Annotated in this window: 52 protein-coding genes (2 of these 52 only partly in view); 23 read left to right on the top strand and 29 right to left on the bottom strand. The window is 57.9% G+C overall.

The window, feature by feature from the left end; genetic code table 11:
- Positions 1–325 carry the beginning of a transcriptional regulator PpsR gene (gene ppsR, locus NOR51B_RS13555; protein ID WP_009019179.1) on the bottom strand. 1,100 nt of this gene lie to the left of the window's left edge, so the window shows 325 of its 1,425 coding nt (coding positions 1–325); the start codon lies at positions 323–325; its stop codon lies off the left edge, out of view.
- Positions 326–582: 257 nt separating this feature from the next.
- Here ppsR and bchF point away from each other — a divergent pair, with 257 nt between their 5' ends.
- From bchF to NOR51B_RS13495, 12 genes are all read left to right on the top strand, one after another.
- Entirely contained in the window at positions 583–1,104 is a 522-nt protein-coding gene (bchF, locus tag NOR51B_RS13550) for a 2-vinyl bacteriochlorophyllide hydratase (protein ID WP_040482147.1), read from the top strand.
- Positions 1,104–2,381: a ferredoxin:protochlorophyllide reductase (ATP-dependent) subunit N gene (locus tag NOR51B_RS13545; RefSeq protein ID WP_009020265.1), complete on the top strand. Its 1,278-nt coding sequence runs from the start codon at positions 1,104–1,106 to the stop codon at positions 2,379–2,381. Before bchF ends, NOR51B_RS13545 begins: the two co-directional genes overlap by 1 nt.
- Positions 2,378–3,928, top strand: coding sequence for a ferredoxin:protochlorophyllide reductase (ATP-dependent) subunit B (gene bchB / locus NOR51B_RS13540; RefSeq protein ID WP_009021197.1), 1,551 nt, complete (start codon positions 2,378–2,380; stop codon positions 3,926–3,928). The genes NOR51B_RS13545 and bchB overlap by 4 nt, the downstream gene beginning before the upstream one ends.
- Positions 3,900–7,619: a magnesium chelatase subunit H gene (locus tag NOR51B_RS13535; RefSeq protein WP_040482146.1), complete on the top strand. Its 3,720-nt coding sequence runs from the start codon at positions 3,900–3,902 to the stop codon at positions 7,617–7,619. Before bchB ends, NOR51B_RS13535 begins: the two co-directional genes overlap by 29 nt.
- Complete coding sequence (bchL, locus tag NOR51B_RS13530; RefSeq protein WP_009021555.1) at positions 7,616–8,536, top strand: ferredoxin:protochlorophyllide reductase (ATP-dependent) iron-sulfur ATP-binding protein; 921 nt, start codon at positions 7,616–7,618, stop codon at positions 8,534–8,536. Before NOR51B_RS13535 ends, bchL begins: the two co-directional genes overlap by 4 nt.
- Positions 8,536–9,237 carry a magnesium protoporphyrin IX methyltransferase gene (bchM, locus tag NOR51B_RS13525; protein WP_009018976.1) on the top strand — a complete coding sequence of 234 codons (702 nt, stop codon included), beginning with the start codon at positions 8,536–8,538 and terminating at the stop codon, positions 9,235–9,237. The genes bchL and bchM overlap by 1 nt, the downstream gene beginning before the upstream one ends.
- Positions 9,234–10,664 carry a BCD family MFS transporter gene (locus NOR51B_RS13520; RefSeq protein ID WP_040482145.1) on the top strand — a complete coding sequence of 477 codons (1,431 nt, stop codon included), beginning with the start codon at positions 9,234–9,236 and terminating at the stop codon, positions 10,662–10,664. The genes bchM and NOR51B_RS13520 overlap by 4 nt, the downstream gene beginning before the upstream one ends.
- A 26-nt stretch (positions 10,665–10,690) precedes the next feature.
- A complete protein-coding gene (gene puhA, locus NOR51B_RS13515; protein WP_040482144.1) occupies positions 10,691–11,479 on the top strand; it encodes a photosynthetic reaction center subunit H in 789 nt (262 codons plus the stop codon).
- Complete coding sequence (gene puhB, locus NOR51B_RS13510) at positions 11,476–12,135, top strand: photosynthetic complex putative assembly protein PuhB (RefSeq protein ID WP_009020641.1); 660 nt, start codon at positions 11,476–11,478, stop codon at positions 12,133–12,135. Before puhA ends, puhB begins: the two co-directional genes overlap by 4 nt.
- Before the next feature lie 5 nt (positions 12,136–12,140).
- Positions 12,141–12,626, top strand: a complete 486-nt coding sequence (gene puhC / locus NOR51B_RS13505) for a photosynthetic complex assembly protein PuhC (protein ID WP_009018851.1) — start codon at positions 12,141–12,143, stop codon at positions 12,624–12,626.
- Position 12,627: 1 nt separating this feature from the next.
- Positions 12,628–13,389 (top strand): putative photosynthetic complex assembly protein PuhE, encoded by a 762-nt coding sequence (puhE, locus tag NOR51B_RS13500; protein ID WP_009019433.1) that lies wholly within the window; start codon positions 12,628–12,630, stop codon positions 13,387–13,389.
- A gap of 215 nt (positions 13,390–13,604) precedes the next feature.
- Entirely contained in the window at positions 13,605–14,939 is a 1,335-nt protein-coding gene (locus tag NOR51B_RS13495) for a radical SAM protein (RefSeq protein WP_009020955.1), read from the top strand.
- A gap of 63 nt (positions 14,940–15,002) precedes the next feature.
- On the opposite strand, the gene idi is transcribed toward NOR51B_RS13495, so the two are convergent.
- From idi to NOR51B_RS13430, 13 genes are all read right to left on the bottom strand, one after another.
- The gene (gene idi / locus NOR51B_RS13490; RefSeq protein WP_009021600.1) at positions 15,003–15,611 is read right to left on the bottom strand and encodes an isopentenyl-diphosphate Delta-isomerase; all 609 of its coding nucleotides are present in this window, start codon (positions 15,609–15,611) and stop codon (positions 15,003–15,005) included.
- Between the two features lie 152 nt (positions 15,612–15,763).
- On the bottom strand, positions 15,764–15,952 hold the full coding sequence (gene pufA, locus NOR51B_RS13485; RefSeq protein WP_040482143.1) for a light-harvesting antenna LH1, alpha subunit: 189 nt from the start codon (positions 15,950–15,952) through the stop codon (positions 15,764–15,766).
- Positions 15,953–16,019: 67 nt separating this feature from the next.
- Positions 16,020–16,154 (bottom strand): light-harvesting antenna LH1, beta subunit, encoded by a 135-nt coding sequence (gene pufB / locus NOR51B_RS15800; RefSeq protein ID WP_040482650.1) that lies wholly within the window; start codon positions 16,152–16,154, stop codon positions 16,020–16,022.
- 189 nt (positions 16,155–16,343) lie between these two features.
- Positions 16,344–17,393, bottom strand: a complete 1,050-nt coding sequence (gene pufC, locus NOR51B_RS13475) for a photosynthetic reaction center cytochrome PufC (RefSeq protein ID WP_009020749.1) — start codon at positions 17,391–17,393, stop codon at positions 16,344–16,346.
- Complete coding sequence (gene pufM / locus NOR51B_RS13470) at positions 17,393–18,367, bottom strand: photosynthetic reaction center subunit M (RefSeq protein WP_009019700.1); 975 nt, start codon at positions 18,365–18,367, stop codon at positions 17,393–17,395. Before pufM ends, pufC begins: the two co-directional genes overlap by 1 nt.
- 18 nt (positions 18,368–18,385) lie before the next feature.
- Positions 18,386–19,213 (bottom strand): photosynthetic reaction center subunit L, encoded by an 828-nt coding sequence (pufL, locus tag NOR51B_RS13465; protein WP_040482142.1) that lies wholly within the window; start codon positions 19,211–19,213, stop codon positions 18,386–18,388.
- 93 nt (positions 19,214–19,306) lie between these two features.
- Positions 19,307–19,531 carry a hypothetical protein gene (locus tag NOR51B_RS13460; protein ID WP_040482141.1) on the bottom strand — a complete coding sequence of 75 codons (225 nt, stop codon included), beginning with the start codon at positions 19,529–19,531 and terminating at the stop codon, positions 19,307–19,309.
- Between the two features lie 13 nt (positions 19,532–19,544).
- Positions 19,545–20,996, bottom strand: coding sequence for a chlorophyllide a reductase subunit Z (gene bchZ / locus NOR51B_RS13455; protein WP_040482140.1), 1,452 nt, complete (start codon positions 20,994–20,996; stop codon positions 19,545–19,547).
- Positions 20,996–22,528 (bottom strand): chlorophyllide a reductase subunit Y, encoded by a 1,533-nt coding sequence (gene bchY / locus NOR51B_RS13450; protein ID WP_009019295.1) that lies wholly within the window; start codon positions 22,526–22,528, stop codon positions 20,996–20,998. The genes bchZ and bchY overlap by 1 nt, the downstream gene beginning before the upstream one ends.
- Positions 22,515–23,507, bottom strand: a complete 993-nt coding sequence (locus tag NOR51B_RS13445) for a chlorophyllide a reductase iron protein subunit X (protein WP_009021548.1) — start codon at positions 23,505–23,507, stop codon at positions 22,515–22,517. The genes bchY and NOR51B_RS13445 overlap by 14 nt, the downstream gene beginning before the upstream one ends.
- Positions 23,504–24,451 (bottom strand): chlorophyll synthesis pathway protein BchC, encoded by a 948-nt coding sequence (bchC, locus tag NOR51B_RS13440; protein ID WP_009020663.1) that lies wholly within the window; start codon positions 24,449–24,451, stop codon positions 23,504–23,506. The genes NOR51B_RS13445 and bchC overlap by 4 nt, the downstream gene beginning before the upstream one ends.
- 138 nt (positions 24,452–24,589) lie before the next feature.
- Positions 24,590–25,738 (bottom strand): methyltransferase, encoded by a 1,149-nt coding sequence (locus NOR51B_RS13435; protein WP_009019690.1) that lies wholly within the window; start codon positions 25,736–25,738, stop codon positions 24,590–24,592.
- Between the two features lie 7 nt (positions 25,739–25,745).
- Positions 25,746–26,624 (bottom strand): polyprenyl synthetase family protein, encoded by an 879-nt coding sequence (locus tag NOR51B_RS13430; RefSeq protein WP_009020611.1) that lies wholly within the window; start codon positions 26,622–26,624, stop codon positions 25,746–25,748.
- A 49-nt stretch (positions 26,625–26,673) separates the two neighbouring features.
- Between NOR51B_RS13430 and NOR51B_RS13425 the strand changes: the two genes are divergently transcribed.
- Positions 26,674–27,690, top strand: coding sequence for a carotenoid 1,2-hydratase (locus tag NOR51B_RS13425; RefSeq protein ID WP_009020541.1), 1,017 nt, complete (start codon positions 26,674–26,676; stop codon positions 27,688–27,690).
- Positions 27,691–27,699: 9 nt separating this feature from the next.
- Here NOR51B_RS13425 and NOR51B_RS13420 read toward each other — a convergent pair whose 3' ends face one another.
- The 5 genes from NOR51B_RS13420 to bchI all read right to left on the bottom strand — a co-directional run bounded on the left by NOR51B_RS13420 (position 27,700) and on the right by bchI (position 34,123).
- Entirely contained in the window at positions 27,700–28,773 is a 1,074-nt protein-coding gene (locus NOR51B_RS13420; protein ID WP_040482139.1) for a phytoene/squalene synthase family protein, read from the bottom strand.
- Complete coding sequence (locus NOR51B_RS13415; RefSeq protein WP_009019890.1) at positions 28,751–30,289, bottom strand: phytoene desaturase; 1,539 nt, start codon at positions 30,287–30,289, stop codon at positions 28,751–28,753. Before NOR51B_RS13415 ends, NOR51B_RS13420 begins: the two co-directional genes overlap by 23 nt.
- 104 nt (positions 30,290–30,393) lie before the next feature.
- Positions 30,394–31,269 (bottom strand): alpha/beta fold hydrolase BchO, encoded by an 876-nt coding sequence (gene bchO / locus NOR51B_RS13410; protein WP_009018846.1) that lies wholly within the window; start codon positions 31,267–31,269, stop codon positions 30,394–30,396.
- Positions 31,269–33,101, bottom strand: coding sequence for a magnesium chelatase subunit D (locus NOR51B_RS13405; protein ID WP_009020457.1), 1,833 nt, complete (start codon positions 33,099–33,101; stop codon positions 31,269–31,271). The genes bchO and NOR51B_RS13405 overlap by 1 nt, the downstream gene beginning before the upstream one ends.
- On the bottom strand, positions 33,101–34,123 hold the full coding sequence (bchI, locus tag NOR51B_RS13400; RefSeq protein WP_009019691.1) for a magnesium chelatase ATPase subunit I: 1,023 nt from the start codon (positions 34,121–34,123) through the stop codon (positions 33,101–33,103). The genes NOR51B_RS13405 and bchI overlap by 1 nt, the downstream gene beginning before the upstream one ends.
- A 123-nt stretch (positions 34,124–34,246) precedes the next feature.
- On the opposite strand from bchI, the gene NOR51B_RS13395 reads away from it, so the two are divergent.
- Positions 34,247–35,131: an alpha/beta fold hydrolase gene (locus tag NOR51B_RS13395; RefSeq protein WP_050759494.1), complete on the top strand. Its 885-nt coding sequence runs from the start codon at positions 34,247–34,249 to the stop codon at positions 35,129–35,131.
- Between the two features lie 52 nt (positions 35,132–35,183).
- Here the strand turns inward: NOR51B_RS13395 and crtD are convergent, their stop codons facing one another.
- Positions 35,184–36,671: a 1-hydroxycarotenoid 3,4-desaturase CrtD gene (gene crtD, locus NOR51B_RS13390; protein WP_154647680.1), complete on the bottom strand. Its 1,488-nt coding sequence runs from the start codon at positions 36,669–36,671 to the stop codon at positions 35,184–35,186.
- A complete protein-coding gene (locus NOR51B_RS13385) occupies positions 36,668–37,414 on the bottom strand; it encodes a membrane protein (RefSeq protein WP_009020391.1) in 747 nt (248 codons plus the stop codon). Before NOR51B_RS13385 ends, crtD begins: the two co-directional genes overlap by 4 nt.
- Positions 37,415–37,461: 47 nt before the next feature.
- Here NOR51B_RS13385 and NOR51B_RS13380 point away from each other — a divergent pair, with 47 nt between their 5' ends.
- A complete protein-coding gene (locus NOR51B_RS13380) occupies positions 37,462–38,841 on the top strand; it encodes a cytochrome P450 (protein ID WP_009021679.1) in 1,380 nt (459 codons plus the stop codon).
- Here the strand turns inward: NOR51B_RS13380 and NOR51B_RS13375 are convergent.
- On the bottom strand, positions 38,826–39,995 hold the full coding sequence (locus tag NOR51B_RS13375) for an ATP-grasp domain-containing protein (RefSeq protein WP_009020854.1): 1,170 nt from the start codon (positions 39,993–39,995) through the stop codon (positions 38,826–38,828). The two genes, NOR51B_RS13380 and NOR51B_RS13375, sit on opposite strands and share 16 nt — an antisense overlap.
- A 97-nt stretch (positions 39,996–40,092) precedes the next feature.
- Complete coding sequence (locus NOR51B_RS13370; protein ID WP_009021432.1) at positions 40,093–41,346, bottom strand: valine--pyruvate transaminase; 1,254 nt, start codon at positions 41,344–41,346, stop codon at positions 40,093–40,095.
- A 145-nt stretch (positions 41,347–41,491) separates the two neighbouring features.
- Here NOR51B_RS13370 and NOR51B_RS13365 point away from each other — a divergent pair, with 145 nt between their 5' ends.
- From NOR51B_RS13365 to NOR51B_RS13355, 3 genes are all read left to right on the top strand, one after another.
- On the top strand, positions 41,492–43,225 hold the full coding sequence (locus NOR51B_RS13365) for a pyridoxal phosphate-dependent decarboxylase family protein (protein WP_009021557.1): 1,734 nt from the start codon (positions 41,492–41,494) through the stop codon (positions 43,223–43,225).
- Between the two features lie 388 nt (positions 43,226–43,613).
- Positions 43,614–44,387: an SDR family NAD(P)-dependent oxidoreductase gene (locus NOR51B_RS13360; RefSeq protein WP_040482642.1), complete on the top strand. Its 774-nt coding sequence runs from the start codon at positions 43,614–43,616 to the stop codon at positions 44,385–44,387.
- A 160-nt stretch (positions 44,388–44,547) separates the two neighbouring features.
- The gene (locus NOR51B_RS13355) at positions 44,548–44,868 is read left to right on the top strand and encodes a 2Fe-2S iron-sulfur cluster-binding protein (protein ID WP_040482138.1); all 321 of its coding nucleotides are present in this window, start codon (positions 44,548–44,550) and stop codon (positions 44,866–44,868) included.
- Here the strand turns inward: NOR51B_RS13355 and NOR51B_RS13350 are convergent, their stop codons facing one another.
- Genes NOR51B_RS13350 through NOR51B_RS13340 form a run of 3 tightly spaced genes read right to left on the bottom strand, consistent with a single transcriptional unit; the run spans position 44,869 to position 47,659 of the window.
- Positions 44,869–45,351 carry a YcgN family cysteine cluster protein gene (locus NOR51B_RS13350; RefSeq protein WP_009019100.1) on the bottom strand — a complete coding sequence of 161 codons (483 nt, stop codon included), beginning with the start codon at positions 45,349–45,351 and terminating at the stop codon, positions 44,869–44,871.
- On the bottom strand, positions 45,348–46,265 hold the full coding sequence (locus tag NOR51B_RS13345; RefSeq protein ID WP_009020699.1) for an NAD(P)-dependent oxidoreductase: 918 nt from the start codon (positions 46,263–46,265) through the stop codon (positions 45,348–45,350). Before NOR51B_RS13345 ends, NOR51B_RS13350 begins: the two co-directional genes overlap by 4 nt.
- A gap of 44 nt (positions 46,266–46,309) precedes the next feature.
- A complete protein-coding gene (locus tag NOR51B_RS13340) occupies positions 46,310–47,659 on the bottom strand; it encodes an MFS transporter (protein WP_009021090.1) in 1,350 nt (449 codons plus the stop codon).
- A gap of 139 nt (positions 47,660–47,798) precedes the next feature.
- Here NOR51B_RS13340 and NOR51B_RS13335 point away from each other — a divergent pair, with 139 nt between their 5' ends.
- On the top strand, positions 47,799–48,521 hold the full coding sequence (locus tag NOR51B_RS13335; RefSeq protein WP_009021252.1) for an SDR family NAD(P)-dependent oxidoreductase: 723 nt from the start codon (positions 47,799–47,801) through the stop codon (positions 48,519–48,521).
- Positions 48,522–48,656: 135 nt separating this feature from the next.
- Complete coding sequence (locus tag NOR51B_RS13330) at positions 48,657–49,229, top strand: YSC84-related protein (protein WP_009019793.1); 573 nt, start codon at positions 48,657–48,659, stop codon at positions 49,227–49,229.
- 40 nt (positions 49,230–49,269) lie between these two features.
- Here the strand turns inward: NOR51B_RS13330 and NOR51B_RS13325 are convergent, their stop codons facing one another.
- Positions 49,270–50,484: a saccharopine dehydrogenase family protein gene (locus NOR51B_RS13325; RefSeq protein ID WP_009021065.1), complete on the bottom strand. Its 1,215-nt coding sequence runs from the start codon at positions 50,482–50,484 to the stop codon at positions 49,270–49,272.
- Between the two features lie 174 nt (positions 50,485–50,658).
- Here NOR51B_RS13325 and NOR51B_RS13320 point away from each other — a divergent pair, with 174 nt between their 5' ends.
- Complete coding sequence (locus tag NOR51B_RS13320; protein ID WP_040482137.1) at positions 50,659–51,864, top strand: efflux RND transporter periplasmic adaptor subunit; 1,206 nt, start codon at positions 50,659–50,661, stop codon at positions 51,862–51,864.
- A gap of 9 nt (positions 51,865–51,873) precedes the next feature.
- Positions 51,874–55,023, top strand: coding sequence for an efflux RND transporter permease subunit (locus NOR51B_RS13315; RefSeq protein WP_009019873.1), 3,150 nt, complete (start codon positions 51,874–51,876; stop codon positions 55,021–55,023).
- On the opposite strand, the gene NOR51B_RS13310 is transcribed toward NOR51B_RS13315, so the two are convergent.
- Both NOR51B_RS13310 and NOR51B_RS13305 read right to left on the bottom strand, forming a co-directional pair.
- Positions 54,983–56,500, bottom strand: a complete 1,518-nt coding sequence (locus NOR51B_RS13310; RefSeq protein ID WP_040482136.1) for an oligopeptide:H+ symporter — start codon at positions 56,498–56,500, stop codon at positions 54,983–54,985. The two genes, NOR51B_RS13315 and NOR51B_RS13310, sit on opposite strands and share 41 nt — an antisense overlap.
- A gap of 26 nt (positions 56,501–56,526) precedes the next feature.
- On the bottom strand, positions 56,527–57,489 hold the full coding sequence (locus NOR51B_RS13305; protein WP_009021428.1) for a tRNA dihydrouridine synthase: 963 nt from the start codon (positions 57,487–57,489) through the stop codon (positions 56,527–56,529).
- A 133-nt stretch (positions 57,490–57,622) separates the two neighbouring features.
- On the opposite strand from NOR51B_RS13305, the gene accA reads away from it, so the two are divergent.
- A protein-coding gene (accA, locus tag NOR51B_RS13300) for an acetyl-CoA carboxylase carboxyl transferase subunit alpha (protein WP_009019142.1) crosses the window boundary here: on the top strand, positions 57,623–57,671 show its 5' portion. 899 nt of this gene lie beyond the right edge of the window; only the first 49 of its 948 coding nucleotides appear in the window; it begins with the start codon at positions 57,623–57,625; its stop codon lies off the right edge, out of view.

Below are 57,671 nucleotides of genomic sequence, written 5' to 3'. Positions count from 1 at the left end.
TTTCGATGCCGGAATCGCTGATGTGGATTACGTCGAGATCTACGGGTATGCCGGGTTGATTGTGCGCCGTTTGCAGCGCCTGCTTCGCCTGCTGACGGTTCTCGGGGGCGATCGTGCTGATCCACTCCCGGTTATTCCAGTTGCCTGGGCTTAAATCGGAGGCTTCATTATTGGTGACCGCGGAGTCAAAAATGCGCCCCTCGCCATCGATCACAAGGCGGAAATCAAAAGCCCTTCCGAGAAGCAGTGTCAACTCGTCGAAGCTGAGGTCAGTAAGCACGCTCGGGTCTCCCTCATCACGGATGGCATTGGTGGTGATTCCCATAGCGGCAGTAGGTCCCCGATTCCTAACACGACGATTTGGGCAATGTTGCCATAGTCAGTGTCACCCTTTTTATAGACCAAAAGGGATTAAAGAATGAATACGACCATAGTCTGCCAAAAATGTCCACTTCTTTAGACTCAAAAATCTGTCAGAAAAAGTTGACAACTCTGGGGGTGACCGCTAGATTGGGTCTGAAACCTAACACCCGCCTTGGTTTTGGCTTAGGAAGGTGTGGCAGTCCCAGGGAGGCCCGCAGTATGGCCCACAGCAGCAAAAAGAACGCGGAGCGCAAAATGCTCTATACGCCAGAGCAGTTGAGGCGCAGAAATGAAACCCGCTGGACCCTTGTGCAGGGCCTTCTCGCGCCGTTGCAGTTTCTCGTTTTTGCCATCAGCGTCGTCTTTGTTATCAACTATCTCGTCAATGGCACAGGGCTTTTTGAGGCCACGGTGTCAGTAGTGATCAAGACCTTCCTACTGTTTGCGATCATGGTCACCGGCGCCATTTGGGAGAAGGTGGTGTTCGGCCAGTACCTGTTTGCCGAGGCGTTCTTTTGGGAAGACGCTGTGAGCATGATTGTTATCGCCTTACACAGCGCTTATTTACTGGCTCTCATCTTTGGCTTCCTGACGCCCACCGGGCAAATGTGGCTCGCTCTGGCGGCTTACGCGGCTTACGTCATCAACGCCGCGCAATTCCTGATCAAGATGGGCGCTGCCCGTCGGGCGCAGTCAGATAACGCCACTATGGAATCCGGACTGCTTGGAGTCGCCGATTGATGAGTTCTGTACTCGCCAGCGATGGAATCGAAGCCGGTTATGAGGTGATCCCTGAGCGCGGGCAGAGGGCGGTATTCTGTGGTCTGACATCAATCATCTGGATGCACCGGCAAATCCAGGATGCGTTCTTTCTGGTGGTTGGATCGCGCACCTGCGCACACCTGCTTCAGTCCGCGGCTGGCGTGATGATCTTCGCCGAACCCCGGTTTGCAACCGCCATACTCGAGGACCGGGATCTCGCAGGAATGGCGGACTGTAATGAAGAGCTGGATCGCGTTGTTGACGAGGTGATTGCTCGTCGTCCGGAAATCAAAAGTCTTTTTCTCGTCGCTTCGTGTCCCTCAGAAGTCATCAAGCTTGACCTCGGTAACGCGGCGCAGCGAATGCAGCGCCGCCACGAGGGCTCGGTCAGGGTCGTCGCGTTCTCCGGTAGCGGAATAGAGACCACCTTCACCCAGGGCGAAGACAGTTGTCTGCATAGTCTTGTCGCCGAATTGCCCGATAGCCATGACAGCACTCAACGTCTGCTGGTTGCCGGTAGCCTTCCCGATGTGGTCGAGGATCAGTTTCGGCGCTTGCTCGATGCCATGGGTATCACCGATGTTGACTTCTTTCCCGGGCGTCGCTTCGAGGAGTTGCCTGCGGTGGGTGCCAATACCCAGGTACTACTGGCACAGCCGTTTCTAAACGACACCGCGCGGGCTTTGGTCGGTCGCGGTGCCCAGTTGTTATCGGCCCCATTTCCTTACGGCGCTGAAGGTACTCTGGCGTGGTTGCAGGCGGCAGCGACCGCCTGGTCAGTTCCCGCGGCTACCTTTGAGTCGGTAACACGAAGCTCACTGGCTCGGGCGAAAAAGAGCATTGCTGCCCGTGCTGAAAAACTGACGGGCAAGCGCGTCGCGCTGTTACCGGATTCGCAACTGGAAATTCCCATTGCCCGTTTTCTGTCGCGGGAGTGTGGGATGGAATTGCTCGAGTTGGGCACTCCCCATTTCGATACGGAAATTATGGCCGCGGACGCCGCATTGCTGCCCCACGGATCAAAAATCATCGAAGGTCAGAATCTCGATGCACAGCTCGATCGGGTACGCGAGCAGCGACCTGATTTGACGGTTTGCGGCCTGGGTATTGCGAATCCACTAGAGGCGGAAGGCCTGCGCACCAAATGGTCAATCGAGCTGATGTTTACCCCCATTCAGGGTTTTGACCAGGCGGGTGATCTCGTCGAATTATTCACACGGCCGCTGCGTCGTCAGCAGCTTCTGGACTTCACATGAAGCTGTCTTTCTGGACTTATGAAGGCCCCGCTCACTTCGGCGCGATTCGGATCGCGGCCTCCATGCGCGGTGTGCATCTTTTACTGCACTCGCCGCAGGGTGATACCTACGCTGATCTGTTGTTTACCATGATCGAGCGTGAAGGTCGGCGACCTCCGGTCACCTACACGACGTTTCAGGCGCGGGATTTAGGCTCAAGCACCGCTGAGCTGGTATTGGCTACCGCCCGTGATGCCTGCGAGCGGTTCAAGCCGGACGTGTTGCTGGTAACCGATTCCTGCACCGCCGAACTGATACAGGACCAACCGGGCACGCTGGTCGGTGGTGCCAATATGTCGACGCCGGTGATTTCGGTCGAGATGGCCGCGTATTCCCGAAAAGAGAACTGGGGTGCCAGCGAAACCTTCTTTCAGCTGGTGCGCGGGCTGCTCGCCAGTAAGGTTCCCGCACCCGGCGAAGAACCCGCGCCGCGACCCGAAGGCCAGCGGCCCAGTGTGAATTTACTGGGGCCGACCCTGCTCGGATTTCGCTGCCGTGATGACGTGAAAGAGATCACGGCCCTGCTCGATAGCGTTGGCGTTGACGTCAACGTGGTCGCTCCGCTGGGAGCCAGCGCGCACGATCTGCAGCGACTGCCTTTGGCGGATGCCAATGTGTGTTTGTCGCCTGAAGTCGCTGATTCAGCGTGCGAATGGCTGACGCGAAACTTCAGGCAGCCGTTGATTCGTACGGTGCCTATCGGTGTCAAAGCAACCGATGACTTTCTTCAGGAACTCGCGACCGTCCTCAATCTTCCGATTGATATCGAACAGGCGTCTCCAAGTCGCCTTCCCTGGTACTCGCGCTCGGTAGATTCGACCTACCTCACGGACAAGCGGGTCTTTATCTTCGCCGATGCCAGCCATGCGGTTGCCGCGGCGCGGATCGCCTCATCAGAACTGGGCTTTGAGGTCGTCGGCTTGGGTACTTACAGCCGCGAGCAGGCGCGCAGTGTACGAGAGGCCGCGAGAGAGCTGGGACTGGAGCCACTGATTACTGACGATTACCTGGAAGTTGAGCGCCATGTGGCCGAACTGCGACCGGAAATGATACTGGGTACGCAGATGGAGCGGCACATCGCAAAACGGCTCGGTATTGGCTGTGCCGTTATTTCGACGCCAGCGCATGTGCAGGATTATCCCGCTCGCTACTCCCCGCAAATGGGATACGAGGGCGCCAACGTGATCTTCGATACCTGGGTCCATCCGCTGATGATGGGTCTGGAAGAACATTTGCTGCGCATGTTCCGCGAAGACTTTGAGTTCAATGACAGCGCGGCGCCATCGCATCTTGAAGAGGGTGAGGCGACTTTGCGGGATATGCCGACCACCGATGTCGGTGTCGGCAAGTTGACCTGGGACATATCAGCAGAGAAAGAATTGAAGAAAATACCGTTTTTCGTGCGCGGCAAAGCGCGGCGAAATACGGAGGAATATGCCCAGGGAGCGGGCCTTCAGGTGATTGACGTGGAGACGCTCTATGAAGCGAAAGCACACTTCAGCCGTTAATAATACGCCTGTGCATGTGGCCATAATTACCCTGGACAACCATGTCCGCAGCGCCTGTGATAGCGCGCGAAATCAGCTCGGAAAGCGCTTGCCTGGTCTTGAACTTAGCATTCATGCCGCGTCTGACTGGGAAGCCGATCCCGATTCCCTGAAAAGCTGTCATGCCGATATCGCCGCCGCGGATATTGTCGTCGCGACCATGCTGTTCATGGAGCCGCATATCGATGCGGTTATTGATCAGCTGCGTGCTCGGCGGGATCACTGCGACGCGATGATTTGCTGCATGAGCGCCGCCGAGGTCATGAAGCTGACGCGTATGGGTCGCTTCAGCATGGACCGCGAAGCCACCGGCCCCATCGCACTGCTAAAGCGGTTGCGCGGTTCCAGCGACCAATCGAAAAAAAGCACCAGCGCACAGCAGCTGTCAGTACTGCGCCAATTGCCCAAGATTCTCCGTTTCATACCGGGCACCGCCCAGGATGTCCGGGCTTACTTTTTAACGCTGCAGTATTGGTTGTCGGGCTCTTCGGAAAATATTCAGGGGCTGGTCGAGTTTCTGGTCAGTCGTTACGCCGCGGATGAGCGCGCGGAGCTGCGCGAGGTCTGCAAGCCAGCAGCGCCCGTGGAATACCCCGAAAACGGTGTGTACCACCCCGGGCTCAAGAAACACATCAGCGACGATCTTCGCGAGTTGAAGACGGTAACCAGGCCCGGACCCAAGGGTACCGTCGGGCTGCTTATCATGCGCTCCTACGCCTTGTCTGGCGATGCCAAACACTACGACGCGGTCATCGAGGCGCTTGAAGAAAAGGGCCTTTCAGTGATTCCGGCGTTTGCCAGTGGCCTTGATGCGAGACCCGCAGTGGATCGCTTCTTTGTCAAAGATGGCGTGGCCACGGTGGATTGTGTGGTCTCGCTGACCGGGTTTTCACTGGTGGGCGGGCCCGCGTATAACGACTCGGATGCCGCTCAGGAAATGTTGGCCTCGCTGGATGTGCCGTACCTGGCTGTGCAGCCTCTCGAATTTCAAAGCCTCGAAGATTGGCAGGGGTCCAATAATGGCCTGATGCCGATTGAGGCGACCATGATGGTTGCGATCCCCGAGCTCGATGGTGCTACCAGTCCGTTGGTGTTTGGCGGTCGTTCAGCGGCGGGCAGCAACGGCGCCGGCGTCATGAAGCCGCATCCCGAGCGAATAGACATGCTGGCGTCGCGTATTGAAAAACTGGTCGTTCTGCGTCGCGAGGAGAGGGCGGCTCGAAAGGTTGCCGTGGTCTTGTTTAATTTCCCACCCAACGCAGGAAATACGGGTACTGCGGCGAGTCTCAGCGTTTTTCAGTCCCTCTATAACACGCTGAAATCAATGTCGGCAGCCGGTTATACGGTTGAGGTTCCCGACTCCGTCGACGCCCTGCGCGAGCATATTATCTCGGGAAATGCATCGCGCTACGGTGTTCACGCCAATGTGCATACTGAAATCAGTGTAGACGATCATGTACGCCGAGAGCCCTACCTTGAGGAAATTGAATCACAATGGGGCGCTGCACCGGGTAAGAGCCTGACTAATGGCCGATCCATCTTTGTCCTGGGTGCTCAATTTGGCAATGTGCTCGTCACCGTTCAGCCCCCCATGGGTTACGAAGGCGATCCGATGCGTTTGCTGTTCGAGGGTGGCTTTGCACCGACCCACGCGTTCTCAGCCTTCTATCGCTATCTGCGCGAGGATTTCGCCGCCAACGCGGTACTGCATTTCGGAACCCACGGGGCGCTTGAGTTTATGCCCGGGAAGCAGGTGGGTTTGTCCGCGGAATGCTGGCCTGACCGACTGATTGGCGATCTACCCAATTTTTATCTTTACGCTGCCAATAATCCCTCCGAGGGATTGATTGCCAAGCGTCGATCCGCCGCCACTTTGATCAGTTACCTGACGCCATCGGTAGCCAATGCCGATCTCTACAAAGGCCTGCTGGCGCTCAAGGATTCGGTAGATAAGTGGCGGTCCCAGGGCGAGCAACTGAATGGCCAGCAGCGCATTGATCTCGCGCTGCTAATCCAGGCGCAGGCCGCCACGGTGGACCTCGCAGATGAGACGCCGGAGTGGTCGTCAACGGACCATAACCCGCGTATCGATCAATTGCGCAACGATCTGCTGGAACTTGAGCAGACGCTGATACCCCACGGATTGCATACCATCGGCGCTGTGGCGTCGATGACCGAGCAGAGGGATACCCTGCGCTCCATGGCCGCCGCAAACCATGGTTTGGACTTGTCCGAGCCGGCGCTGGAAGCGCTGCTTGCTGGCGACGCCAAAAAAGCAACAGCGCTTTGTCCGACGGACACCGACGGTCTGGAAGAGAAAATCGACGGGCTCGCAAGAGCGGCAGAATTCCTCCAGCAGGATACGGAGACCCCGGCGATTATTCACGCCCTCGATGGCGGCTTTATTCGGCCGGTGGCGGGCGGTGATTTGATGCGCTCACCCGAAGTGCTGCCAACGGGTAGAAATATTCACGGCTTCGATCCCTATCGACTGCCCAGTGTTTTTGCACTCGGGGAGGGTGCCCGTCAGGCACAGCAGGTCATCGATCGGCATGTGAGTGCCAACGAGGCGTTGCCGGAATCCATCGCCCTGGTGCTTTGGGGCACTGACAATCTGAAGACTGAGGGCGAGGCCATCGCCCAGGCGCTGGCTTTGATGGGCGCTACGCCGCGGGTCGACAGCTACGGCAAAATCAGCGGTGCTAAATTGTTGCCCCTCGAAGCACTCGGAAGACCGCGGATTGATGTCGTTATTACCCTGTCCGGTATTTTCCGGGATTTACTGCCGATCCAGACCCGTTTGCTCGCGGAAGCGGCGTGGCTGGCTGCGACCGCAGACGAACCACTGGAATCCAATTTTATTCGCAAGCATGCGTTGGCGTATCAGGCCGAGCACGACTGCGATATGGAAACGGCGGCGCTGCGAGTATTCAGTAACAGCGAGGGGACCTACGGTTCCAATGTCAACCTGATGATCGATGAAGGTTGCTGGGAGGACGAAGCAGAGCTCGGTGAGGCCTATACCAAGCGCAAGGGTTTCGCCTATGCGCGGTCGGGTGCGGTAAGCCAGCAAAGTGGTTTGCTCACCAATATGCTCGCCGGTGTCGATCTCGCCTACCAGAACCTCGATTCAGTAGAGCTCGGTGTGACCACCGTAGACCATTACTTCGACACGCTCGGTGGCATTAGCCGAACCATTCAGTCCGCGAGTGGTCGCGATGTTCCGGTCTATATTTCAGACCAGACGACGGGTAACGGCAAAGTGCGAACCCTTAATGAACAGGTCGCGCTGGAGACCCGCACGCGGGTACTCAATCCCAAGTGGTACGAGAGCATGCTCGAGCATGGCTTTGAGGGCGTGCGCAATATCGAAACCCATATTTCAAATACAATGGGCTGGTCTGCTACCACAGGCCAAGTAGCGCCCTGGGTTTACCAGCGGATGTCAGAGACATTCGTTCTCGATGAGGCAATGCGGGATCGACTCGCAGCGCTGAATCCTACTGCGGCCGCTAAAGTGGCGAGCCGTCTATTAGAAGCGCAAGAACGCCAATACTGGAATCCGGATCAGGAAAGCCTCGACGCCCTGCGTCGTGCTGGAGAGGATCTGGAGGATTATGTTGAGGGCGTGGCTGGGGGAGCCGCTGCATGAATATCAGACAAAACCACATACCGGTAAAACAGGTAGATCCAAGACGCTCACAGTCCGGCGACGGCGAAGGCAGTGTTCAGGTACATCTGGATTCACCGATTGAAATCAATAAAGCCAAAGTGTTTGCCATCTATGGCAAAGGCGGTATCGGCAAGAGCACCACCTCGTCCAATCTGTCGGTCGCCTTTTCAAAACTGGGTAAGCGAGTGATTCAGATCGGCTGCGATCCGAAGCATGACTCGACCTTCACCCTGACCAAAGGGTTGATGCCAACGGTTATCGATATGCTCGAATCGGTCGAGTTCCATAGCGAGGAGTTACGCACCGAGGACTATGTTTTCGAGGGCTATAACGGTGTCCAATGCGTCGAAGCCGGGGGTCCCCCCGCGGGGACCGGGTGCGGCGGTTACGTTGTCGGGCAGACGGTCAAGTTGCTGAAACAACATCACCTGCTGGATGACGCCGACGTCGTTATCTTCGATGTGCTTGGGGATGTCGTGTGTGGCGGGTTTGCGTCGCCATTGCAACACGCTGAGCGCGCGTTGGTAGTGACGGCCAACGATTTCGACTCGATTTTTGCCATGAATCGGATCGCTACGGCCATCGAGGCGAAAGCCAAGAACTACGGGGTACGCCTTGGTGGCGTTATTGCCAACCGCAGTGCCGGCACCGACGAGATCGATCGCTTTAACGCGGAGGTCGGGATGAAGCGCCTCGCGCACTTCCCTGATCTGGATGTGATTCGCCGAAGCAGACTCAAAAAATCGACGCTGTTTGAGTTGGAAGACTCTCCGGGTTTGCAGGAAGTTCGCGACGAATACATGCGTCTCGCCCAGCAACTGTGGGATGGGACAGATCCTCTGGCCGTCACGCCTATGCGCGATCGCGATCTCTTCGATTTCCTGGGGTTTGACTGATGCCGGCTGCTCAATACCAACAGCGTCGCGATGAAATCGAGCACTACTTCGATAGAACCGCCGCCGATACCTGGGCGCGCCTCACATCGGATGCACCGGTGGGCAAGATTCGCCAAACCGTTCGTGCAGGCCGCGACACCATGCGCGCCACCCTGCTGAGCTGGTTGCCCGATGATATGCGGGGATTACGCCTGCTGGATGCCGGTTGCGGCACTGGCGCACTGGCTTTCGAAGCGGCGATGCGCGGTGCCGATGTGGTGGCTATTGATTTGTCACCGACCCTCGTTGCTCTGGCTGCGCAACGGATCGACGCCGACCAATTGCCCGGTAGCATCGATTTTCAGGTGGGTGATATGCGCCGTATGGATCTCGGCGAGTTCGATCACGTGGTCGCGATGGACTCGTTGATCCACTACGCCGTTGACGACGGCCTGGAAACATTGCGTTCGCTGGCGCCGAAGGTGTCCGGTAGCTTTGTTTTTACCTTTGCGCCGAGAACCAATTTACTCGCTGCCATGCATGCGGTCGGGCAGATTTTCCCAAGGGGCAATCGCTCACCCGCGATCGAACCGGTTAGCGAGCGAAGGCTGTTCAGTGCCCTCGATAATGCACCGGCCTTCAGGGACTGGCAGCGGGGACGATCCCAGCGCGTAGCCAGCGGATTTTATACGTCCCAGGCCTGCGAGCTGAAGCGACGATGAGTCCTCGCCGGCCGACAATGGTAAACGTCATTCAGGGGTTAAGTACCCGCTGGTTGCCGTTCGCGGATACCGCTACGGCTGATCTGCCATTGTCGCGTCTGCTCAGGCTTTCGCTGTTCCAGATAAGTGTGGGCATGAGTGTTGTATTGCTCACCGGCACGCTCAATCGAATCATGGTGATTGAGCTGGGCCAGGCGGTCTGGTTGGTCTCACTGATGATTTCTCTACCGCTGCTGGCAGCGCCGGCGCGGGCACTGATTGGTTTCCGCTCGGACTACCACAAGTCGCTTCTTGGATGGCGTCGTGTGCCTTACCTATGGGTGGGTACCCTGATGCAGTTTGGCGGTCTGGCGATTATGCCATTTGCGTTGATCGTAATGACCGAGGTTCAGGCGGGTCCTGCCTGGGTGGGTCCTGCTGCATCCATGCTGGCGTTTCTGTTGGTCGGTGCCGGCATGCACACCACACAAACCGCCGGCTTGGCACTCGCGACGGACCTGGCGAATGAAGACAACCGCTCCCGAGTGGTGGCGCTGCTCTACGTCATGCTGCTGGTGGGCATGATCGCCAGTTCAGCGGTTTTCGCTGCTGTGCTCGAGGACTTCAACTACGTGCGCCTGATCAAGGTGATCCAGGGCGCCGCGGTACTCACCGTCGTATTCAATTTTGTTGCGCTTTGGAAGCAGGAGGCGAGACAGCCCCACCTGACGCGACCGGATCGGAAGCGACCGCAATTTATGGCGATCTGGCGGGAGTTTTCCCGTGCCAACAGGGCAACGCGATTATTGGTTGCGGTCGCTCTGGGCACCATGGGTTTCAGTATGCAGGACATTTTACTGGAGCCCTACGGCGCTGAAATACTCGCTATGTCTGTGAGTCAAACCACCGCGCTCACTGGAATTTTTGGCGCCGGCATGTTGGTGGCCTTTGCGTTTGCCTCAAAGACATTGCGCGGTCACGTCGATCCTGTTCGCTTTGCCGCCTATGGCGCCGTAATCGGTATTTTTGCCTTCGCGGCGGTGGTGTTTGCCGCGCCCCTGGAGTCCACCTTCTTGTTCCGCGCGGGTACCGCATTGATCGGCCTTGGTGGCGGTCTGTTCGCGGTCGGAACCCTGACCGCCGCGATGCTTCAGGGCAACGAGGAAAACAACGGGCTGGCGCTGGGGGCCTGGGGAGCGGTGCAGGCGACGGCGGCGGGTATTGGCGTTTTTGTCGGTGGTGCCCTGCGCGATCTGATTTCAGGTTTCGCGAGCTCGGGACAATTGGGTGAGGTGATGAATTCGCCCATTACCGGTTACAGCGTGGTTTATCACGTTGAGATCTTTATTTTATTCGCCGCATTGGTAGCGATTGGTCCACTCGTAAAACAGCCGTCTATTCGCAGCAGTAGTAGTTCCAATTTTCAACTAGCAGATTTTCCGGGGTGAAAACCCCACACTGAGGAGGCATCATCATGGGTACAGGTGCATTAACCAGCTACTTCGACGTAGCACAAGTTGTTTTATATGCGTTCTGGATTTTCTTTTTCGGTCTGGTGTATTACCTGCACCGTGAAACCAAACGCGAGGGCTATCCCATTGAAGTGGATACCCCTAACGGAGAGGTGAAGACAATGGGCTGGCCTGATGCACCCACTGCAAAAACCTTCAACTTGCCCCACGGACAAGGTTCGCGCACCGTTCCCGGCCCTCGTCCCGATGAGTATGAGGTGGCCGCGACGCCCATGTGGCGATCCAGCGGTGCCCCCCTCCAGCCGACGGGTGACCCGATGGTGGATGGTGTGGGTCCTGCAGCCTGGGCGATTCGACCCGAGACACCCGATCTGACCGAGGACGGGGCGCCGAAAATCGTACCGTTGAGAGCGGCGCCTGGCTTTGGTCTTACCAAGCGTGACCCGGATCCCCGAGGTATGTCGGTTGTGGGTTGTGACGGTGTGGTTGGTGGAAAGGTTACCGAGGCGTGGGTTGATCGAGCCGAGCCCATCATCCGCTACCTTGAAGTTGCGGTTGGCGAAGTTGCCGATGGCGAGGAGGGCACTTCAGTATTGCTCCCCATGACCATGGCACGGGTAAAGCGAAACAACACGGTAGTCGTCAACTCGATACGGGGTGATCAGTTCGCCGGCGTACCGAAACTGGCCAACGCCGATCAGGTAACGCTGCAGGAAGAAGATAAGATCACCGCTTACTACGGCGGCGGTACACTCTACGCGACGCCGACCCGATCGGAGCCATTGCTATGAGTGGCAGTCACGCGAACGAATATGAATGCGAGCCCGTCAAGGGCTTGCCCGAGAAACTGCCCGAGGGTGAATCGATGCTCTGGCAGGGTGAGCCGAACTGGAGACCCATTGCCAATCGCGCCTTTCATTTTAATTCGCTGGGCATTTATTTTGCCGCATTGATTGCGCTGCATCTGGCTTACCGGCTGGCTTCGGGTGATGCCGTCGCGAATATCGTTGTCGGCACCGCCTGGCAGGTAGCCCTCGCGGCCACGGCGCTTGGCGTTGTTGCGATGCTCGGGTGGGCCTATGCGCGATCCACCGTTTACACCGTCACCAATCAGCGAGTCGTGATGCGTTTCGGTGTTGCGCTGCCCATGATGGTCAACATCCCCTGGGATTTGGTGGAGTCGGCGGATATTCGGCGTTGCAAGGATGGCACTGGCGATATCGCCCTGACATTGAAAGAGGACCATAAGTTCTCCTACATGGCGCTTTGGCCTTTTGCTCGTCCGCGACATATTAAAAGGGTTCAGCCAATGCTTCGCGGTGTTGCCGATCCCGACAAAGTGGTAGCTATCCTCGCTCAGACCGCGCAGGACAAGGGCTGGCATGAGCGCACCGAGCGCGCGACTGCTACTCATCAGGGCGCTATCGGTATTCCCGCTGCAGGTTAAACACAATGCTCGCCGTCGATGTCCCCATGCCCAATAGCGGTACCGATAAAATCGTACTGGCTATTGGTGCGCTATTGCTTACCAGCGTCATTGCGGTCGCCCTTTTCCGGACCTCGGATGACACCATGGAACTACCGCCATCCGAGCTGATTGAGCAGCAGTGTCGCCTGGCTTTGGAAGATCGTGAGGCTGGCGTAGTCGCGGCGGTCAATGCGGACACAGGGCAGGCAATTACGGTATTTGATGCGGGGGAGGGTAGTTTCCTTCGCGGGGTTGTTCGAGCGCTGGTGCGCGGTCGAAATCAGGAAGGTCTGAGTAGCCGCGCAGAATTTATGCTTTACGGCTACACCGATGGCGCTGCGATACTGTTCGATCCTTTGACCTCGAAGGGCATTACACTGCAGGCGTTTGGTGAAACCAATGTCGGGCTGTTTCGCCAGATTCTCCAGGACTGCTCGGGCGCCAGTAGGCAAGCAGTGATAGGTCGCTAGCGTGTCCGAACATGGATTGGCATTTTGTATTGCGGTTCTTGGCTGGTGGTTGAGCACCGGCGCTATTCTTTACCTCAATCATCAGCACGAAAGTACCTACCGCTGGAGCGCTCTCGCAGCCACCGTGCTGCTGGTGTTCAGTTTGTCGGCCTTGCCCCATGTCTCCCAGCAGGCCAATACCGGCGGCGCTATTACCGGATTTTGCCTGACGCTGGCGATTTGGGGCTGGTTGGAGATGACCTATCTTATGGGAATTCTCACCGGCACCCACAATCAGTATTGCCCCGCCAACCTGTCGACGGGAGAGCGATTTAAACGCGCGATCGGTGCAAGCATCTACCACGAAATTGCCATTGTGGTGCTGGGGTCACTGATTATTGCCTTGAGTTGGGGTGGTGGAAATCAGGTAGCTACCTGGTCGTTTATAACGCTCTGGTTAATGCGTTGGAGTGCGAAGCTCAATATGTTCCTCGGCGTTCGAAACTACAATCACAGCTGGCTACCCGAGCGTTTGAGCTATCTCGACAGTTACGTCAAAAGAAAAACAATGAATCCGCTGTTTCCCTTCTCGGTGGTGCTAGGATCAGCGGCGACGGCCTGGTTTTTCCATCTTTCCATGGCCGCCACTTCCACTTTCGGTGAGCTGAGTAACGCGTTGGTGGGTGTTCTGCTCGCGTTGGCTGTGTTGGAACATGTGTTTTTGATGCTACCGCTGGGCGATGCTGCCCTCTGGCGCTGGGTGAAATTGTCCAGTAAGGACTAATAACCGGCGTGAATAGGTAGAAAATATTTATTTATCGAGCATATGAGATTTCGGACGATTTTCCTTGACCCGGATTTAGAGCCGTCATAATGTGCGTCGTGGGGGCGGTACAAACGTATTTGGTTTCACCCGTGCAAAGATTGATTGACGCCCATCTGCGCATTTAGGTCCTGGAGTTTCCAGGCAGCCGCAAAACCAGCACTTGGAGCTGGCGTATGTCCGAAGATTCAGGCAAAACGAACAAGCAACTCACCAACGACTTTATCTCTCAGCCGTTTAGCAACAAACCTTATTTCGAAGAGATCGGTAAGCCCATGACACAGGCTCAGTTTGTGGCGCTGGCTAACCAACAACTCTCCGCTGATGTGTCCACACCGCTGCGTTTGTATGTGCACGTTCCGTTTTGCTCATCGAAGTGTTTCAGTTGTAGCCGTTCGAGTACGGTTCCTAGTGGTTCTGGTGAAATAGAAGCCTATCTCGACATGCTCGACCTGGAGCTGGCTGCAGTTGCCAGTCAGGTTGAGAATCCACGAGCCCTGGATCAGATTCATCTGGGCGGCGGCACTCCGAATCTCTTGAGTGAGGCTCAACTGTTACGGTTGGTCAGCTCTATCGAAAAACACTTCCTGGTGACCGATGACACCGAAATGTCGCTGGCCGCCAATCCTAATCGCGTCTCCAGTGGTCAATTGGCTTTACTCAATGGCCTCGGTTTTGATCGTATTCGGTTCGAGGTTCGCGACGTTAATGAGACGGTACAGCGATCACTTGGCCGATTTACCACGGCGGAAATGCTGTCTGATGTTTTTGATAGTGCCCGTCAGGCCGGTTTTCAGCGGATAACGACAGACACGCTTTATGGTCTGCCATCACAGACCATAGAGTCTGTGGCCGAGAGCGCAAGGGCGATTGCTGAGCTTGGCCCCGACCGAGTCATCTGCAAGGCCTTTGAGCGCCGCCCGGATCTCTATCCCAATCAGCGCAATATTGTTGCCAGCGGGATGCCGTCGTTGGCCGATCGTCTGGTGATGTTCCAGACCATCGCCGACACTTTCAATGGCGCAGGCTTTGAGTGGGTAGGTCTGGATTGCTTTATGACCGCATCTGACCCGGTCGCACGCGCAGCCAAGGACAGTCCGATCTACAGAGGCTGGGATGGTTATGCTCTCGGGCAACGCGGTGTGGTTTTGGGTGTCGGTGCCAGCGCATTTAGCGAACTGGGTGATGTAGTCGTCCAGAACACCCCAAATTTAAAGACCTGGCAGGATACGATTTCAACGACTCGACACCCCGCGCGCATGCAGCGTGTGCTTTCGCACCAGGACCAGTTGGCGAGAGATGTCTTGGAAGGCGTGTTTACCAGTCGGGAGCTATCAGACATTGAAATGTCCTGGTTCAACGCAGAAACCGGTGTTCTGCCCAAGCTGAAACATTCGGGTGTAGTCGCCCTGGAAGGTAATCGGGTCTCGTTCACCGATAACGGTAAAATCGTGCTTCGCCAGATGTTCAGTGGCCTCGAGCCCTTGTACGGGTGCGCTCCCGAAGTCTGATATCGTGAGCAGCGGTGTGTGATAGCCCGCTGCGATCACTCCCTATCTTGCCCTGCAACAGCGCTACACGTTGAGCGCTGTTATCTTCTGTTGGAAATCCCGTCGTAGCCGGGTCCACTCGATTAAGAACCAGGGTGTGAAGGCGCCTGGATCCTCGTCAATCCATCGGTCTACTTCGGACAAGTGATACCAGCCGTGCGCTGCTATTTCGGTTGGGTTTGGAGCGAGGGGAGGCGAGTGCTCAGTCAGTTGCCCGATATAAACGGCACACAGTTCGTGCTCGCTGCCCACATTCTTAAACTGCGCCTGATAGATAAACCGGTAGCAGTAGTACAATTCGGTGACAGTGCCCAGTTCTTCCTGTAATCGACGTGCGGTAGCCTGCTCAAGGGTTTCGCCGCGACGGGGGTGACTGCAGCAGGCATTAGTCCAATAGCCGGGCCACAACGGCTTATCCGCGGCACGTTGATGCAGCATAACTCTGCCAAGGCTGTCGAATAAGAAAATGGAGAAGGCGCGGTGCAATAAGCCTCGGCCTTGATGCGTTAAATACTTGCTTTGATGACCAACGACATTGTCGTCGGGGTCTACAAGAATCAGTGGTTCCTCATCGAAGGATACGGTCACCGCGGTTGACGTCGGCGTCTCTTCGGGGGAATGCAAAGAACTCATAGTTATCCTGGGGTGGAAAAATGACCCCCCCTTTGGGGGAAGGGGAACCGGCGTTAAGGGCGAGCCCTTATCCGGTCACAGCAAGCCTTTGCAGTATCGCTGCGGGTCGACTCGGTAGAGAGCCCCTTGCGGGGCGCCTCAGATTTTTCTCACTAACTTCGTGAGGGTGGCAGAGCCTCCATATGTGATGCCGTAGCAGCACTATATGAAGAGCCCTCGATCCAGTTGTACTTTTCCGAGCTGAGAAGAATAAAGTGGATAAACAGCGCCAGAACAAACAGGAACACTGCGTTAGCCACGAGAACCCTTCTCGGGTCGAAGATCAGCCAGATTCTATACATAAACGTTCTCCGTGATCAGTTTAGCGACCGTACTGAATAATCAGATGGTCGCGATGGGTTGGTTAATTTAGAACCAGGGTTGCCACATCCAGACTAGGATGTGAGCTACCACAGCAACTGCGGTGAAACCGAGGAATCCTTGCATATATGCACTGTGGAATTCTCTTGCTTCGCCGTCACTCAGTCCTGATTGCTCACTCATGGACATTCCTCCCATGTTTTTGTCGAGCTCCGTCGAAAGAAACGAGAATTCCCGTGCTTCCGACACCTATTGATCGAGAGGGCAGGTGCCCCTTCGATCGACTTCCGGAAAAGCAGCGTGCTTGCGCCCACAACCCTTCGGGAATTACTGCACCGTGCACCAAAGTGCCGGTATGTTCGTTTGCTGACATCACTCGCTCAGCGCCGCCTTGAGGTACTGCGCGGTTGCGGCTTCATCGAGTGATGACAGATTGGGATAATCCTTCAGCATGGGCGCGCCATACAGAGGCTTGTAGGCCCCCTGGTGGCACGTTTCACAGCTGACTTTAAGGGGGTCGCCCAGCGGACCTTTACGGTTGTCCGGCAGGTAACTGGTGGTCGAGTTGATAAAGTCGTTGTTCAACTCCCTAACCATTCGGATACCGTGCCAGGCCGTCGTTCTTGCTGGCGAGCTCTGCTCCCAGCTCGCGAAGGCTCGTGAGTTGTGGCAGTACGTACAGTTCACCCCCAGTGAATCCGAGAAGTGCATCATTAGGCTGTACGTCCACTCGGTTTGCTTGATCGACGTGCGATTGCCGGTGGGCAGCGCTGTGTCAGAGGCGTTCCGAATCTCGGCATTGTCCTCGAGGAAGGGCGTAAACGGATCATAAGGCAGTGATGAATAACCTACCGATGCAGAAGCGATGTTTTGCTGCGCCGATGCAATACCTTTGGCGTGAGGATGTCCAGGATCGGTAGACCACACGTACTCGGGAATATTCTTGCCGCGGTGACAGGTGTAGCAGGTAACGCCAGTGTCACCGACGTGAGGCTGCCACTTTTCGTTAGCCCGTTGGGTCATGCCAATCATGACGCGAGCCACTCGCTTGGTATACGGTGCGTCATCTGCGAAGTCGGCGGCATTATGGCAGTAGTTGCAACCTTCCTCAGGGGAGACCCACTCGGTCATGGCCGCCATCAGGCGCGTGAATTCGCCGACACTCAGATCACCCAGCACCTGAACATTCTGGTAGATGTCCCTGGCCTTCGGGCCGGTGGTGGGGACCTTGGGTTGTGGATCGGGTACCTGATTGGCGTCGATCTTGGCCTGGAGCGTGTCGGGGTTATACACCGCCTCCATGCCAGTCCCGCGGTAACCCAGTTGAACCGTTTCACCGTCGGGTTGCTCACAACCTGCGATGAATACGCTTCCCAGAGTCACCACAAGAGCACTACTGCGTAGAAGTTTATTCATTTTCATTATTGACCTCCCGCCGCAAGCGGACTAACGACTGGTGTGGCTTCAAGCGGTGGATAGGCAGGGGCGATGCCGTGCTTGACGCCCCAGAGATACCAGTTGTCCACCACGGTGCCGGTAAGCAGGATGCCAATGCCACCGGTGACTACGGTCAGTACAGCGAACCACCAGGCCCATCGGTGAATCGATTCCATGGACGCGTTAAAGCCCATGGTCCAGCGCCAGAAGAGGGCGGCACGTTCGCTCGCGGTACCCCGGTCAGTAATCTGATCGATCTCCCGGTCACCACCAAAGCGGCTGGTGGCGAGAATCGTGCCTGCGTGCATCGCGAAGAGCAGGGTCGAACCGTAAAGGAAGGCGATCGACAGCATATGGAAGGGGTTGTAGAAGAGGTTCCCGTAGCGCAGCGAGAACGCTGCTGTCCAGTCGAGATGCGGGAATATCCCAAACGGAACCGCTTCACTCCAGCTTCCCATCAATACCGGTCGGATGAAACCGAGTACCAGGTAGAGCCAGATAGCACCTGCGAAGGCCCAGGCCAGGTGGTTACCCATACCGAGCGCTCTGGAGCGCTGGAAGGTTCGCCACCACCACAAGAGAATTGAGGCGGTAAGGAAGAAGCCAGCCATTAACCACCAGCCACCATCGTGCAGTGGAGGGATGCTGAGGCCATATTCAGGGGGCGGTGGTTCCAGTGCCAGCCAGGGAAGCTGTCGAATAAACTCGATAGGATCCCAGTTGACCGACGCCCACATATTGAGACCGATAATCTCGAAGGCGAGGAAGCCGAAGAGGAGCGAGAGCACACCGGTGGGGCCGAGGTAAATCGGACCTATCTGTGCATCTCCCAGCTTACCCAACCAGTAGGAATGGGTGTCCTTTCCGACACGGTTTGAGTTGTCTTTGCCGAGCGATACACCGGGATAGTAGGGTGCGTCGACCTGGACTTGGGTGAAGATATTTTGGTATTCAGCCATGCTTAGGTTCTCCTACTATTAATTCCAGATGGGCAGTTCGAGCCACCAGTTCCACCATTCGGGCCATCCGCGAGTCCAGAAGGGGCCGCTGATAACGATGCAGACCGCGCTCCAGAAACCCGCAGAGAGCGCTACGAACAGGCCCAGGCGGTGAATGCCTAGCGCGCCGATGGAGTAGCCGATATCGTCGCGGAAAAAGGTGTTTTCGTGCTCCGCGGTCTTGACGACGTCGTCATCCTTCGGCGGGTTGGTGACAGCGAGGATCAGCGATCCATGCATTGACAATGCCAGGGTCGTGGTGAAGAAGAAGGTCACCGCGAGCATATGTGCTGGGTTGTAATGGAAGTGCAGAAACTGGTAGCCGACGTTCGATACCCAGTCGAGGTGACTGAGGATGCCGTAGGGGAAGCCGTGTCCCCAGGCGCCGAGCAGTAGTGGCCGAATCACAACCAGTGTGATGTAGGCGAGGACTGCAAAGCTGAAAGCGAACGGGATGTGTAGGCCCATGCCCAGTTTTCTTGAAATCTCGGCCTGGCGTAATACCCAGGACACGAAGGCGCCGATGGCACAGAAGGTGATAATTTGCCAGAGCCCCCCTTCAGCCAGGGGTGCCAATCCAAGTCCATAGGAAAGATCGGGTGGTGCGATACTGATCTGCCACAGATTCCAGGTGGGGCCAATGGCGGCACCGTAGACTATGAGCAGCGTGCCCAGTAACGAGAAGAAAATGGTGGTGACGCCGAAGAACCCCACGTAGAAAGGTCCCACCCAGAAGTCGAAAAGGTCACCGCCGAGCAGTGTTCCCCCGCGCACCCTGTATTTTTTTTCAAAACTCAACATCGACATGGCTAGTTCCTCTTTGGATGCACCGTGCATCCTTCAAAAGTCTTGGTTTTTATCTGCCACCGTAGCGGCGGGCTCCGTCACCGGAACCAGTTTTCACACCCGCATGTAGATATAGGGCACAACGCTATAAGCTGACTGTCGCGCGTGCTCATAACAGGTAGCCTGTGATGCTTGGACGCTTTGCCCCGGAAACATCCGGCCCATCACGGCGCCGACGAAGAAGTAAAGAAAAACAACACTGAGCAACATGCGAAATTGCATACGTTCACCGAAGCTTCTTCCTGACTCTTTCGCTTTCATCCCTTGTAGATCGGTCATAGCGATCCCTCCATCACGCGGCATTACCCGCATTCACAATATTTTCCGCAGCGTTAAGGTGCGAAACTGTGACTACCGTGGCCCCATTATTTCTAGCCACTGTTTCAGCCGCATCGCGCAAGCGCTTGGCGGCAGAAATTCGAATCAGAATAGGGGCCTTGGCCACCATTCCCTCAAGCGCCTGTTCGGCTTCGTCATCCCAGGACAGCGCTTCGAAGTTTCGCGCCGGCGTCGCCGAGACCGCATCGAGATCAGAACCGAGTGGCAAAATATTGAAGAGCGCGTCGAACAGCGCATTGCACACTTCCTGCAGTAAATAGCAGGCGCCGGCATAGCCCATAAATGGCGTACCCGTGTGGCGGCGAATAATCGTCCCGGGCAGCGACGCGGGAATGTATATGCTGTGGGCGCCCAGTTCCGCGAGATACATGCGCTCGTTATAGCTGCCGAATACAACCAGCGGTTTGGTATCGGCAAGTGCCTGTCTGACGGCCTCGTTGTCGGTTTTCATACCGGCTTTACGCTCGAAATTGAACGCACAGGGCAGGCCAAGCTCTTCCTCGAGGAAGTGGCGTAAACCGCGGGTATAGGTTTCGGTGGCGACGACCGCAAAACTGGCAGTGCCAAAGAAATCCTGGGTAACCGAACGCCACAGATCCCAGATCGGTTTGATCGTGGTGTGTTTCTCGAGGGTGATAAACGGTTCGGGGTCCAGCCCCAGCTCTGCCGCCAAAGCGCGCAGGAAAGCGGTGGTACTGTGCAGCCCGATCGGCGCCTGAAAGTAGGGCTTGTCCAGTTCTTCACAGAGCTTGCGGCCATACTCGCGATACATACAGACGCTGGCATCGGCATCGCCGAGGGTCGCGATATCCTCGAGGGGGCAACCCAATGGGAATTCCAGATTGACCTCGGCACCAATACCCTCGACCAGGCGCCGTATTTCGGCAAGATCGGACCAGGTGTTGAAACAGCCGTAAGCGGGGCCAATAATATTGACCAGGGGCTTGGCGTCTTCAGCCTTTACCTTGGCCTTGCGTTTTTTCTTCGACCCGTATTCTTTCCACAGCCAGACCATGGCGCGGTCCGCACTCTGCCATTGATCTTCATCAATGGTGCGCGGCAGGAAGCGCTTGATACCGGTTCCTTCAGGAGTGACGCCACCACCGATCATTTCGGCGATCGAGCCGGTGACGACCACACTGGGCTTTTTAGGATCCAGGGATTTGTGGGCGCGGCGCAGCGCTCCTTCGGTACCGTGCTGCCCCAATTCATCTTCGCCGAGGCCTGTGACGACCACTGGAAGCTCGTGGGGGGGAAGGGCATCGGTGTAGTGAAGCACCGAGGTTACCGGCAGATTTTCGCAGCCCACCGGTCCATCAATAATGACTTGCAAGCCCTTGACCGCGGTAAACACATAGACGGAGCCCCAATAGCCCCCGGCTCTGTCGTGATCAAGCACCAACATTAAAAGGCACCTCGCTGGCTGGCGGCGGTCGCGATTTCGGGGGTCCATACACCGGCCATCTGACCCTCGCCAACGCCCTCGAAAAAGGACTCCATGGCAGCAAACCGTTCGGTATTTGACACGGCGGCATTGATAACCTGGGCCAGTGAACCGGCACCGGCGGGGCCCATTAACGGCCGCGCGGAAATCAGGTTGGTAAAGTAAAGGGATGGAATGGCCAGTTCTTTCGCTTTTTGTACCACTGGCGTAGTACCAACCGCGAGATCCGGTTCATACTCAGCCATGGCTTCCAGATCATCTTCCAGCGAGGCGCGATAGCGCACTTGAACACCGTGGGCCTCTAGCCACTCGCAGTCTTCGCTCGACCAGCGGGTTTTCGGACAGGCGGTTCCGACATAGCGAAGGTCCGCGCCGCTCTCGACGAGCAACCGGCCCACCAGAAGCTCGGAACCTTCATAGCCCGACAAGGTCATTCTTGCCTTGATGGGGTTTGCGGCCAGCGCACCGGAGATGGCGGGTCGGAATTCATTGATCGCTTTGTCGATTCGACTCTTGGGAACATCCAGGGTTTCGCCAATCATCTGCAACCAGCGTGCAGTGCCCTCGCAGCCGACAGGCGCTGAGCCGACCAATGGTCGGCCCGCGGCTTCAAATTCCCTCGCCGTGGCGGTGTAGAACGGATGCAGCATGGCGGCAGCGGCGCAATCGAGCGCTGAATAGAGCTCGCGCCACTCCCGTGTGGGTACAACGGGTCCGGCGCCGAGTCCAAGGGGTGCGAGAAGACGATCGATGGTAATCGCGTCGACTGGGAAGATTTCGCCGACCAGGCTGACGGTAGGGCGACCATCCACTTCATTGCTGCGATTGGGCCGAGCCACGGGTCCGGCAAGCGCTTCTTTGCGGGCGTATCTGAGCATCGCGCTCGCAAGCACATCTTTGGCCTCCGCGTGGGTAGGTACACCGAATCCGGGGACGTCGATGCCGATGACACGGACGCCATTGATTTCGGGGGGAAGCAGCTCAAGCGGCACTCCCGATGCAGTAGGCACGCACAGGTTGATAATGACGACGGCGTCATAGCGATCGGGATCGGCGAGCTGGTAGGTGGCCTCGCGGATATCCTCAAACAGCTTGCCGGTTACCAGCGTTTCTGAGTCGAAGGGCACGTAGCCCACCGTGCGCCGTGCGCCGTAAAAATGAGAAGTAAAGGTAAGGCCGTACACGCAGCAGGCCGAGCCGCTGAGAATGGTAGCCGTTCGGCGCATACGAAGGCCGACCCTGAGCGATCCGAAAGCGGGGCACATACTCTGGGGTTGATCATGGGGCCCGGTGGGGTAGTCGCGTTTGAACTGCTGCAACAGCTCGCTTTTGCCGCTTGCCGCCGCTGAGGCTTGAAGCTTTTCTTTGCCACCATGGCAGCCCTGGCCGTCCTTGAGGTCGGCGGCTGCGGTCATATCTACCGCGTCAATACGCTGCACGGCGTCGCTTGCCTCTGTGCCGGGTGTCGCTGTCGATGTATCAGACGGCGTCATAAATAACCTCAAGTGAAGGCTTGTTCAATGTCGCTGCGCTGCACAGGTCTTCGATCGTGGCGGGTTCGAGTACCACATCGCGACCCACTGCATCACCGGAAAACAGGCCGAGTAATTGATCCTGATCCAGGGGGTTGGGCTGGGTGGGTGGCGCCGAGCCCACGTTTTCTGCGAGCTCAGCGAAAAGCGGACCCCATACACCTTCAGGTCGGCCGATAATTTCGTAGCTCGCGCTTTTGCGCCGGATATCATCATCGGCGGGGATTGAGGCCAGCTCTGGAATGCCTACTGCCTTGCAGAAGGCCTGAGCTTCGCCGCTGCCGTCATCCTTGTTGGTTACCATGCCTGCGACGCCGACGTTACCGCCGAGCTTGCGGAAGTATTCGACCGCGGAGCAGACATTGTTGGCGACGTAGAGGGATTGCAAATCGTTGGAGGCAACGACAATAACCTTTTGGCACATGTCCCGGGCGATGGGCAGGCCGAAACCGCCACACACCACGTCACCGAGGAAGTCGAGTAGTACGTAGTCGAAATCCCAGTCGTGAAAGCCTAGCTTCTCCAGTGTTTCAAAGCCGTGGATGATGCCGCGGCCACCGCAGCCTCTACCGACTTCGGGTCCACCGAGTTCCATAGCGTAAACGCCATCGCGTTTGAAGCAGACGTCTCCGATGTGGGTTTCGTCGCCCGCAGCTTTGCGTTTTGAAGAGGTCTCGATGATGGTCGGACAGGCCTTGCCGCCAAACAGCAGCGACGTGGTGTCACTCTTGGGGTCGCAGCCGATGAGCAGCACCTTCTTGCCCTGCTGCGCCATCATGTAGGAGAGGTTGGCGAGGGTGAAGCTTTTGCCGATTCCGCCTTTGCCGTAGATAGCGATAATCTGAGTCTTTGGAGCCCCTTCGCCAGAAGTGGCCAGAATAGGGGATGACTCCTTGGGCGCGTCCGGATCGTAAACGGTCGCGGATTCAATCAAACTCATTGCTCTCTCCAGTCGAGGACCATTTTCAGGCACTCGGGGTTAGTAAATGCAGTGTCGTAGGCGCTCGCCGCGTCGTTTACGGCGTGACGATGGGTTATGAGGCCGTCCAGTGAAAGGCGACCTTCGGCGATCAATCGGGTGGTGAGGGCGACGTCTTGCTCGTTCCACTCCGCGCAGACCTTGATTTCAACTTCGCGGATGAACGCGGGCACGAAATTGAAGGCCAGGGGGTGCGTATAAAACCCGCCGAGTGCGATGGTGCCGCCGGCACCGACGCGGGTGATCAGGGTGTCGAGAAGAGTCGAGTCGCCACTGACATCGACCACGGTCTGGTAATCAAAGCGCTCATCCTGATCCGGGTGTATGACGTTGTATCCGGTGGCTCCCTCGGCGCGTATGGCGTTGGTTTCCCAGACCTGAGGTGCGCGTCCGCGCAGCGCGCGGGTACATCGCGCCAGCAGTCGACCGAGTGCGCCGTGGCCGACGATAAGGTCGGGGGTTCGGTCCTGGCCCAGCAAGGTCAAAATGTGAATCGCGGTCGCCGTTAAGGCGAACAGCGCGCCGTCGGGGGTCTCGTCATCGGGTAGTGGGACCGCTTTATGTTCGGCGACCAGCACGCGAGAGGCGGCTCCGCCAAACAGGCCGCGTGCATCGACAAAACCTTTTGAGCCCGGTACGAAAACCCGTGTGCCCGGTGCAATCGAGGTATCACTGCCGGTTTCGACCACTGTACCGATAGTCTCGTAGCCAGGAACCAGGGGGTAATCAAGGCCGGGGAAGGCAGGCATGCGGCCATCCCACAGCAGACGCTCGGTGCCGGTGCTAATGCCGGTCCATTCCACGTCGATAAGCAGGTCGTTGTCATCGGGTTCGGGCAGCGCCACAGTGCGCAGCGACAGCTTGTGTGGCTGCTCAAAAACGACTGCGGTGGATGACATGTTCATTCGCGCCCTCCCGGAGGGTTGTCCAGATCAATCGTCCCGCTGCTGCGGGTTTCTGTTCGGATTTCGGGTACTGAAAGCCGATCTGGAATATGTGTCAGTTTAAGAATACAGCAGATAATGTCAACAAAAAGATACAGTTTATTTCTCCGCGACAATGACACGGGTGAGAATCGGCATATTGCTGCGCTTTTCCCGGCAACGGCGGAAGCCTGCTTCCTGGAGAAAGTGGATGATTTCCTCGCTGGTACGTGGTCTGCCACTGCCCATTGCCCACAAATAAACCCCAAAATAGGTGTCTCCGATGGGCTCGGCGCCGGGTGTTCCCGCCATGGGTTCGCCGATAATCAATCGACCGCCGTCCTCGGGCAGCGCCTGATGGACCGCGCGGAGCAGGCCTTTGACCGGTTCGTCATCGTGGTCGTGAAGAATGCGGATAAGACTGATGGTGTCGGCGCCGGTGGGCAGGGTATCGCTGAACATATTGCCCCCGATGCGCCGGGAAACAGCGCTTGTCGGGGCTTCGGAGGGCTCGGCTGGCAGTTCGACGACCGCGGGCAGATCAAAAAGCAGGGTTTCGAGGTGCGGCCACCGGCTCTTTGCCGCCGCGAGGAAGCGGCCGGTGCCTCCACCAATGTCCATCAAGACCCGGGTGCGCTTCATCGAGCAGGCGTCGAGGACGTGGTCGGCAATAAGGTCCTGGGATTGAGCCATGAGTGCGCTGTAACGGGCCGCGTCTTCGCTGGGTTGGCTGCTTTCGTCGCGGGCATAGGGCCAGAAACCCGATAATTGGGTTTCCCTGCGCCCGCGAAACAGGGCGATTGGGTCCGCCAGATCCTGGTATAGCCGTAAGTGGTGGGACACCATCGCACCGACACCGGGATTGCCCAGCATCGAGGCACCGCGCTCGCCAAGTCCCCAGCGATGGTCTCGGGTGAGGCGAAGTAATTTCAGTGCGGCCGCCGAGCGCAGCAATCGCAGGGTGCCTTCCTCGGGCAGTCCGATATGGGTGGCGATTTGCTCAAGCGTCATGGGTCCCGGTTTCAGCGCGTCGAAAAGCCGTAACTCGACACAGCAATACAGGACCTGTGAATAAATAAAGCCCGCCGTCATATCGTGCAATTCCCGCGCCTTGCGTCGGGCGATCCACCGCATGACCGGTAGTCGGGATGCGGCGCGCTGGAAGCGGGGGCTCGCCAGCAGCCGATCTCGCCAGGCGTAAATCTGGTCAATCAAGAACAGGCTATCGCGTCGAGTGGGTTCGACTTCATAGAGGGACTGCGGCGACACAAGGTGATCAGGCTGCGGTTCGACCTTTGTTTTTCGGTATAAAACGCTGCGACTGGAGGCGGACCAGTTGTTGTAATTGCGCGCGACCGTCGCATTGCGGTATCGCATCAAGCCCCGCCTCCATGCATTGACGCAGTCGCTGAACAGCGCCATCGACGCCGAGCTCACGCACCGCGCTGGGCCGGTCAAGCGCGATATCGATACCCGTGGGCTTGCCAATAGTCTCGATATCCGAGGTGGCATCCTTGATATCATCGGCGACCTGATACGCTTCGCCGATACTTGCGCCAAGATTGCGCCAGGGAGTCGGGTCGACCCCTGCGGCGGCGGCGCCGGCACAGGTTGCGGCTATGAACAGCGCTCCGGTTTTTGACTGATGGTATAGCGCCAGATCGACTCGCTGTTCGCATTCCCACGCCTGGCCCGCAGCGATTCCACAGGGGGCCGCCACACCATCGGCGACATAACCCATGACCGCAGGGCCACGATCGGGATAGCGGGCCGTTGCCATGCCTTTTGCAAGCACCTGGAAGGCCATCACAATCAGGGCGTCGCCTGTGAGCACCGCAATCCTCTCGCCAAACGCCGAGTGAACCGAGGGTTTGCCCCGGCGCACCGTGGCATCGTCAAAGCAGGGCAGGTCATCGTGTACCAGCGAGGCACAGTGCAGGAGTTCAATCGCACAGGCGGCAGATTTGGCCAGTGACGGATCCTTACCGGTATTCGCCGCTGCGACCGCCATGCAGAGTTGTGGTCTTACCCGGGCGCCGCCCGGAAAGACGGCATAATGCAGCGCATTGGCAAGCTGCGGAGGACAGCGCTCGTCGGCGCCGGCAGCGACGGCTCGCTCCAAATCAGTCTCGCAATCCAGATGGGCGTAATTCATGGCTTCACCGGGTTATGTCAATTAAGTTTTACAGTTATAGTTGTAATCTATGCCTGACGTCAACCCTGAATCTTTACCCGATAGCCCTGCACAGGGCCTATTGGCCGATACCACAAGCCTTGGTTTTGCGGCGCGAGTGCCCCGTGACGGCTATCGTTGGTGGTATATCGACGCCTTCAGCCCGGATGGGCGGTGGGGCTTAACGGTCATTGCCTTTATCGGCTGCGTTTTCTCTCCCTATTACGCCTCGGCCCGTGATCGGGGCGAGGGAGACCCCGAGAACCATTGCAGCGTCAACGCCATTCTGTACGGCCCCGGTCGCAAGCGTTGGGCATTGACCGAACGCAACCGTGAATCTTTGAGGCGTGACGATGGCGTACTTCGCATCGGGCCCAGTCAATTGAATTGGGATGGCTCGCGGCTTGAAATCGAGATCGACGAAGTCACGGTGCCGCTGCCCAGCCGCTTGCGCGGTCGGATTCGTGTCGACCTGCCTAAACCGTCGGGGACCTGTTTTTCGCTCGATACTGCGGGTCATCACCGCTGGTGGCCTATTGCGCCGCGCACTGCTATCGACGTGGACCTGAGCGCTCCGTCGGTGAGCTGGAAAGGGAATGCCTACGTCGACTGCAATGCGGGAGCCGTACCGCTTGAGCGGACCTTCAGGGGCTGGCACTGGTTGCGTACCGAAGGCGGAGGGTCCGACGAAGGTCGGATCTTCTACCAGACACGACCCCTCAGCGGTGAGGCTGTGTCCATCGCACTCGCTGTGGACAGCGACGGGGCAAGTCGACCGTGCCCGCTTCCCGATGAGTCAGCGTTGCGGGCAACGCCGATCTGGAGAATGCCGCGGCCCGTGAGTTCGGAGGCCCTAAGCGGAAACACAGTAGTAAAGACCTTCGAGGATACGCCGTTTTACTCGCGCTCCAAAGTCGGTGTGTCGGTAGGGGGTGCGCCTGTAGAGGCGATGCACGAAAGCCTGGATCTTCATCGCTTTCGCAAGCGTTGGGTACAAACCTTGCTGCCGTTTCGAATGCCGCGCCGCGGCTACCCGATATCACGTTAGCCTGTCCGGTCAGGGTGAAGAGGTTTTTCCCCGGCGTTGATCCTGAGCCTCAAACAGATCGAGCATCCACAGCACACGATGGTAGAAGCTGCTGGCAAAGGCTTTGAGGTGTTTGTTGTCGGCGCCGGTGCTCTCGGCATCGACTGCCGATACGGCTTCAATCAAAAAAGCCGACTCGGGTAATAGGGGGGCGCTCAGGTAGCGGGTGCTCAGTGTGTTGGCCGCGTGCGTTTTCAGGAGCAGCGCTGCCTTGTTGGATTTGCCGACAATGGCACGCTGGCTCACGGAGTCAAATTCCAACTCTCCCAGTCGGTTGCCGATTTCGGCGTAAAGCAGACGGGCGGCATAGATACCCCGGCGGCAATTCCGCGGTAGCTCTGCGATACCGCTATCGGCGCGCTCGTAGAGTGTATTGGCTTCCTCGACCAGCCGGCGCGTAACGCTGGCGATAGCGCTGTTTTTTTCGGGTCTGGCGAGAAATGCTTCACCATCGATTCCCGCTTCCCGTAGCCAGTCGAGGGGCAGGTAAAGCCGTCCCGCTCGGGCATCCTCGCCCACGTCGCGGGCGATATTGGTCAGCTGCATGGCGGCACCGAGATCAGCGGCGCGGGCCAGTGCATTGGGGGATCGAACGCCCATTAACAGTGACATCAGAATGCCGACGGCTCCGGCAACCCGGGCGCTGTAATCAAGAACCTCGGAAAGTGTCTGGTAGCGCCGTCCGCTGGCGTCCCAGGAAAACCCTTCAAGCAGCGCGTCGAGCAGTTCTCGGGGCAGTCTGTGTTGTACAACAATCAGTGCCAGTGCCCGGTCCACCGAGTGGTCCTCGGGTTCGCCGGCGTACACGGCATCGAGCCTGCGCATGAGTGTGGCGAGTGCGGCGAGGGGTTCATCACCTTCATCAACGGCGTCGTCGGCAGCACGGCAGAAGGCATACAGGCAGCAGGCCGAAGTGCGCAGTGGTGCGGGCAGCAAAAATGAGGCCAGATAAAAGGACCGTGAACCGCAGCACAGCATCTCACGACAGGCGGCGAGGTCGGTCTGTGGGGTGGGAAGCGACTTAAGCGCGAACGCTGTTGCCATGGGGCACGACCTCATCAAGTACTTGGGCGGAGGAGATTACTCCGGGAATACCTGCCCCGGGGTGTGTTCCTGCACCCACGAGATAGAGGCCCTCGATATCTTCGCTGCGATTATTGGGCCTGAACCAGGCACTCTGGCTGATTCGGGGCTCGAAGCTGAAGCCTGCACCTTTGTAGGAACACAGGCGGTCCTGAAAATCCAGCGGCGTCATGAGTAGTGACGCGTCGATATGCTCGCCGAGGTCGGGGAGCACGGTTTCCTCCAGCCGTTTTTGAATGGCCAGCCGGAAGGTTTCCGCGTGGTTCTTCCAGTCAATGCCCGCATCGAGATGAGGTACGGGGACCAGCGCATAAAACGTGTCACAGCCCTCCGGCGCCATGTCCGGGTCGGTCGCCGTAGGCCTATGCAAATAGAGGCTGAAATCGTCCGCAAGCTTTTTGTGCTTGAAAATATCCTTCAGCAAATCCCGGTAACGGGGACCCAGCAGCACGGAATGATGGGGCACGTCGGGGTAGGTTTTACGGGTGCCGAAATACCAGACGAAAAGTCCATTGGAGTAGTGGGCCTTTTCCAGTTTTTGATTGGTCCAGCGCTTGCGGTGCTCGGACTTGATCAAATGTCGGTAGGTCCAGGCGGAATCTGCATTGGAAACCACCACATCAGCCTTCAGGGTATCTCCGGACTGCAGGCGGACTCCCACAGCCTTACCGTCATCTATGAGAATCTCATCGACTTCAGCGTTAAACCGGAACTGGCTACCCTGGGATTCGATCAGGTCAGCCAGTCCGGTGACGATGCTGCCGGTACCGCCCATTGCAGAATAGACCCCCCAGCGTTGCTCGAGATAGGAAATGAGCGAGTAGATACAGGTGACGGAGAAGGGATTTCCACCGATCAGCAAGGGGTGGAAACTCATCACCATGCGCAGCTTTTCGTTGCTGACAAACTTTGACACCAGCTTGTAAACGCTCTTATCTCCGCGCAGCCGGATCATTTGCGGCAGGAACTTTACCAATTTGGCCAACGAGTCAAATGACTTGGTGCCGAGTTGCTCGAACCCTACGCGATAGCGTTCCTCGCTGGCCTGAAGATAGGCGAGGTAGCCGGCTTTATCGGCCGGGCAGAGGTCATCGATCTGCGACAGAATTGCGTCGCGGTCGCCGCTATAGTCGAAATGTGTGCCGTCATCGAAACGTATCCTGAAAAACGGATCCATGGGTCGCAGATCGACGTCATCCTCCAGTTTTCTTCCGCACAATGACCACAGGTCTTCGAGCACAAAGGGCGCCGTGATAATGGTGGGGCCAGCATCAAAGGTATAGCCGTTCTCATGGAAGACGTACGCACGACCGCCAGGTGCGTCGAGCTTTTCGAGTACGGTGACGCGATAGCCCCGGGCGCCGAGGCGTATCGCTGCGGCGAGCCCGCCGAAGCCGCTTCCTATAACGATGGCATGGGGTTTCTCGTCGATGCTGCCATCGGCGTAGATGGTACTGATGGGCTGGATGCTGTTCATTTAGGTTGACGCTTTGACTGTCTAAAGATATTTACAGGATAGCAATCTTTTGCCCCTTTGCACAGCGGCAGTGAACAGGACTTTTCAATTGCAGCAAGCGGCGCTCAACCCGCCGGAAGGCCCAGATTCTCGGCTATCTCCAGCACGCAGGCGGCGAAGATTTCCGGGGCCTCTTCGTGGCCGAGATGCCCGGCATTCTGGATCTCGTGAACTTTTGCGCCGTGTACCCGATCGGCGAGTTCATGGGCCTGTCGCGGAGGAACTGCCTTGTCCTCAAGTCCGGTGATCAGGTGCAATGGAACCTCGAGGTGGGGCAATGCGTACCAGAGCGGGCGCAGGTCCCAGGCTGCCATCATGCGCAGCGCGCCCGTGACGTGTCGCGGCCGCCCGGCCAGAAGTCGGTAGGCATCGAGCGCCTCGGGCTGTAATTGGGATCCCGTCTGCTCAATGACACGGGACACGGTTTCGTTGCGGTTCCCCTTCATTGAAAGCATGAAGGAAACCAGCGGCGTGTGCGCGAGCAGGCGCGCGGCACCGCTCAATAATGGCGCAGCGAAGCTGCCGAAAGGTTGAAACGCGCCATTTATGCTGATAATTCCCCGGGGATCAATCAGCCCCTTCATTGTCATTTGCAGCGCGATCGCCGCCCCCGCCGAGTGACCGATGACCAGCTTGGGTTCATAGCCACACTCCTCGATGAGCTCGCCCACGCCTGTGGCTATTGCCTCCAACGTCATTCGACGAGCGGGTAATAAATCGGTCGCACCGTGGCCCGGTAGGTCGGGCGCCACGGTGCGAAAACCCGCTTCATGCAGGATAGGCGACAGATAGTCCCAGGAATGGGCGGAAGCGCCTGTACCGTGAAGCAGCAAAATGTCGCTGCCGGTTCCGCCCTCGGTGACGCGCCAGTAATGGCCCGCCGCGCGGTGAAAGGTGGCGCCGCTTTCGGTACCGGATGCACTGGCAGGACGGGGCGACATCAGGAGGTTACCGCCTGGATGACCCGCTGCAGGTCGCTGGCATTGGCCTGGGGCAGCGGCGCATAAATCGCACCGAGGTGCCCCGCCAGCTCCTCTGCACGGTAAGACGGTCGCGACGAGGTATCGATGACAATGCCGCGCAGCTGACGTTTGCGCAGATGGGACGCGGTCTGCTCGGCGTCCTGCGACGCCTGCTCGCGCCCGGGTTCACCGCTGAGACCTATATTGGCGCGACCATCGGTGAGCAAGACATAGTGTGGTGTGCCTCCATGACTGGCGATCTGCTCCGTCACGGTATCCAGCAGCCGCAGCGCAGAGGCGAGGGGCGTGCCGCCGCCCCCCGGCAGTTCGGCCAGTGAACGTTTTGCGCGCACCAGGGATCGTGTCGGCGGTAGCAGCAGTTCAGCTTCGGTGCCCCTGAATGCGATGAGCGCGACCTGATCCCGCCGCACATAACACTCGGCCAGCAGTAGTTCGACCGCCCCCTTGGCTTCCGCCAGTCGATGCAACGCGGCCGAGCCTGAGGCGTCGACGACAAACACCGTGGTGCTCGCCGAACGTTGTCGATATCGCACGACCCGAAAGTCACTGGTTTCGATGGCGATGTTCGTACCGGTATTGAGACCGTCACGTTGTTGTTGGCGCAGTCGCTGCCAGGGAGCAGCCGTTCGCAGCGTTGCGACGAGATTGAGTTTTTCGCCACTCTTGGGGTTTCCCGGCTTGACGCCAATGGGCCGCCCGCGTTGCTTGGAGCGCTGGGTAGCTCCCGACTTGCCGGCGTGTAGGGATTGTCGGCGGGAGGGCTGATTGCGCAGCAACAATTGCCCCAGCATTTCTGCCGGCAGCACAGCAGTGCTCGCCTCGAGTAACTGTTCGGAAAGCGCTTCCAGGGGTACCGGGTCGTCAGGCTCTGTTTCCGGGCTTTGCGCTTCCTCGTCCTGTGCTTGCTCGCTCGCGGGTGGTTCGTCGGCATCTGCCTGCTCGGGTTCTTCCACGGGCGGTGGTTGTTCCGGTGCCGGCTCGGCGACGTCGTCACTGGCGGGTATCTGCGTTGCATGGTGCAGGAGGAGCAGGGTGATCACGCGCTGGAGATCCAGCTCGTTGACCGCTTCGCGGTCAGAGAGGGCCGCACAGGTGCGCGCGAGACGACTGCCCAGGATGAGAATGCGGGTGGAGTCGATACCCAAAGCCGCCGCGGTGCTGGCGAGGGCTTCGATCTGACGATCATCCATGACGACGTCGGGTAAGCGGTGTCGGGCATTGAGCACATCGTCGACATCAAAGGGCAGGGGCGTGATGTCTCGAATGCTGACCGAGTGTAAATCAACGTGCAGTGCAAGGCGGTCAGCGAGGGCGCGGCTCAGGTGTTCATCGGGCAGTCCTTCGTCAAGCGCAATGACGGCAAAGCGTGCCGATACCTTATCTCGCAGACCCTCACGTTCCACGATGATTTCGCCGGTATCCAGACCGTGACATAAATGAGCGATAGTGTTGCGCTCGGCACGTTCAGCCATCGCGAGAACAACAAAACCCCCATCGGCTTCTGACAGCAGTCCCTGCTCGCCAACGAGCTTGCCACTGTTCATGGTTGCGGCCAGATTGATACCGCCCAGCAGTCGGGATTCAGAGATATGCAGCGGTATCCGGCGCCACCGGTCACAATCACTGACGTCCCGGAGTAGCTCCAGCCAGAGATCGCGCACAGGCCCGGGAGCGGCTCTCAGGCAGACGCCCCCGAGGTTGATGGGGTCAACGGCAATGGCCGCTGCAGCCCAACCCGCGGCCTCCCAGGCCGTTTGCGCCGGTGGTTCCGGGGAAAACTCGTCGCTCATCAGGCTTCCAGGTTGGCCATGGCGCGCAATATCCGCGTCTCTGATCCCGACTCATCGAGGGGATCCCGGCGCAGTCGATGTCGCAGCACGGGCAGCACCACTGAATCGAGATGCTCGATGGTGGCACAGGTCTCGCCAGCGAGCGCGGCGGTAGCGCGAGCGGCCCGGATCAGCGTCAATTCACCACGCAGTCCGTCGGTTCCGAGGGCCACGCAAATACGGGCCGCCCGCTCGAGTAGCTGCTCGGGGGTGTCGACCTCATTGACCAGGGATCTGGCGCGCTCAATCTGCTTGCGCAGCGTGCCTTCTTTGCGTTGCCACTTTTTGATGAAGGCTTCGCGATCCCGCTCGAAGGCATCGCGAGACTGCACGATACTGACTCGGGTTTTGATCTCGGTGGGGGTTCTGACATCGACGGAAAGACCGAAGCGATCGAGCAGTTGGGGTCTCAGTTCGCCTTCCTCCGGGTTGCCACTGCCCACCAGTACAAATTTGGCAGGGTGGCGAATGCTAAGCCCTTCCCGTTCGACAACATTTTCCCCCGATGCGGCGACGTCGAGCAGGGCGTCAACAATATGGTCTTCAAGCAGATTGACCTCATCGATATAAAGAAAGCCGCGATGGGCCTGGGCGAGCAGTCCGGGTTCGAATGCCTTCTCACCTTTGTGAAGGGCCCGCTCGATATCCAGCGCACCGATCACGCGGTCCTCGGTGGCGCCCAGGGGTAAATCAACCACGGGCAGGGGCACCGCGTGCCCCTTGAGCTCGGCGTCGGGATCACCAATGCAGCGCTCGCACAGCCCAGGCTTGCGCGTGGCGGGATCGCAGTTATAGGCACACCCGGTGACCACCCTCATTTTTGGCAGCAGTGCTGCCAAGGCACGAATCGCCGTAGATTTGCCGGTGCCGCGATCGCCGAAGACCAGAACACCACCGATGCTCTGGTCTACAGCGGCGATCATCAGCGCCTGTTTCATCTCTTCCTGGGCAACAATGGCGGTAAACGGGTAGGGCAATGCCATGTTTTCTTCGCTCCTCGATTAAGCGTTGTATGCTGATGCTCGGGGCGACTGCCCCAAAGCGGTGTTCTGGATTGGTATGGCCATCAGTTCGCAGTGATTTCGTTACTTTCCGGAGACCTTATTTTGAATAAAAGCCCGAACGCGCCAACGCTACCACCGGCGATCGATGCCGATATCGGCAGTGTCGCGATCAATTCGACGACGCAATGCCGATATTACAGGGAAGATAACCCGAGCGGTCGACCATTGGTACTGCTGCATAGCATCAATGCTGCTCCGAGCAGCATGGAAATGCGGCCATTGTTTGAGCATTATCGCGGCACACGGCCCGTTGTAGCTTTCGATCTGCCCGGGTTTGGCATTTCGGATCGTCCTCAAACCGGCTACAGCGCTGAGTTTTTCGGCGCTGCGATCTCGGCCATGGTGGATTCGCTGGATGGCGATCCGCCGGATATCATCGCCTTGTCACTGACCTCGGAATTCGTCGCCCGAGCCATCGTCGATCACGGATTACGCTGCCACAGCCTGGTGGCAATTTCACCGACAGGGCTGGGTGAGCGTAATCCCCCGGGCGATAAGTTCGGAGAAAACGCGAAACGTGTCTTCTCCAAAGCGCTCATCGGGTCCAGTATTTACAGTGTGCTTCGCACTCGACCGAGTGTTCGTTTCTTTTTGAACAAGGCCTTTGTCGGTCGTGCGCCCGATGAGTTGGTTGATTATGCGGTGAAGACCACCCGACAACCCAATGCCCGGTTTGCTGCGCTGGCCTTTCTTACCTTCAGCCTATTTTCCAGGCAGGCCATCGAAGCCTTGTACGGGCGCGTCGAGGTGCCTGCGTTGGTGCTGTTCGATGAGGATCCGAACATCGGTTTTGAGCGTTTACCGGAGTTGCTCGATCACCATAAAAACTGGTCTGCAAAACGAGTGTCGCCGAGCCGGGGGATTCCCCAGTGGGAGCTGCCCGAGGCGACATTTGAGGCGCTGGACACGTTTTGGGGCGCGCTCTAGCGCATCCCGCCCGGGGCCAGTGTGCCGGGTACGCAGTGTCAGCGGCGGTGCATCAGAGCTGATCCGCCATTAGCGCAGCGGCGGCCAGTCGTCCTGACAATGTCGCCATCGGAACGCCGGGTCCGGGATGTACCGTTCCCCCCGCGAGATAGAGGCCGCGGATCGGAGCTCGCGCCCCGGGCCGGGAGAAACTTGACCACATACCCTGGGAGGCGCCGCCGTAGAGCGAACCGCCACTCGCCGGGAAGCGCTGGTGGAAATCCTTCGGACTGGTGGCCAGCCGGTTTTGACGGTCGGCTGAGAGGGTCAGCCCGCACTGTTCACACAGCTCGCAGGCGCGTTGGTACCAGGATTCAAGCACCGATTCGGGCCATGCTTCGGTGTCGCCATTGGCGGGTGCATTAATCAGCATCAGCATTCGTTCATTGTCACTAATCGCGGGGCCACCGTTGCGATCCTGAGCGCAGATATACACCGTGGGGCGCGGGGTAATCCTTTGATGATTGAATATATCGCCGAACTCGCGATGGTAATCGTCGGCGAACAGGACATTGTGGAAAGCCATCGGGAAGCCACGGGTGGTTCCATCGATACACCAGGTTATGGCGGAAAGGCCACGTTGATTGACCTTACGCGAGGGAATTTTACTACGCATTGCGGCGGGTAATAGACTTTGATTGAGGGCCGTATAGTCGCCGTTGTAAACGACCGCATCTACAGGGAGTGTCTCACCGCTGTCGAGCACGACACCGTTCACTGCCCCGTTGGCGGTGGTGATTTCATCGACACCGTCACCGAAGTGAAGTCGGGTACCACGCTCCTCGGCCAGCGTTACCATGGCTTGTGCAACCGCAGACATTCCCCCATCCACAAGCCAGACACCGGATTGTTCGACATGAGCGATCAACATCAGCGTGGCAGGTGCCTGAAAAGGAGACGAGCCGACATAGGTTGAGTAACGCGCGAACAGCTGGACCAGCCGAGGATCCTCGAAATGCTTACTCAACCGCGACCACAGTGAAACGTGGGGTAGGGTTTGTAGCAATTTGTGTATGCGGCTTAGACCCACGCGATGAGTCAGCGATAGCGGATTGGGGCGTTGCGCGCCCATGAAGGTATCCCTGAGGGTGTCGTAGATACCCTGGCTTTCGCCACAAAATCGCCGGTAGGCACTGGCGTCGGTGGGGCCCGAAAATTCGGCGATTGCACGTACGCTGTCGTCAATACTGGCGTGGAGATCAAGTCGATCGCCATCGGTCCAGGCATGCCTCGCCAGCACCGAGGCTTCACTGAGATTGAGACGCTGCTCAAGCGCAGTATCGGCGTCGGAGAACAGGCCATCAAACACCCAGCGCATGGTAAAGACCGTAGGCCCCGCTGCGATCGGTTTGCCGTTAACGTCGAGATTGCGCATCTTGCCGCCCGGCTTCGGCGCGCGGTCAATGACGGTGACTGCGCAGCCCTGCCGTGAGAGATCGATAGCGGCTGCGAGACCACCGGCACCGGCGCCGATGACCGCCACTCGCGGTGGACGGGTCACGCTGCTTTCCCCGATCGTGCGAACTGTTGTGCCACGGACCAGCGGTGGTAAAAAATAAGCGTCAGGCCCACCACCAGCGGTACCGCCCACAGCGCCGGCGTGAGCGCGAGTTCAGGCATGAGGCGCACCGCGCCGAAGGCAAAGAAGGCGGTGTAGACCGAGATGCCCGCACCCACCAGCGCCTTGATATGTTCACGCAGGCGGTTTACCGGCGTCTGCGGGATTCGGTAGAGGTACCAGAGGTTGGTTGCCACCGTGGCAAAGCCGACCATCGATATTCCAATCATCAGCGGTTGCTCGATCAACCAGCCTTGCCAGGCGCAGTTGATCGCCACGAGGGTCAATACCAACTGCGACAGCAAATTGTGCCAGGCACGGTTCATTTGCGGTTCGCGTCGGTGTCTGATGACCAGCCATCCATGCCAGCTCAGGTTGATCGTGAGTACCGCCAGGTAGAGCATCATCCAGCCAAAAATACCGCTGATTATTGCGCTATCCGAAAAAATGGGGTGGGTGGACAGGTGGGGGTGGGTACCGACCGGGTCACTCAGGGTGGTGAGCGCGATACCGACGGCGACGGTGCCGGTGATTAACATGGTGATGATGAAGAGTTTGCCGAAGCGCCGATGGGTCATCGCGCCCTTGCGACCGACAACGGGTACCCAAAAACTCAGTAAGCCAATGCTTCCTGAGGTGATATGGATGGCGACAAGGACCTCAAAAAGTTGGTGGCTCGACATCATTACAGACTCACTCCATACTCCGGCGCATCTTGCTCTGGCGATCGCCCATGACTGATGATTTTTACAGACCGCCGCATCCCAAACCGATGCCGGCTTTGCCGTCGTTGCTCAGGGTTATCTGGCGTGGTGATGGCAATCTTCTTGAACTCCTGCCGGCCGCTGCCTATCGATTTGCGGTGGGCAATCTCGGCTACTCGCGCCGTTCCACGGTGCTTTTCAATCGCCCCGACGATATTCGCCACATCCTGAAGGACCCCGACGGAGTTTTTCCGAAAAGTGACTTGATGGTCAATGCCCTGGAGCCGCTGATTGGCCAATCGATTTTCGTCACGGACGGTGACAGGTGGCGTCGCCAGCGAGCGATGATCGACCCGGCTTTTTCGCTGATGCGAATCACCCACGCTTTCTCTGCCATGGGCGAGGCGGTGCGCGACCATGTTTCGACACTCGATGGCGCTGCCCGCGACGGGGAATCGATTTCGCTGGATATGACAATGAGTCACCTGACCGCGGACATCATCTGTCGCACGGTATTTTCGACCTCCCTTGATTCCAACGTCGCGCGGGAAGTCTTCGAGGATTTCACCGAGTTCGAGCGCTCGGTGGCTCAGGTCGATATTTTCCGTCTTATTTTTCAGCCGGCCTGGAGCGAGGCGCCGCAGCCGCCAGGCGTCCTGTCCGCCTGCGCTCGTATTCGATCTCATCTGGGATCGCTGATTGACCCCCACCTGGAGCCAGGCGCCGACTTCAACGATATTGCCAGCGCCGTGATTGCCGCCCGGGATAAAGACGATGGGCTCGCGTTTACCCGGGAGGAATTGATCGATCAGTTGGGCGTCTTTTTTCTGGCAGGCCATGAAACCACGGCCAGTGTGCTGACCTGGGTATTTTATATTCTCGCCCGTCAGCCGGCTCGGGTGCAGCAGCTTCGCGCTGAAATAGCAGCGGTCGTCGGCGACGGCGATATCAGCTTCGAACACACCAAACAGCTCCCGCTGGTCCGTGCTGTGTTTCGTGAGACGTTGCGCCTGTATCCACCCATTACCTTTCTTCCCAGAGTTGCCCTCAAGGCCACAGAAATCGGTGGTCGACGCATCAAGCGGGGGGCTCTGGTCATGATCGCGCCCTGGACGCTGCATCGTCATGACGCCCACTGGCAGAATCCCCACTGCTTTATACCCGAACGTTTTCTTCCGGAGAACGAGGATGGGTTGACGCCTGGCGCCTACATTCCCTTCGGTGCGGGTCCGCATACCTGTGTCGGTGCGGGCTTTGCGCAAACCGAGGGGATTCTGATTATTGCCGAGCTGATCCGTAGTTTTGATTTTGCCGTGGATCCCGCGCTGCAGGTCCGACCGGCAGCGAGGCTGACCACCCGCCCGGCGCAGCAAATCAACTGTCGGATCGCGCGTCATGAAGGATCCTGATTATCGCTTTTTGGGTGTTGGGGGCTCCACAGCGCCGCGATGTCTCGCTGACTCGCCTCGCCAAGGCTCATATCCGTGGTTATGGCGGGCCAGAGGATCTCCCACGAGAGTGGCGTCATCAGTAAAAAAGGCAGCGGGTCCCTGAAGTCCCAGACCACATCCCGGGACCGGAAAAGTGCCGAAAGGTGTGCACGGAAGCGTGCCGGATTAAAAATGTGGCGGTACGCCTCGGTCAATACGCTGTAGCCCCATTGACAGTGTGATCCTCTGGAAGCCTCAATAGCCGTGTCAGCGTGGCACAACGCGCCAATTCCGTTGGCGAGACTGTCGGGATCAAAAAAGTGAATGCCACTGGTCAGGCGCGGATTACATTCGATTCCCCAGGCGGTGTGTTGCGAGTCGACAATAAAATCGAAGGCAATAAAGCCGGTGTAATCGAGATGCTCGCAGTAGGCGTTCACCCATTCGAGCACGGCGGTCATCGCGGACTTCCGTTCAAAGGCGATGGCTACGGTGCCGGCATAGACCAAGCCCTCGTAGACGGTGGTGCCGATAACCTTGCCGCGATGTATCAGTGAGAGCGTGCTTATGGTTGTGCCCTCTATGGCTTGCTGTAGCAGTGTGTCGGGGCCGACCTCAACCGGAGTCTCTCCCGCGGCGTGCCACTTGAAGCCAATCCCGGAGCAGCCGTTAAGGGGCTTGGTGATGAACGCGTTGCTCCGTGTAAACGCCTGGGCCTCTCGATCGTTGGACAGCCAGGTTGCAGGGGTGGGTAGTCCGAGTGCTACGGCACGCGCGCCAAAGCGCTGCTTGTCATGCAGTGCGTCCACAACAGCCTTGTCGCCACTAAGCAATTGCGTAGAAGCTGGTAGGTGATCGCTGATTTCGACGGTACTGACGACTTCTTCGGATACGGGGATAACAAGGTCGACGGCTTCAACGTCTACGATGCGCAACAGGTCGTCGATGTATTTCGCGCGGTCGGTATTGGGTGCGGTGACCCGGTAGCTCTTACTGACGCAGTTGGAGACCTGGCACAGATGCCAGCGAAAGGGGTCCGCCACAACAACTCTGAAGCCACCGCGATGCAAGGCTCTTGCGAGTGATAGCGCTTTGGGAAAGCGTCCCAGGGTCAGTAGAACGGTGGTCGACATACGGGTTATCGGTCATCAGATGGCAACGACTCTCAGGCTTTGTCGGCATGATGTCAAAAACAATTGTCCTCGGAGCCTACCTGAGTGGTGATGCCAATCAGGGATAAAGCGCGGCAACGGTTTGGGCAATGATGCCAAGGCCCCGCTCCAGGCTCGATTCCGGTGCCGCAAAATTGATCCGGATGCACTGGTGGCGGTGGCGCCAGTCGTCCTGTAGTCCCGGGAAGAAGTGGTGTCCGGAGAGGACGAAAACCCCCTGTTGGGCAAGCGACCGATACAGGGTGTCGCTGGTGACGGGAAGGTCCTCAAACCAAATCCAGAGGAAAATGGCGCCCTCCGATTGATGGATGCGGATGGGGAGGTGTCCCAGATGGTGTTTTACTCGATCAATCGCCCACGCTGACCGCGTCTCGTAGAACGGGCGTATATGGTCTCGGCAAAGCGTCAGCAATTCGTCGTTCGGCAGCAGCGGTGCAATAAGCTCAGGACCCACGCGACTGGGCGCCAGGGCGTTAATGGCGTTGCCGTTACGTATCAGTTCGATCAACGGTGTGTCGGCGATGACGATGCCGGTTCGCAGACCCGCGAGCCCGAGTTTGGACAAGCTCAGGCAGAGCACGGTGTTGGTATTCCAGCGGGGTTTCGCCGCTTTGAACAGGATACCAGGAAAGGGTAGCCCGTAGGCACCGTCTATGATCAGGGGAACGCGGTGTTGTTCACAACGCTTTGAGAGGCTATCCAGCTCGGCATCGGTAATGACATTGCCGGTCGGATTCGTCGGACGTGAAACACAAACGGCACCGTAGCGTTTATCGATGTGCAGCGAGGAGAGATCGATTCGGTATTTGAACATCTGGTCCGGCAGGCGCTCAATGGTGGGGCGATGCCCCTCAAAGAGGGGCTGACTGGCGATTCCGACATCTGCATAGCCCACATATTCGGGAGTAATCGGGAGTAATACGGGCCTGAAGTTACCGTCTGGAAAATCACCGGCGAGCAGGTTGAAAATAAGACCAAAGCTGCTTTGGCTGCCGTTGGTGATGGCTATGTTGTCGGGGGTGAGTCCCCAGTCAAATTGCCGGTTGAGCATATCAGCGAGCAGGGTGATGAAGCGGGAATTACCCTTGGGCGCATCATAGTCGCCGACCATTCGGGCGAAGGTCGTCTGGTCATTGGCGATGTGCTGCATCTGTTCGCGGAACCGTTGCTCAACGGCGTCGATATGTGCCGGGTTGCCGCCACCGAGCATGCTCACCGGGCCCTCGAATTGACGGGCCACCTCCAGATCTTCCATTAATTGAACAGTCCCGCTCTCGTGGCTGAGGCGATTGGCGTGAAGCGAGAATTCCATACTGGCAACTGTACTCGAGCGTTACGTTTTTCGGGGTTTTATATCGGTACAATGTAGCATGTGTGAGGGATGATCTGATGTGGCCGGGTTCGACCATCACTTCAAATTGCACCGGTAGTTATTTCGACCATAGGAGTTGCAACACGTGACAGCGATCAAGGGTAAGCAGCCGCTTTTCGTCGGTCCCAAAGCCGAATTCTCTGAAGAGTTCAATGCGCTGTGGTCACAGATGTTCGATGCACTTGTGCACCGGCGCCGGCAATTGTTCACCGAGGATCCGCTCTGGAGCCCCGGGGAGGGAGTGTCGGCGGAGGAGCAGCAGGCTGCCCTTAACGAGCTGCTTGCTACCCTTGAACAGGAGATCCCCACGTTCAGCCCACGGTATCTGGGCCACATGATCTCCGATACCTCAATCCCGGCCTTGATGGGTCATATGGCGGTGCTCCTGGAGAATCCGAATCTGGCTTCGCGAGAGGCTGCCGCAGCGGGTTCCCACATAGAGATTGCCGCGATAAATATCCTGGCGGAGTTGGTTGGATTTCCGGTTGAGCCCGCCTGTGGGCATTTCACTTCCGGGGGAACGGTCGCCAATTTTGAAGGCTTCTGGCGCGCCCGCTATCGTCTTGATCACTGGCTGGCGATGGGCGCCTACCTGCTCGAGAAAGACGCCTCTGAAGCGACGCTGTTTGATCATGCGCATATGGGTTGGGACGCATTTCACAAGGCGCAATCCGATTTCAATATCAGCGAAGAGATGCTGCGCAGTCGCAGCTGGGTGTTGCAGGGCACCTGGAGCACGGCGCGTTTTTATCGCGATGAGTTGGGGATTGAATTCCCCGAGCCTGTGGTGATGGTCCCGGGAAATAAGCATTATTCCTGGCCGAAATGCGCCAATGTCTTCGGATTGAGTGAAAGCGCCATCTGGGCCACGGAACTCGACCGCGAGGGGCGTGTAAAGCCGGCAGCACTGCGGGCAAATATCGAACGTGCCCGAGCCGAGGGGCGCCCGATTTTGATGGTGGTGTCTGTTGCCGGTTCCACCGAGCTCGGCATGATAGACCCGCTGGATGAGATCGCCGGGATATTGGCCGAGTACAGAGAGCGGGAGGGCCTACACATTTGGCACCATGTGGACGCCGCTTACGGCGGTTATCTCTGCAGCACCTTCCGTGATGGCAGTTCCGCTCTGGGTAAGCCCGCGCAAACCGCGCTGCAAAGTTTGCCTGACATTGACTCAATCACCCTGGATCCGCATAAGCTGGGGTTTGTTCCCTACGCCTGCGGAGCTTTCCTGGTGCCCAACGCCAGAAACTACGCGGTATCGAGTATCGAGGCGCCGTATCTGGTAAAAACGGAGAATCCCGATTACCCGACCTGGTCGACAACGCTTGAGGGCTCCCGTGCGGCCACCGGCGCCGGCGCTGTGCTATTGAGTGCGAAGGTGCTGCCGCTGACCGCTGCGGGTCATGGCGCAATCCTCAATCGCAATATCGAGCTGACGGGGCGGTTCTTTACCGCTCTGGCCGAGAGCATCGATGACATCCGCATGGTGCCGGCAAGCGACAGTAATATTGCTTGTTTTACGGTGGCACGGGAGGGCGAAAGTCTTGCTTCGGTGAATCATCGCGCGGTCGCTCTAACCCAGGCGTTTCGAGCCTGTCGCGATTTTTCGGTAACGCAAACGGCCTTGGGTACCGATAATTACCGCGCGCTCGTCACCGAGATGGTGGCGGGTTGGTCGGGGGCGATCGATGCCAGCCAACTGACCGTCGTGCGCATGGTCATTATGAACCCCTACCTCGATAATGATCGAATGGTTGAGGAACTCATCGATCGCCTCGTGGCCGTGACACAGGATCTGCTGGAGTCGATCGACTGATCGAGCCCTTTAACGGAAATCACGGTTGCTAACCGTCCCGGCCATCCCTCGATTACCCAGCGCTGTCAGCGCGTGATTATCGCCGTGCACGCGCAATCGGTCGTGTTCCCGATTCGTCGTCGTTTGATACCCAGGGCTCGATAAATCGCCATTCTGGGCGGGGTAAACCGCGCGACGTCCCGTTGCTGCCGCTGTCTCCCTGCAGCTGCTGGCGGCGCGCAGCTCCTTCGCTGTCGGTGCAGTTACTGCGGGCCTGCCCCCGGCAGAAAAAGGCTCGGAGGGATTACGAAAGTGAGGCAGCGGGACGGGTAATACGGTTGCGCTGGTTTCCTGGGATCCCGGATACTTGCGCCACTTTTTGCTTATGTATCAATACGTGGTGAAGTTTATGGACGTTAAGGGAAAGACGGCAGTCGTGACCGGGGGCGCCTCCGGTATTGGTCAGGCGATCGCACGCAGAATCGCGGCTGATGGTGGTCGGCTGATTATTTTTGACCTGAACGAGAAAGCGGGTCAGGCCATGATTGACGAGTTGGGTGCCGATAACTGCCTGGCCCTGCCGGTCAATGTGGTTGATGAAGACTCGGTGAAGGAGGGGTTGGCACAAGGAGTCGCGAAGTTTGGCGGGATCCATGTCTGTGTAAACTGTGCCGGGATCAGTGTGGCGTCTAAAACCGTCGGTCGGGATGGCGCCTTCCCGTTGGCGGGGTGGGAAAAAGTGATCGCGGTCAACTTGACGGGAACGTTCAATGTATTGCGGCTCTGCGCTGAGATCATGGCTGACAATGAGCCCTTCAATGACGATGGAGGTCGTGGCGTTATTATCAATACGGCCTCGGTTGCCGCCTTCGAGGGGCAGGTGGGACAGGCGGCATACTCGGCGTCAAAAGGCGGTATCGTCGGAATGACCCTGCCGATTGCCCGGGATCTGCAACCCCTGGGCATTCGCGTCAATGCCATAGCGCCGGGCCTGATCAATACGCCATTGTTTTCTACCTTGAGCCCGGAGTATGTCGAAGCACTCGAAAAGTCAGTGCTTTATCCCAAGCGACTGGGCAAGCCCGAGGAAATCGGCAAGTTGGTGGCGTCAATCATTGACAACGATTACATCAATGGCGAGTGCATTCGTATGGATGGTGGTATTAGAATGCAGCCACGTTAACGCCGGCTGCGACTGGAGGCCTCTCGGCTCCTCGACAGCGGGTGGTTGACCCCCCCGCTGCGGTGGTCCAATGCGGGATAATCAGAGTAAATAACCACCGTCGTGCAACCATACGGCGACCCACTAATCTTTCATTAAACGGAATCAGGAACTCTTTGCCATGCCGACAATCAAGTTTATCAATGCCGACGGATCTGAGATCGAAGCAGAGGGCGAGGTTGGCAGCAGTGTAATGCTCGCCGCGATCAACAACGGTGTCGATGGCATTGTCGCTGAATGTGGTGGCTCCTGCGCGTGTGCGACCTGCCACTGCTATATCGATGACGCCTGGACCGCGGTTGCGGGTGAGCCCAACGATATGGAAAAGTCGATGATTGAGTGCGCGCTCGAACCCAACGACAACAGTCGTCTCGCCTGCCAGATCACGATTACGGACGCGATGGATGGAATGGTCGTTAACGTCCCGGAAGCGCAATACTGACTACGCCTGGGGGTCGGCTTTTTGCCCCGCGGGAGATATCCACTGGATGATCTCCTCTTCCAGATTGTCGAGATCAGCCGCCGACTCGGGAATGGCAAGGTTTCGGACCGAGTCCAGCTGCGCTTGAGCCCCGCTGGAGTCGCCGCTGATCAGCGGGTGCCAGTCGGGAAGGGGCCTTCCCTCATGCACGCGCCGATAGGCACAGGTTTCAGGTAGCCAAACAAACAACGCGAAGTCGAGTTCACGCAGGTTAACGCAATCGCTGACCTGCCTGGTGCGGTCAGCGTAATCGGTACAGCGACCTCGTTCGATATCCAGCAGGCGACAGGCGACCCGGGTGTAATGCACGACGCGGCTGTCCTCGTCCTCGAGCTTGTGCAGGCAGCACTTGGCGCAGCCGTCGCACAGGGATTCCCACTCCGCAGTCGAGAGTTCATCGAGGCCCTTCGTGCTCCAGAAGGGCTCTTCCTCGCTGATGCTCATTGAGATTGTTTATCCCCGGACGTATCCGGCTTGCGCAGCCGTGTGATCAGGCTCGACGTATCGAGGCGTCCGCCGCCGTTCCCCTGTATGTCGGCATAAAATTGATCGACCAGCGCGGTTAACGGCAAGGTCGCGTTGATCTCTCGTGCGGTTTTCAACGCAATATCGAGGTCCTTACGCATCCAGTCGACCGCGAAACCAAAATCGAACTTGCCCGCGGCCATGGTGCGATGGCGATTGTCCATCTGCCAGGACTGTGCGGCGCCCTGGGAAATCGCAGCGACCACCTGCTCGATGTCTAAACCTGCGGCCTCCGCGAAATGCAGGCCTTCGCTTAAACCCTGCAAAACGCCGGCGATGCAGATCTGGTTGACCATCTTGGTGAGCTGGCCCGCACCCGCTGCACCCATTAGTCGCATCGATTTGGCGTAATGGGCCATGACGGGTTCTGTCCGCTCATAGACGGCCGTATCCCCGCCGCACATGACAGTAAGCTGACCATTAACCGCACCGGCTTCACCTCCCGAGACCGGCGCATCCATGAACTCCACCCCCTGTTGTGCACAGGCGTTGGCCAGTTCCCGCGCAAGCTCGGCAGAGGCTGTGGTGTGATCGATAACGGTCGCACCCGACTTTGCACCTGCGAGTACCCCATGCTCTCCGTACATCACACTACGCACATCGTCATCGTTGCCGACACAAAGAAAAATAAAATCCGCACCGACCACCGCTGCTTCCGGAGTCCCTGCGGTACTACCTCCGTGGCGCTCAGACCACCGCCTTGCCTTGTCGGCGGTTCGATTGAATACCCGGGTAGCAACACCGCCGTTTTGAAGGTGACCCGCCATGGGAGCGCCCATGACCCCAAGACCAATAAATGCAGCACTGGAGGTGCCTGATGAAGAACGTGTCACTACTGGAGTACTCCTATTCCTGCCTGCGCCGACAGTTATGGGGGTTATCGAAAATCGGTTTCCCTGGCTCTTTCTGCAATCTCGGGTGCACTAACGTCGACATTCTCCTCAGCCACTTCTGCGGCATCGTAAGTCGAGAGCGGCTCATGCGCGGCTTCGATGGGGTGGGACATGTCTTCGGTGCTACGCGGATCGATCTCGAAGCTCGCGGGAACCGTTTCTACACCGACCGCGATAAATGATCCCTGGACCGCTGCCGCGACCGCGGTTTCAGACCTCGGCTGCAGAACAATATACAGTCCAAACAGTACACTGAGGATGCTCAAGCTTGAAAACAGCGCCTGTGGACCGAATTGATTCATCAGGGGACCAACCGCCAAGGGGGCCAGAGCGGCGCCCAATGCATGCAGCAGCAGCACGGAAGAACCAATCAGTACAAACTCATCCCGTTCGGAATTATCCGATGCTTTCGCCAGGGAAAGGGGGTATAACGCGTTGGCGCTCGCTCCAAAACAACCGGCAAAGGCAATCAACCAGAACTTCGAATCCTGGAACGCCAGCAGGAGACTCGAAGCCGCTGTGAGCAGACACAGCGCCGCCAGTATGTAGCGGCGATCAATACGATCGGAGAAAACACCGATCGGGTATTGTCCCAGCGCGCCCCCTGCAACACAGGCCGTAATGAATAGCGGGGCAAAGGATGACTCGCCCGACATGTTCAGCGCATAAACGGCGCCGAGACTCCAGAAACTTCCCATGACCAGACCCGAAACCAGTCCCCCGGCAAACGCGGTACGGGAACGGCGATAGAGCAGCATAAAGCTTAGTCGGGTTCTCGAAATCGGTGCGGGGGCGAGAGACCGCGTCAGGCTCACGGGGACGATTGACAGCGCGAGGATAATACCGAGGATGATGAAGGGCGTTGAGGAACTGATCGGTGCCAGGTTGACGAGTAACTGTCCGGCGACCATCGCCGAAAGTGCCAGGAAGGTATAAATAGCGAGCACCCGACCCCTTGCGCTCATCGGCGTCTGGTCGGTGAGCCAGCTTTCAATCACGGTGTAGGCGCCACACATCATCACGCCAATAACGAAGCGCAGCACCAGCCATAGCCACCACTGGGTAAAGACATCGAGCAGCAGCATTGAGGCCAGGAACAGCGCGACCAGGGCCGCAAAACACCGTATATGACCGACCCGGGCGATAATATGCGGATTGATAAAACAACCGGTCATAAAGCCTGCAAAATACACCGAACCCGTCAATCCGATTTGTGTGGCGCTGAAGCCATTTTCTGCCGCCCTGAGGGGCAGTAGTGTGTAGTGGAGCCCGTGACCGGTTACCAGCAGGGCCGTCGAGAGCAGCAGTGCGAACAGAGAGCGAAATTCAGTCATCGGGATCGCCAGTGGGCTAAACCGCGGAGTGTGGCAGCGCGCGCTTTTTTCGAAAAGGAGAAAACGTCACTATTTGTTGCCTTTGTGGATGTTACCGGAAGAGCGTCGATGGCACTGCGCCTGTTAAGGAGACTGTTAGATGACACAAGCTGATCCCCCCAAAGTCGTTATCGTCGGCGCCAGCAGTGCGATAGCGGCAGCGATTGCCGAGCGTTCCCGTCAGCGTGGAGACCGGGTACATACGGTGTCCCGTCGCGATCGGGCTCCGGTGGCAGAGGGGGTTCACCATGTCTGCGATAATTCTCCGGAACAGATCGCCAGCGTCGTAAGCTCCATTATGGCGGCTCCGGGTTTTCTGCAGCGTCTGATTATCTGCAATGGTGTCCTGCATGGCGAGGATTTTCGCCCTGAGCGATCGATGCGGGAACTCGAGGCGGGGGTCATGTCAAAGGTATTGGCGGTCAATGCGGTGCTTCCTATGCAGTGGTTGGCCGCTTTTGCGCCGCACTTGAAAAAGGCGCCGCACCCCCGCGTGGTGGCCTTTTCGGCTCGAGTGGGCAGCATTGGCGATAACAATCTCGGCGGGTGGTACAGCTATCGGGCCAGCAAGGCCGCGCTCAATATGATGTTGCGGAGCGCCGCCATTGAACTGTATCGCGGCAATAAGCAGGCGGCCATCATCGCCTTCCACCCGGGTACGGTCGATACGGGTTTGTCCAAGCCTTTTCAGGGCAGTGTTGCCAGCGAGAAGCTTTTCGAGCCTGATTTCGTGGCGCAGCGACTGCTGGAGGAGTTGGATGCCACGGCGCCGTCAGCCGACCTGAAATTTCTCGACTGGGCGGGAAAGCCCATTCCCTGGTGATGTCCAACCGGGTTCGTTGATGTAGTATTCGCGCGTCCCTGGGGGGTGAACTAACGGAAAAAACGCTGTCAAACCCCCCAGTCTTTGTATCAATCATAGGCGCTACCGCGCAAAACCATCGAAAAAGGAAATACGATGAAATCAATACTTCGCTCTTTGTGTGTCACCAGTCTCGTACTGTTGGCCATACCCTCGATGGCCGAGGAGTCTTACGAGGAGATCGTCGAGCGCTTTGCAAAAGCCGGCGCCCGTGAATACGTGAATACGGCATTCGGTTATGCGGTTTTTCCGACTATCGCCAAGGGCGGTTTTGGTATCGGTGGCGCCTACGGAGAGGGTCGCGTGTTCCGGCAGGGGGTAATGGTGGGCTCCGCCGACGTCGGCCAGGTCTCAATCGGTTTTCAAGCGGGCGGGCAGGCGTTCAGTCAGATTATATTTTTTGAGAATAACAGTGCATTTACAGCATTTACCTCAGGTAATTTCGAGTTTGGTGCGCAGGCCAACGCCGTCGCTCTGACGGCCGGCGCGTCGGCCGAAGCAACCACAGGTGGTGGTGCGGCATCTTCGCTCTCTGGCGGCAAGAACGATGCGAAATTGGGACACGCGGGTTACCGAAAGGGTATGGCGGTGTTTACGATTGCCAAGGGTGGCCTGATGTTCGAGGCTTCTATTGGTGGTCAGAAATTCAATTACGAACCCCTGAACTGAGGGTCCCGGGCACGCCTTTCGCCTGGTGCAGTGATCTGTCTCAGGCGAGATCGACCGCCTCAAAGGTAACGTTGACGCCAGCGAGGCGACGAACAAAGTTATTCCCCAGTGCTGTAGCCGGTGTCCATACACCACCACCTACCGGGCTTTCGTCGTTGGCGAGGCAAAGTGCCGCCTGCGCCAACATTCTGGATGTGGCACCGTAGCCCGGATCACGTTTCCCGAACACCTTAATGCGAACGTCTTTTTCGGGATCTTCCGGATGTTGCGCATGGGCGAAGAACTCGAAAAAGCCCGTTTCGCGCGCTTTCGGCCCAGGCCCTTCACCCGGTGCGGGGAGAAACCGCTCGAGAAGCCCGCGCGCTGGTTTGAAACTGGCGGCAGCAAAAAAGGCCCCGAGAGCGCTGGCAAGAATCACCGCCCGGCCTCGGGTTTTACACAGCTGAGCTTCGTCGTACTGAAAATCCTCGCCGTAGGGAAAACCCGCCAGAGCGTTGGAACGACGGACGATACGAGCATTGATCATGGCCATGACGAACGGTCCGGTCCAACTGTCAAATTTGTCATCCCAACGCGGCGTCATTTGGTCGCTGCGATCGGGTCCCGGTTTGGCGCCTGGCGGGTAAAGCGAGTACGGGTCGCGGACCGCTTTTCTGGCGCTGGTATCTGTTTTTGCCTGGTCCATTACGTTCATCATGCTGGCTACGGTACCGCCACTGGCGGTCCCTTTCGAGCGTCCCATGCGCCCCCTTATCGCGCGGGCGTGGACGCCGTGTCTTTCGTACATTGTCTGCTGGGCAACCATGACTGACAGATCGGAGGGAATGGAATCGAAACCGCAACAGTGAACAATTCTGGCGCCGGACTGCTGTGCCGCAGCATTTAGCGGCGCGAATAGCTGTGCCATCCAGGGTACCTCGCCGCACAAGTCGCAGTAATGGGTCCCCATTTCGGCGCAGGCTTTGACCAGTTCACTGCCATACAGGGCATAGGGCCCTACCGTGGTGCAAATGACCCGGGTGCTGTCAGCGAGCTCGCGCATCGCCGATGGATCGCCACTGTCGGCGACAATCAGGGGTAAATCCTTAAGCCCCAGCGCGTTGCGCACGGTTTCCAGCTTTTCTTTGGAGCGACCGGCGATAGCCCAGCTCACCGTCTCGTCCTGATGACTCAAGTACTCAGCGACAAGCCCCCCGGTAAAGCCGGTGGCCCCAAACAGGACGATATCGAATTTTCTCTGCTGATTAGCGGCCACACTGTGCTCCGTAGTTTCTGGGGTTTGCCGCGACGCGCCGTCGGTAATTGTTCGCCGCCCCGCCCTGAATCAAGGATTCCCTGATATTCTACCGCACTTAAAAATACCGAAGCCCGCCGCGGGAGGGTTTGGCCAGAAGGCCCAGTGGTTTTGGTGTTGAAACGGGGAGTAGTAATGACCAACCTTTTAAAACGACTGGCACTACCCGGTTTGGTGTTGTGCGCAGGCGCTGGTATTTACCTGGCATTGCAGGCGACAAAGCCAGTTCCGGAGGAGAAGGGCGCCGAGCTTAGGGGAACCGCGGTCTTTGTCACCCCCGCGGTGGCTGAAGTCGCGCAGCTTACGGTCGAAACTCAAGGTAACGTTCGTCCACGTTTTTCGGCGGAACTGGTTGCGCAGGTAAGCGGGCGTGTTGTCTCGGTCTCGCCGGAATTTATCGAGGGCGGCCGGTTCCTCCCGGAAGAGCCTTTGCTGAGTATTGAGGACACCGACTTTGTCCTCGCTCTCGATGAGGCCAAGGCCCGCCTTGCCGGGGCTCAGGTCGAGTTGGAGCAGGCGCTGGCGGATGCCGACGTGGCGCGCAAACAACTCGCTGGACAATCCAACCCCAGTCCACTGGCTCTGAAGAAGCCGCAGGTTGCCCAGGCCCGCGCCTCCCTGAAGGCCGCGGAGGCAGCGCTTTCACTGGCGCAAACCAACCTTGAGCGCACCCGATTGTCGCTCCCCTTCGCGGGGCGGATTGCCAGTACCGAAGTTGATCTCGGGCAATTTGTGACAGCCGGGACGCGAGTCGGTACCGCGTTCGGCACCGATCGGGTGGAGGTGCGATTACCCATGACCGATAGCCAGCTCGCCGCCCTGGGCGTGCCCATTGGTTTCAGCGCTGGGGATTCTGAAGACGGATTCCCGGTTGATTTCAGTGCCAGGGTCGCCGGTGAGACCCACCACTGGACAGGATGGGTGAGACGTTTGGATGCGTTTATCGACCCGACCACACGGACTGTTTTTGCCACCGCCGAAGTTGATAAACCCTATGATGCAGGAGGCGCGGCCTCTGATATGCCGCTGGCCATTGGCCTTTTTGTTGATGCCCGCATCGCGGGTCGTATGGTGGAGGATGCGATACGTATACCCGCCGCAGGCTTGCGTGCCGGAGATCAGGTTTACGTCCTGAACAAGGAAGGTCGACTGGAGATACGTGATGCATCCGTGGTTTATCTTAATAGCGAGGGCGCGATACTCGAGGACGGGGTATTGGCTGGAGAGATGATTGTCACCTCGGCCATCCGCAATGCGATTCCCGGTATGAAGCTCGAGTTGATTAGCGACTCTGAGGAGCAGCCGGTAGGAGACGAGAGTTTCCTTGGACAGAAGGGTTAAGGGGCTTTTATGCAGGGATTGATTGCCTGGTGGGTACGTAACCCGGTCGCGGCCAATTTGCTCATGCTCGGCATTCTCCTATCGGGAGTGCTCGGCCTTATCAATATCGAAAAGGAAGCCTTTCCCGCGATTGCGCCCGATCGGGTATCGATCAATGTAATCTGGCCAGGGGCCTCACCTCAGGAGGTGGAGCAACAGGTTCTGCAGCGCATTGAGGAATCACTGGAGGATATCAGCCAGGTTTACCGATTTAATTCCACGGCAAGCGAGGGCAGCGCCTATGTCGAGGTCGAAACACTCCCTGGCGTCGATATCAACGGCTTCGTCAACGAAGTAAAGGGCGCGGTTGATTCCATCAATTCCTTCCCCCGCGACATCGAAAATCCCCGGGTCAGGCGCACCGAATGGCGCAACGATATGATTTATATCTCGATATCCGGAGATATTGGTGAGCGCGCCCTGTCGCGACTCGCGGAAGATCTGCGCGAGGAAGTCGCAGCACTGCCCTATACCTCTAAGGTAGAAATGTGGGGTGGCCGCACGGAGGAGGTGACCATTGAGTTGTCAGAACGCGCCATGCGCAGTTATGACCTGACGTTCAGTGAGGTTGCCGATGCCATTCGCGATAGTTCGCTCAATGTATCGTCGGGATCGGTAAGAACGCCAACCGGCGATATCCAGCTTCGAGCGCTTAACCTGGCGGACAATGAAGATGACTTCGAGCAAATCGTGGTACGTCAGGACCCTGAGGGCGCGGTGATCAGAGTCGGCGATATTGCGACGGTCATCGATGGATTTCAGCAGGATGAGGTTTACGCGAGCTTTAATGGTACTCCGGGAATCGTTCTGGATGTAAGGGCACTCGACAACATGCAGGTCATGAAGTCGAGCGAGACTATCAAAGAGTGGATCTCGGAGCGTCAGAAAACCTTACCTGATTCGGTGGAGCTGTCGCTCTGGTTTGATACCGCCGACATTTACAGTTCGCGAATGGAGCTGATCACACGCTCTTCGCTGATGGGTTTGGCGCTGGTATTTTTGGTGCTGATCTTAACCCTCAGGCCCAAGGTCGCGATCTGGGTGACCGCAGGTATTGGCATTGCGTTTGTTGGAACCTTCGCACTGCTTCCTGCCAACGACGTGTCACTCAATGTTATTTCGACCTTTGCATTCTTGCTCGTTCTGGGCATCGTCGTTGACGACGCCATTGTGGTTGGCGAAAGTGTGCATCACCACGCGCACAGCGGCATGCCCGGCGAACAGGCGGCGGTTATAGGTACCCTGGCGGTGAGTCGCCCCGTTATTTTTGCGGTGCTTACCACTATCGTCGCTTTTTCACCCTGGCTTTTTCTCAGTGGCGTCGAGGCTCAGATAACACGACAGCTGTCGATTGTGATTACCCTCGCGCTGATCATTTCGCTGATCGAAGCGTTTTGCATTTTGCCCGCGCACTTGCGCCATGTTGAACCGAGACATAATTTACGCGGCCTGGCCAAGCGCCAGCAGGATTTTGCACACTCGATTGTGCGCTTCGCCGAAACGGTGTATCAGCCATTCCTGCGACGAATACTTGTCCATCGCTACACCACGATCGCTATTTTCATAACGGGCTTTGTGATTGCCCTTGGCCTCTTCAATAGCGGTTGGGTTCGTTTCTACTTTTCTCCGCAGGTAGAAAACGAGTCTATTTTTGTCAATGTGACCATGCCGACGGGCGCACCCTACGAACGGTCGCTCCAGGTGCTTCGTCAACTCCAATCGGCTGAGCGACGACTCGTTGAACAGGTAGAGGCCGAGGCTGAGGCGTCGGGAGAGGGCAGTGGTGAGATCATCAGAGGCTGGTTCACCAGTGCCGAGCGCGGCACCGTGATGGCGATTGTCGAGCTGGCACCACCCGAAGTTCGGGACTTGAGTGCCAGGGAGACCGCCGAGCGTTTTCAGGAGCTAATGGGTGAGATTCCTGACGCGGACGAGGTTCGTATTCGCTACACCATCAACGACGATACGGCGGACGTAACGCTACTGCTCCAGCACGATGATTTTGACACGCTAAAATCCGCCAGCGCGATGCTGCAGAGCCATTTTCGAACCTATGACGATGTTTACTTTGTGCGCGATGACCAGCGTGGGGCGGTCAGCGAATTGCACTTTCGTTTGTTGCCCGGTGCTGAGAAACTCGGTATGACACTCGCCGACGTTTCCCAGCAGGTCCGCCAGGCCTATTACGGTGAGGAGGTTCAGCGGCTGCCCCGGGAGTTCGGTGACGTCCGCGTGATGGTGCGTTATCCCGATGAGACCCGGCGTGATCTGCATTCGCTGAGCGATCTCATGATCCGCCTCTCGGATGGGCGGTCGGTGCCTTTATTGTCGGTAGTTGATGTGGCGGTGGGTGAGGGCGTACAACAGATTCGTCGGCGTAACGGTGATCGGATTGTTACAGTGCGAGCCAATGTTGAACCCGACAGTGTGCAGGAAATTTCCCGATCGGTGAACGAGGATTTTGTTCCCCAGCTGCTCGATCGTTATCCCGGACTTCAGGTGTTGAAGGGCGGATCGCAGGAGTCTGAGCAGGAGTTTTTCTCAGAGATTTTTGCGTTATATGTCGTTGCATTGTTCGCGATGTATGCGCTCATTGCGGTGGCATTCAAGTCCTACTCGTTGCCGCTGCTGATCATGACAGCCATTCCCTACGGCTTTATGGGCGCCGTATTCGGACATTTTCTGTTCGATCTCCCGATGGCGCTATTCTCCTACTTTGGAATTGGTGCCGCGGCCGGCGTGGTCGTTAACGACAATCTCGTTCTGGTTGATTACATTCGCCGGCGAGAAGACGACGGTTTAAAACCCCTTGATGCGGTGATGGATGCGGCGGTGAATCGTTTCCGCCCGATCCTGCTAACCACGGTAACCACGTTCGTAGGGCTTATACCGATGATGGCGGAGCGATCGACCAACGCGCAATTCCTTAAACCGGCGGTCTTGTCTCTCGCCTTTGGTGTGTTTTTCGCGCTGTTTGTCAGCCTGTTGATGGTGCCGGCGCTCTACATGGCCGGATGGGATATGAAACGCGGATTCATTGGCCTGAAACAGCGCTTTATGAGCACCAAGAGCGGTGCTGCTATCGAACCCCAGCCATCAGTCGCCGAAGAAGCGGGGTAGCCAGAAACAGGATTGCTGCCGCAATCAACCCGGCAAGCATCAGGTGGCCAAACAGGGTATTGAACCCTTCAAGCTGGCTGACAATACCCTGACCAGCGCGGCCGCTGGTCAGCTGCGCCAGCCTGGCAGCGACCCACGACGAGTAGGCGGTCGCAAGAAACCAGGTGCCCATCATAATCCCGACAACTGACGGGACAGCGAGCTTGGTCACTGCCGACAGTCCAACCGGGCTGAGACACAGTTCGCCGGTGGTGTGCAGCAAATAGGCGAGAATAAGCCACCACGCAGAAACTCGACCCGCCTCATCGGGGAAGTGAGCCCCGACGAGAAGCGCACCAAACCCGAGACCCGCCTGTGCAATACCCAGGGCAAACTTGATCGGTGTCGATGGCTCCCGGTGTCGCGCACCGAGGCGGGTCCACAACAGGGCGAATGCGGGCGCGAGTAGAATGATGAAGAGGGCCCCCGCCGCGCCGAACTGAGACGCCGTAAAGGTTACGCCAAACAGCGTGCGGTCGGTCACTCGGTCAGCATAGAGGGTCATCGACCCCGCCGCCTGCTCAAACAGACTCCAGAAGACCACGGAAAAAACAATCAGAATCACCAGTGCAATCATGCGCCCGCGAGCTTGCTTATCGCAGCGGCGTGCGAGGAACCAGACAAGCCACCCCAGAATACCCACGGAGACGATATTGAGCGCGGCACCTACCGCTGCATTGAACTGAATCAGTTGCCAGACCAGGATGACTGCAACCACGGACGCCACGTAAAGCCACTGCTCCAGTGTTATAGGCCCGAAACGCGTGCGGATCTCTTGTGGATAGGGTGGGTTGCCGTGCCCCTCCAGAAAACGCTGGCCCCAAAGAAAAATCACCAGGCCCAGCAGCATGCCGACACCGGCAGCGCCGAAGCCGTATCGCCAACCATAGGTCTCACCGAGCCAGCCACACAACAGAGTGGCGACGAAAGCGCCGGTGTTAATACCCATGTAAAAAATCGTGAAGCCCGCGTCTCTTCGCGGGTCATTGGTTGCATAAAGCTTACCGACAACCGCAGAGATATTGGGCTTCAAAAAGCCCACGCCCACGACAATAAGCGCCAGCGAGAGGAAAAGTAGTTGTAAAGCGCCCTCGTCGCGTTGGACACCCCCTGTGGACGCAATGGCCGGATGTCCCTCGAAAGCCATCCCGATGTGTCCCATCACCAGGAACGTACCACCGAGGACAACCGCCTTGCGGACGCCGAGATAGCGATCGGCAATCAGCCCGCCGATAACCGGCATGCCGTAGACCAATGAGGCATAGCTACCGAGAACGGCGAGCCCGTCGATATCGCTCAACAGATGGTATTTGGTCAGGTAGAGCAGGAGCAGGTATTTCATTCCATAGAAGGAAAAGCGCTCCCACATTTCGGTCGCGAAACAAATGTACAGGCCCCGCGGATGACCAAAAAGATCAGATACCGGGCTTGTGTTCAAAGCGCGTTGTCCCCGGGGCTCACGGATCAGGCAACCCCGGCGAGCACCGGCGCGCGAAGCGACGCGTCCATTTCCGCGGGGTCCTTGATACGCTTGACCCGCTCAAACAGGGCGGCAGCTTGTGGGTAATGGTGTTTCAGGTACATGAGCCACTGCTTGACCGGATTGACCGCGTGCCGTTCGGAGTAACGATGGGCATTCGTTGTCAGGAATTCCAGTAGTAACGCTTCGATATCGGTCCATTGGAGTACCGGGTAGTCGAGGGCTTCGATCCGGGCCCGGATAGCTAGCCCGAGGTCGGGTCGACACAGCGCCCCCCTGGCGAGCATAAACCGATCGCACCCGGTGACAGCAGCGCATCGATCGACGTCTGCGGGGGACCACAATTCCCCATTGGCAATAACGGGGATCGATGATCGGTTCACCGCGTCTGCAATTCGGTCCCAATAGGCGGGGGGCCGATAGCCTTGTTCGCGAGTCCGTGCATGTATGGTGATTTCACTGACGCCCGAGTCGGCGACGGCATCAACCACATCTTCGAAACCGTCGTCATCAGCGTAGCCCAGGCGGATCTTGGCCGTGACAGGTATCGACGCAGGCACAGTTGCCCGGACCGCCGTACAGATCGCAGCAATCCGCTGGGGCTGTCGCAGCAGAATGGCGCCACCGGAAGATTTGTTGACGGTTTTTGCGGGGCAGCCAAAATTGAGATCGATACCCGGTGCGCCAAGGCGCGCGGCTACCGCCGCGTTGTCTGCCATGAGCGCAGGGTCAGACCCGAGTAGTTGCACGTAAACAGGTATGCCCGCGGCAGTTTTTCCATCCCCCAGGAGCTCCGGTGCGAGGCGGTAGAAAACCCGTTTCGGCAACACGGTTTGGGACACTCGGACAAACTCTGTGACGCAGCGGTTATAACCTCCGATGCGGGTCAGAAGGTCTCGCATGACCGCGTCTATTACACCTTCCATTGGTGCCAGGATGAGTTGCATCGGGATACTGGATGTTATCGACAGCGGTGCAGCGTAGCGTAAAGTGATTCACGGGTCACCGCCTCATAGCTATTGGCGCGCCGCTTTTGTAGACTGTGACCATCGCCACTATCGACAGGATGCCACCGCGGACATGAACCCCAATTATCTGGACTTTGAACAGCCCATCGCCGAACTCGAAG

Source organism: Luminiphilus syltensis NOR5-1B (assembly GCF_000158175.1).
GTDB classification, from domain to species: Bacteria; Pseudomonadota; Gammaproteobacteria; order Pseudomonadales; family Halieaceae; genus Luminiphilus; species Luminiphilus syltensis.
This window is presented reverse-complemented; position numbering and strand designations above follow the sequence as displayed.

Coding starts and splice junctions, on each gene's coding strand:
- bchF (WP_040482147.1), top strand. CDS start 583: ATGGCCCACAGCAGCAAAAAGAACGCGGAGCGCAAAATGCTCTATACG.
- NOR51B_RS13545 (WP_009020265.1), top strand. CDS start 1,104: ATGAGTTCTGTACTCGCCAGCGATGGAATCGAAGCCGGTTATGAGGTG.
- bchB (WP_009021197.1), top strand. CDS start 2,378: ATGAAGCTGTCTTTCTGGACTTATGAAGGCCCCGCTCACTTCGGCGCG.
- NOR51B_RS13535 (WP_040482146.1), top strand. CDS start 3,900: ATGAAGCGAAAGCACACTTCAGCCGTTAATAATACGCCTGTGCATGTG.
- bchL (WP_009021555.1), top strand. CDS start 7,616: ATGAATATCAGACAAAACCACATACCGGTAAAACAGGTAGATCCAAGA.
- bchM (WP_009018976.1), top strand. CDS start 8,536: ATGCCGGCTGCTCAATACCAACAGCGTCGCGATGAAATCGAGCACTAC.
- NOR51B_RS13520 (WP_040482145.1), top strand. CDS start 9,234: ATGAGTCCTCGCCGGCCGACAATGGTAAACGTCATTCAGGGGTTAAGT.
- puhA (WP_040482144.1), top strand. CDS start 10,691: ATGGGTACAGGTGCATTAACCAGCTACTTCGACGTAGCACAAGTTGTT.
- puhB (WP_009020641.1), top strand. CDS start 11,476: ATGAGTGGCAGTCACGCGAACGAATATGAATGCGAGCCCGTCAAGGGC.
- puhC (WP_009018851.1), top strand. CDS start 12,141: ATGCTCGCCGTCGATGTCCCCATGCCCAATAGCGGTACCGATAAAATC.
- NOR51B_RS13495 (WP_009020955.1), top strand. CDS start 13,605: ATGTCCGAAGATTCAGGCAAAACGAACAAGCAACTCACCAACGACTTT.
- idi (WP_009021600.1), bottom strand. CDS start 15,611: ATGAGTTCTTTGCATTCCCCCGAAGAGACGCCGACGTCAACCGCGGTG.
- pufA (WP_040482143.1), bottom strand. CDS start 15,952: ATGTATAGAATCTGGCTGATCTTCGACCCGAGAAGGGTTCTCGTGGCT.
- pufB (WP_040482650.1), bottom strand. CDS start 16,154: ATGAGTGAGCAATCAGGACTGAGTGACGGCGAAGCAAGAGAATTCCAC.
- pufC (WP_009020749.1), bottom strand. CDS start 17,393: ATGAAAATGAATAAACTTCTACGCAGTAGTGCTCTTGTGGTGACTCTG.
- pufM (WP_009019700.1), bottom strand. CDS start 18,367: ATGGCTGAATACCAAAATATCTTCACCCAAGTCCAGGTCGACGCACCC.
- pufL (WP_040482142.1), bottom strand. CDS start 19,213: ATGTCGATGTTGAGTTTTGAAAAAAAATACAGGGTGCGCGGGGGAACA.
- NOR51B_RS13460 (WP_040482141.1), bottom strand. CDS start 19,531: ATGACCGATCTACAAGGGATGAAAGCGAAAGAGTCAGGAAGAAGCTTC.
- bchZ (WP_040482140.1), bottom strand. CDS start 20,996: ATGTTGGTGCTTGATCACGACAGAGCCGGGGGCTATTGGGGCTCCGTC.
- bchY (WP_009019295.1), bottom strand. CDS start 22,528: ATGACGCCGTCTGATACATCGACAGCGACACCCGGCACAGAGGCAAGC.
- NOR51B_RS13445 (WP_009021548.1), bottom strand. CDS start 23,507: ATGAGTTTGATTGAATCCGCGACCGTTTACGATCCGGACGCGCCCAAG.
- bchC (WP_009020663.1), bottom strand. CDS start 24,451: ATGAACATGTCATCCACCGCAGTCGTTTTTGAGCAGCCACACAAGCTG.
- NOR51B_RS13430 (WP_009020611.1), bottom strand. CDS start 26,624: ATGAATTACGCCCATCTGGATTGCGAGACTGATTTGGAGCGAGCCGTC.
- NOR51B_RS13425 (WP_009020541.1), top strand. CDS start 26,674: ATGCCTGACGTCAACCCTGAATCTTTACCCGATAGCCCTGCACAGGGC.
- NOR51B_RS13420 (WP_040482139.1), bottom strand. CDS start 28,773: ATGGCAACAGCGTTCGCGCTTAAGTCGCTTCCCACCCCACAGACCGAC.
- NOR51B_RS13415 (WP_009019890.1), bottom strand. CDS start 30,289: ATGAACAGCATCCAGCCCATCAGTACCATCTACGCCGATGGCAGCATC.
- bchO (WP_009018846.1), bottom strand. CDS start 31,269: ATGTCGCCCCGTCCTGCCAGTGCATCCGGTACCGAAAGCGGCGCCACC.
- NOR51B_RS13405 (WP_009020457.1), bottom strand. CDS start 33,101: ATGAGCGACGAGTTTTCCCCGGAACCACCGGCGCAAACGGCCTGGGAG.
- bchI (WP_009019691.1), bottom strand. CDS start 34,123: ATGGCATTGCCCTACCCGTTTACCGCCATTGTTGCCCAGGAAGAGATG.
- NOR51B_RS13385 (WP_009020391.1), bottom strand. CDS start 37,414: ATGATGTCGAGCCACCAACTTTTTGAGGTCCTTGTCGCCATCCATATC.
- NOR51B_RS13380 (WP_009021679.1), top strand. CDS start 37,462: ATGACTGATGATTTTTACAGACCGCCGCATCCCAAACCGATGCCGGCT.
- NOR51B_RS13375 (WP_009020854.1), bottom strand. CDS start 39,995: ATGTCGACCACCGTTCTACTGACCCTGGGACGCTTTCCCAAAGCGCTA.
- NOR51B_RS13370 (WP_009021432.1), bottom strand. CDS start 41,346: ATGGAATTCTCGCTTCACGCCAATCGCCTCAGCCACGAGAGCGGGACT.
- NOR51B_RS13360 (WP_040482642.1), top strand. CDS start 43,614: ATGGACGTTAAGGGAAAGACGGCAGTCGTGACCGGGGGCGCCTCCGGT.
- NOR51B_RS13355 (WP_040482138.1), top strand. CDS start 44,548: ATGCCGACAATCAAGTTTATCAATGCCGACGGATCTGAGATCGAAGCA.
- NOR51B_RS13350 (WP_009019100.1), bottom strand. CDS start 45,351: ATGAGCATCAGCGAGGAAGAGCCCTTCTGGAGCACGAAGGGCCTCGAT.
- NOR51B_RS13340 (WP_009021090.1), bottom strand. CDS start 47,659: ATGACTGAATTTCGCTCTCTGTTCGCACTGCTGCTCTCGACGGCCCTG.
- NOR51B_RS13335 (WP_009021252.1), top strand. CDS start 47,799: ATGACACAAGCTGATCCCCCCAAAGTCGTTATCGTCGGCGCCAGCAGT.
- NOR51B_RS13330 (WP_009019793.1), top strand. CDS start 48,657: ATGAAATCAATACTTCGCTCTTTGTGTGTCACCAGTCTCGTACTGTTG.
- NOR51B_RS13320 (WP_040482137.1), top strand. CDS start 50,659: ATGACCAACCTTTTAAAACGACTGGCACTACCCGGTTTGGTGTTGTGC.
- NOR51B_RS13315 (WP_009019873.1), top strand. CDS start 51,874: ATGCAGGGATTGATTGCCTGGTGGGTACGTAACCCGGTCGCGGCCAAT.
- NOR51B_RS13305 (WP_009021428.1), bottom strand. CDS start 57,489: ATGCAACTCATCCTGGCACCAATGGAAGGTGTAATAGACGCGGTCATG.